53 protein-coding genes (1 of these 53 running past the window's edge) are annotated in these 55,803 nt (G+C 70.3%); 29 read left to right on the forward strand and 24 right to left on the reverse strand.

What is annotated here, in order from left to right:
- The 5 genes from menC to ACFC0D_RS00805 form a co-directional block, all read left to right on the forward strand.
- Window positions 1–92 carry the end of an o-succinylbenzoate synthase gene (gene menC, locus ACFC0D_RS00785; RefSeq protein ID WP_376430175.1) on the forward strand. Its footprint begins 1,021 nt before the window's first position, so only the last 92 of its 1,113 coding nucleotides appear in the window; its start codon lies off the left edge, out of view; the stop codon is at window positions 90–92.
- Between the two features lie 174 nt (window positions 93–266).
- Window positions 267–908, forward strand: coding sequence for a response regulator (locus tag ACFC0D_RS00790; protein ID WP_376430355.1), 642 nt, complete (start codon window positions 267–269; stop codon window positions 906–908).
- 123 nt (window positions 909–1,031) lie between these two features.
- Entirely contained in the window at window positions 1,032–1,763 is a 732-nt protein-coding gene (locus ACFC0D_RS00795; protein WP_376430177.1) for an ABC transporter ATP-binding protein, read from the forward strand.
- Window positions 1,757–3,097, forward strand: a complete 1,341-nt coding sequence (locus tag ACFC0D_RS00800; RefSeq protein ID WP_376430179.1) for an FtsX-like permease family protein — start codon at window positions 1,757–1,759, stop codon at window positions 3,095–3,097. Before ACFC0D_RS00795 ends, ACFC0D_RS00800 begins: the two co-directional genes overlap by 7 nt.
- Window positions 3,094–4,311 carry a sensor histidine kinase gene (locus ACFC0D_RS00805; protein WP_376430181.1) on the forward strand — a complete coding sequence of 406 codons (1,218 nt, stop codon included), beginning with the start codon at window positions 3,094–3,096 and terminating at the stop codon, window positions 4,309–4,311. Before ACFC0D_RS00800 ends, ACFC0D_RS00805 begins: the two co-directional genes overlap by 4 nt.
- Before the next feature lie 163 nt (window positions 4,312–4,474).
- On the opposite strand, the gene ACFC0D_RS00810 is transcribed toward ACFC0D_RS00805, so the two are convergent.
- On the reverse strand, window positions 4,475–5,746 hold the full coding sequence (locus ACFC0D_RS00810; RefSeq protein WP_376430183.1) for a TetR family transcriptional regulator: 1,272 nt from the start codon (window positions 5,744–5,746) through the stop codon (window positions 4,475–4,477).
- A gap of 47 nt (window positions 5,747–5,793) precedes the next feature.
- On the reverse strand, window positions 5,794–6,888 hold the full coding sequence (locus ACFC0D_RS00815) for an XdhC family protein (RefSeq protein ID WP_376430185.1): 1,095 nt from the start codon (window positions 6,886–6,888) through the stop codon (window positions 5,794–5,796).
- 140 nt (window positions 6,889–7,028) lie between these two features.
- Here ACFC0D_RS00815 and ACFC0D_RS00820 point away from each other — a divergent pair, with 140 nt between their 5' ends.
- From ACFC0D_RS00820 to ACFC0D_RS00845, 6 genes are all read left to right on the forward strand, one after another.
- A complete protein-coding gene (locus ACFC0D_RS00820) occupies window positions 7,029–7,898 on the forward strand; it encodes an FAD binding domain-containing protein (protein ID WP_376430187.1) in 870 nt (289 codons plus the stop codon).
- Complete coding sequence (locus ACFC0D_RS00825) at window positions 7,898–8,434, forward strand: (2Fe-2S)-binding protein (protein WP_376430189.1); 537 nt, start codon at window positions 7,898–7,900, stop codon at window positions 8,432–8,434. The genes ACFC0D_RS00820 and ACFC0D_RS00825 overlap by 1 nt, the downstream gene beginning before the upstream one ends.
- A 5-nt stretch (window positions 8,435–8,439) precedes the next feature.
- Complete coding sequence (locus ACFC0D_RS00830) at window positions 8,440–10,827, forward strand: xanthine dehydrogenase family protein molybdopterin-binding subunit (protein WP_376430191.1); 2,388 nt, start codon at window positions 8,440–8,442, stop codon at window positions 10,825–10,827.
- Window positions 10,828–10,889: 62 nt separating this feature from the next.
- On the forward strand, window positions 10,890–11,525 hold the full coding sequence (locus ACFC0D_RS00835; RefSeq protein WP_376430193.1) for an SRPBCC family protein: 636 nt from the start codon (window positions 10,890–10,892) through the stop codon (window positions 11,523–11,525).
- A gap of 96 nt (window positions 11,526–11,621) precedes the next feature.
- Window positions 11,622–12,629 (forward strand): helix-turn-helix domain-containing protein, encoded by a 1,008-nt coding sequence (locus ACFC0D_RS00840; protein WP_376430195.1) that lies wholly within the window; start codon window positions 11,622–11,624, stop codon window positions 12,627–12,629.
- A 213-nt stretch (window positions 12,630–12,842) separates the two neighbouring features.
- A complete protein-coding gene (locus ACFC0D_RS00845) occupies window positions 12,843–16,679 on the forward strand; it encodes a S8 family serine peptidase (protein WP_376430197.1) in 3,837 nt (1,278 codons plus the stop codon).
- 162 nt (window positions 16,680–16,841) lie between these two features.
- On the opposite strand, the gene ACFC0D_RS00850 is transcribed toward ACFC0D_RS00845, so the two are convergent.
- The 6 genes from ACFC0D_RS00850 to ACFC0D_RS00875 all read right to left on the reverse strand — a co-directional run bounded on the left by ACFC0D_RS00850 (window position 16,842) and on the right by ACFC0D_RS00875 (window position 24,769).
- Window positions 16,842–17,837 carry a hypothetical protein gene (locus ACFC0D_RS00850; protein WP_376430199.1) on the reverse strand — a complete coding sequence of 332 codons (996 nt, stop codon included), beginning with the start codon at window positions 17,835–17,837 and terminating at the stop codon, window positions 16,842–16,844.
- 213 nt (window positions 17,838–18,050) lie between these two features.
- Window positions 18,051–18,914 (reverse strand): carbohydrate ABC transporter permease, encoded by an 864-nt coding sequence (locus ACFC0D_RS00855; protein WP_376430201.1) that lies wholly within the window; start codon window positions 18,912–18,914, stop codon window positions 18,051–18,053.
- Entirely contained in the window at window positions 18,911–20,275 is a 1,365-nt protein-coding gene (locus tag ACFC0D_RS00860; RefSeq protein ID WP_376430203.1) for an ABC transporter permease subunit, read from the reverse strand. The genes ACFC0D_RS00855 and ACFC0D_RS00860 overlap by 4 nt, the downstream gene beginning before the upstream one ends.
- A gap of 9 nt (window positions 20,276–20,284) precedes the next feature.
- Window positions 20,285–21,607, reverse strand: coding sequence for an ABC transporter substrate-binding protein (locus tag ACFC0D_RS00865; protein WP_376430205.1), 1,323 nt, complete (start codon window positions 21,605–21,607; stop codon window positions 20,285–20,287).
- On the reverse strand, window positions 21,604–23,259 hold the full coding sequence (locus ACFC0D_RS00870; RefSeq protein ID WP_376430207.1) for a glycoside hydrolase family 13 protein: 1,656 nt from the start codon (window positions 23,257–23,259) through the stop codon (window positions 21,604–21,606). The genes ACFC0D_RS00865 and ACFC0D_RS00870 overlap by 4 nt, the downstream gene beginning before the upstream one ends.
- 235 nt (window positions 23,260–23,494) lie before the next feature.
- Entirely contained in the window at window positions 23,495–24,769 is a 1,275-nt protein-coding gene (locus tag ACFC0D_RS00875; protein ID WP_376430209.1) for an ABC transporter substrate-binding protein, read from the reverse strand.
- Window positions 24,770–24,892: 123 nt separating this feature from the next.
- Between ACFC0D_RS00875 and ACFC0D_RS00880 the strand changes: the two genes are divergently transcribed.
- The 4 genes from ACFC0D_RS00880 (at window position 24,893) to ACFC0D_RS00895 (ending at window position 29,557) form a co-directional block, all read left to right on the forward strand.
- Window positions 24,893–25,408, forward strand: a complete 516-nt coding sequence (locus tag ACFC0D_RS00880; protein WP_362364795.1) for a PadR family transcriptional regulator — start codon at window positions 24,893–24,895, stop codon at window positions 25,406–25,408.
- Window positions 25,405–26,160, forward strand: a complete 756-nt coding sequence (locus ACFC0D_RS00885; protein ID WP_376430212.1) for an ABC transporter ATP-binding protein — start codon at window positions 25,405–25,407, stop codon at window positions 26,158–26,160. Before ACFC0D_RS00880 ends, ACFC0D_RS00885 begins: the two co-directional genes overlap by 4 nt.
- A gap of 3 nt (window positions 26,161–26,163) precedes the next feature.
- Window positions 26,164–28,482: an FtsX-like permease family protein gene (locus ACFC0D_RS00890; RefSeq protein WP_376430213.1), complete on the forward strand. Its 2,319-nt coding sequence runs from the start codon at window positions 26,164–26,166 to the stop codon at window positions 28,480–28,482.
- 241 nt (window positions 28,483–28,723) lie between these two features.
- Entirely contained in the window at window positions 28,724–29,557 is an 834-nt protein-coding gene (locus ACFC0D_RS00895) for a universal stress protein (RefSeq protein WP_376430215.1), read from the forward strand.
- Window positions 29,558–29,641: 84 nt separating this feature from the next.
- Here the strand turns inward: ACFC0D_RS00895 and ACFC0D_RS00900 are convergent, their stop codons facing one another.
- From ACFC0D_RS00900 to ACFC0D_RS00915, 4 genes are read right to left on the reverse strand one after another with little or no spacing between them, the layout of a single operon-like run.
- Window positions 29,642–30,838, reverse strand: coding sequence for an ABC transporter permease (locus tag ACFC0D_RS00900; RefSeq protein WP_376430217.1), 1,197 nt, complete (start codon window positions 30,836–30,838; stop codon window positions 29,642–29,644).
- Window positions 30,835–31,545, reverse strand: coding sequence for an ABC transporter ATP-binding protein (locus tag ACFC0D_RS00905; protein ID WP_376430219.1), 711 nt, complete (start codon window positions 31,543–31,545; stop codon window positions 30,835–30,837). The genes ACFC0D_RS00900 and ACFC0D_RS00905 overlap by 4 nt, the downstream gene beginning before the upstream one ends.
- Window positions 31,542–32,624 (reverse strand): peptidoglycan-binding protein, encoded by a 1,083-nt coding sequence (locus ACFC0D_RS00910; protein WP_376430222.1) that lies wholly within the window; start codon window positions 32,622–32,624, stop codon window positions 31,542–31,544. The genes ACFC0D_RS00905 and ACFC0D_RS00910 overlap by 4 nt, the downstream gene beginning before the upstream one ends.
- Window positions 32,621–33,271, reverse strand: coding sequence for a hypothetical protein (locus tag ACFC0D_RS00915; protein WP_376430224.1), 651 nt, complete (start codon window positions 33,269–33,271; stop codon window positions 32,621–32,623). The genes ACFC0D_RS00910 and ACFC0D_RS00915 overlap by 4 nt, the downstream gene beginning before the upstream one ends.
- A gap of 156 nt (window positions 33,272–33,427) precedes the next feature.
- On the opposite strand from ACFC0D_RS00915, the gene ACFC0D_RS00920 reads away from it, so the two are divergent.
- Genes ACFC0D_RS00920 through ACFC0D_RS00930 form a run of 3 tightly spaced genes read left to right on the forward strand, consistent with a single transcriptional unit; the run spans window position 33,428 to window position 36,092 of the window.
- Complete coding sequence (locus ACFC0D_RS00920) at window positions 33,428–34,117, forward strand: response regulator (protein WP_376430226.1); 690 nt, start codon at window positions 33,428–33,430, stop codon at window positions 34,115–34,117.
- Entirely contained in the window at window positions 34,114–35,583 is a 1,470-nt protein-coding gene (locus ACFC0D_RS00925) for an ATP-binding protein (protein ID WP_376430228.1), read from the forward strand. The genes ACFC0D_RS00920 and ACFC0D_RS00925 overlap by 4 nt, the downstream gene beginning before the upstream one ends.
- 2 nt (window positions 35,584–35,585) lie before the next feature.
- The gene (locus ACFC0D_RS00930) at window positions 35,586–36,092 is read left to right on the forward strand and encodes a hypothetical protein (RefSeq protein WP_376430230.1); all 507 of its coding nucleotides are present in this window, start codon (window positions 35,586–35,588) and stop codon (window positions 36,090–36,092) included.
- A gap of 69 nt (window positions 36,093–36,161) precedes the next feature.
- Here the strand turns inward: ACFC0D_RS00930 and ACFC0D_RS00935 are convergent, their stop codons facing one another.
- A complete protein-coding gene (locus tag ACFC0D_RS00935; RefSeq protein WP_376430232.1) occupies window positions 36,162–36,554 on the reverse strand; it encodes a hypothetical protein in 393 nt (130 codons plus the stop codon).
- 377 nt (window positions 36,555–36,931) lie between these two features.
- On the opposite strand from ACFC0D_RS00935, the gene ACFC0D_RS00940 reads away from it, so the two are divergent.
- Window positions 36,932–37,630: a 2-phosphosulfolactate phosphatase gene (locus ACFC0D_RS00940; RefSeq protein WP_376430234.1), complete on the forward strand. Its 699-nt coding sequence runs from the start codon at window positions 36,932–36,934 to the stop codon at window positions 37,628–37,630.
- Between the two features lie 68 nt (window positions 37,631–37,698).
- On the opposite strand, the gene ACFC0D_RS00945 is transcribed toward ACFC0D_RS00940, so the two are convergent.
- The 3 genes from ACFC0D_RS00945 to ACFC0D_RS00955 form a co-directional block, all read right to left on the reverse strand.
- On the reverse strand, window positions 37,699–38,562 hold the full coding sequence (locus ACFC0D_RS00945) for an alpha/beta fold hydrolase (RefSeq protein WP_376430236.1): 864 nt from the start codon (window positions 38,560–38,562) through the stop codon (window positions 37,699–37,701).
- A gap of 361 nt (window positions 38,563–38,923) precedes the next feature.
- Complete coding sequence (locus tag ACFC0D_RS00950; RefSeq protein WP_376430238.1) at window positions 38,924–40,300, reverse strand: S41 family peptidase; 1,377 nt, start codon at window positions 40,298–40,300, stop codon at window positions 38,924–38,926.
- 307 nt (window positions 40,301–40,607) lie between these two features.
- Complete coding sequence (locus ACFC0D_RS00955) at window positions 40,608–41,087, reverse strand: hypothetical protein (protein WP_376430240.1); 480 nt, start codon at window positions 41,085–41,087, stop codon at window positions 40,608–40,610.
- A gap of 683 nt (window positions 41,088–41,770) precedes the next feature.
- Between ACFC0D_RS00955 and ACFC0D_RS00960 the strand changes: the two genes are divergently transcribed.
- Both ACFC0D_RS00960 and ACFC0D_RS00965 read left to right on the forward strand, forming a co-directional pair.
- Window positions 41,771–43,183 carry a purine-cytosine permease family protein gene (locus tag ACFC0D_RS00960; RefSeq protein WP_376430242.1) on the forward strand — a complete coding sequence of 471 codons (1,413 nt, stop codon included), beginning with the start codon at window positions 41,771–41,773 and terminating at the stop codon, window positions 43,181–43,183.
- Window positions 43,184–43,407: 224 nt separating this feature from the next.
- On the forward strand, window positions 43,408–44,229 hold the full coding sequence (locus tag ACFC0D_RS00965; protein WP_376430244.1) for a universal stress protein: 822 nt from the start codon (window positions 43,408–43,410) through the stop codon (window positions 44,227–44,229).
- A 35-nt stretch (window positions 44,230–44,264) separates the two neighbouring features.
- Here the strand turns inward: ACFC0D_RS00965 and ACFC0D_RS00970 are convergent, their stop codons facing one another.
- On the reverse strand, window positions 44,265–45,395 hold the full coding sequence (locus ACFC0D_RS00970; protein ID WP_376430246.1) for a globin domain-containing protein: 1,131 nt from the start codon (window positions 45,393–45,395) through the stop codon (window positions 44,265–44,267).
- 485 nt (window positions 45,396–45,880) lie between these two features.
- Entirely contained in the window at window positions 45,881–46,339 is a 459-nt protein-coding gene (locus tag ACFC0D_RS00975) for a cyclic nucleotide-binding domain-containing protein (protein ID WP_376430248.1), read from the reverse strand.
- A 687-nt stretch (window positions 46,340–47,026) separates the two neighbouring features.
- Here ACFC0D_RS00975 and ACFC0D_RS00980 point away from each other — a divergent pair.
- The gene (locus ACFC0D_RS00980; protein WP_376430250.1) at window positions 47,027–47,425 is read left to right on the forward strand and encodes an SHOCT domain-containing protein; all 399 of its coding nucleotides are present in this window, start codon (window positions 47,027–47,029) and stop codon (window positions 47,423–47,425) included.
- Window positions 47,426–47,551: 126 nt separating this feature from the next.
- Here ACFC0D_RS00980 and ACFC0D_RS00985 read toward each other — a convergent pair whose 3' ends face one another.
- Window positions 47,552–47,899: a hypothetical protein gene (locus ACFC0D_RS00985; protein WP_376430252.1), complete on the reverse strand. Its 348-nt coding sequence runs from the start codon at window positions 47,897–47,899 to the stop codon at window positions 47,552–47,554.
- Window positions 47,900–48,118: 219 nt separating this feature from the next.
- Between ACFC0D_RS00985 and ACFC0D_RS00990 the strand changes: the two genes are divergently transcribed.
- The 7 genes from ACFC0D_RS00990 (at window position 48,119) to ACFC0D_RS01020 (ending at window position 53,487) form a co-directional block, all read left to right on the forward strand.
- Window positions 48,119–48,946: a methyltransferase family protein gene (locus tag ACFC0D_RS00990; RefSeq protein ID WP_376430254.1), complete on the forward strand. Its 828-nt coding sequence runs from the start codon at window positions 48,119–48,121 to the stop codon at window positions 48,944–48,946.
- An 89-nt stretch (window positions 48,947–49,035) separates the two neighbouring features.
- Window positions 49,036–50,100: a sulfite exporter TauE/SafE family protein gene (locus tag ACFC0D_RS00995; RefSeq protein WP_376430256.1), complete on the forward strand. Its 1,065-nt coding sequence runs from the start codon at window positions 49,036–49,038 to the stop codon at window positions 50,098–50,100.
- Window positions 50,097–50,312, forward strand: a complete 216-nt coding sequence (locus tag ACFC0D_RS01000) for a heavy-metal-associated domain-containing protein (RefSeq protein WP_376430258.1) — start codon at window positions 50,097–50,099, stop codon at window positions 50,310–50,312. Before ACFC0D_RS00995 ends, ACFC0D_RS01000 begins: the two co-directional genes overlap by 4 nt.
- Before the next feature lie 140 nt (window positions 50,313–50,452).
- Window positions 50,453–51,121 (forward strand): DsbA family protein, encoded by a 669-nt coding sequence (locus ACFC0D_RS01005; RefSeq protein WP_376430260.1) that lies wholly within the window; start codon window positions 50,453–50,455, stop codon window positions 51,119–51,121.
- A gap of 81 nt (window positions 51,122–51,202) precedes the next feature.
- A complete protein-coding gene (locus tag ACFC0D_RS01010) occupies window positions 51,203–51,757 on the forward strand; it encodes a DUF6434 domain-containing protein (protein ID WP_376430262.1) in 555 nt (184 codons plus the stop codon).
- 480 nt (window positions 51,758–52,237) lie between these two features.
- A complete protein-coding gene (locus tag ACFC0D_RS01015; protein ID WP_376430264.1) occupies window positions 52,238–53,080 on the forward strand; it encodes a YhjD/YihY/BrkB family envelope integrity protein in 843 nt (280 codons plus the stop codon).
- Between the two features lie 215 nt (window positions 53,081–53,295).
- Window positions 53,296–53,487 (forward strand): hypothetical protein, encoded by a 192-nt coding sequence (locus ACFC0D_RS01020; RefSeq protein WP_376430266.1) that lies wholly within the window; start codon window positions 53,296–53,298, stop codon window positions 53,485–53,487.
- An 81-nt stretch (window positions 53,488–53,568) separates the two neighbouring features.
- Here ACFC0D_RS01020 and rpmF read toward each other — a convergent pair whose 3' ends face one another.
- From rpmF to rpmG, 5 genes are all read right to left on the reverse strand, one after another.
- On the reverse strand, window positions 53,569–53,739 hold the full coding sequence (gene rpmF / locus ACFC0D_RS01025) for a 50S ribosomal protein L32 (protein ID WP_376430267.1): 171 nt from the start codon (window positions 53,737–53,739) through the stop codon (window positions 53,569–53,571).
- A 138-nt stretch (window positions 53,740–53,877) separates the two neighbouring features.
- Window positions 53,878–54,114 (reverse strand): 30S ribosomal protein S18, encoded by a 237-nt coding sequence (gene rpsR / locus ACFC0D_RS01030; RefSeq protein ID WP_376430269.1) that lies wholly within the window; start codon window positions 54,112–54,114, stop codon window positions 53,878–53,880.
- A 61-nt stretch (window positions 54,115–54,175) separates the two neighbouring features.
- The gene (locus tag ACFC0D_RS01035) at window positions 54,176–55,318 is read right to left on the reverse strand and encodes a CobW family GTP-binding protein (RefSeq protein WP_376430271.1); all 1,143 of its coding nucleotides are present in this window, start codon (window positions 55,316–55,318) and stop codon (window positions 54,176–54,178) included.
- Window positions 55,315–55,563 (reverse strand): type B 50S ribosomal protein L31, encoded by a 249-nt coding sequence (locus ACFC0D_RS01040; protein WP_376430272.1) that lies wholly within the window; start codon window positions 55,561–55,563, stop codon window positions 55,315–55,317. Before ACFC0D_RS01040 ends, ACFC0D_RS01035 begins: the two co-directional genes overlap by 4 nt.
- 33 nt (window positions 55,564–55,596) lie before the next feature.
- Window positions 55,597–55,761 (reverse strand): 50S ribosomal protein L33, encoded by a 165-nt coding sequence (rpmG, locus tag ACFC0D_RS01045; protein WP_030118432.1) that lies wholly within the window; start codon window positions 55,759–55,761, stop codon window positions 55,597–55,599.
- Window positions 55,762–55,803 lie beyond the last annotated feature (42 nt).

The raw sequence follows: 55,803 nt of genomic DNA on the forward strand, positions 1-55,803 counted from the left end.
TCGTCGTCCCCACCGGCCCGGGCCTCGGCGTCGACCCCCTGCCCGACATCCTCGACGAGGTCACCACCGCCACCGAGTGGATCGCGTTCTAGGACCTGCCCGGGCCCCGGCGCCCGGCCCGGAGCAGGCGACATCTCGCCCGTGCGTGCAGCCCTGCCGCGGCGGGGCTCCGCGCGCCGCCGCGCGGGCCCGGCGCCCGGACGACGGCCCCATGCTGGTTGAATGAAGTCCCGATCTACGGCGACCAGGGGGAGCGTGCGGTGCGGTTGGTCATCGCCGAGGACTCGGTGATTCTTCGTGAAGGCATGGTGGAGCTGCTGACCGCCCGCGGCTGTGAGGTCCTTGCCACCGCGGGCGACGCGGACGAACTGATCGCCGCGGTGGCCGAGTACACCCCCGACGTCGCCGTGGTCGACATCCGCATGCCACCGACCCATACCGATGAGGGCATCCGTGCCGCCGTCCAACTCCGCGCCGACCACCCGGACGTGGGCATCCTCGTCTTCTCCCAGCACGCCGAGCCGTCCTGGGCGGCCCGCCTGCTGGCCGGCGAGGTGTCCGGCATCGGTTACCTGCTCAAGGAGCGCGTCGCCGCCACCGCCGACTTCCTCGAAGCCCTGCACCGGGTCGCGGCCGGTGGCGTCGCCCTCGATCCGGAGATCGTCGGCCGCATGCTGAACAGCGGCACGCGCCGCCTCGACCGGCTGACCGCAAGGGAACGAGAGGTACTGGATCTGATGGCCCAGGGGCACTCGAACCGTTCCATCGCCGGACTGCTCGTCATCTCCGAACGGGCGGTGGAGAAGCACGCGGCGTCCGTGTTCGGAAAGTTCGACCTGCCCTCGACCGAAGCCGACAACCGCCGCGTCAAAGCCGTCGTCGCCTACCTGCGGGAGGTCAGGGCCTAGAGAGCCGACCCAGGGGCGGATATCCGAACCCTGAAGACGGGAGGTAGCACGGTGTCGCGCACAGGCCGTGCTGCCGAGAATCGAGACATGTCACTGAGCACTCAAGCTACTGTCCGGCCCACCATGGAATCGGGGTTGGGAATCCGCGCCGAGAACCTGCACCGCACGTACGGCCGTGGTCGCGACGCGGTCCATGCGCTGCGTGGCGTGGACGTCACTTTCGCGGCCGGTACGTTCACCGCGGTGATGGGCCCCTCCGGGTCGGGGAAGTCGACCCTGTTGCACTGTGTCGCCGGAATGGACAGGCAGACGTCGGGCACCGTCCGCTGGGGTCCGACGGACATCACCGCTCTGCCCGAGCGGCGGCTGGCGCAGCTGAGGCGTGCCGAGGCGGGGTTCATCTTCCAGGCTTACAACCTGATGCCGGCCATGACGGTCGAACAGAACGTCGCCCTTCCGGCCCGGCTGGCGGGCAAGCGCGTGGACTGGGCCGGGGTGACCGAGTCCCTCGCACAGGTGGGCCTGGCGGACCGGAGAAAGGAACGGCCCGGCCGCCTCTCCGGCGGTCAGCAGCAAAGGGTGGCCGTGGCCCGTGCGTTGTTCGGCCGGCCGCGGATCCTGTTCGCCGACGAGCCGACCGGCGCGCTCGACCGCTCCACCAGCAGGGAAGTGCTGTGGCTGCTGCGCGAGCGGGTGGATACCGAGGGCCGTACCTGCGTGATGGTGACGCACGATCCGGTCGCGGCGAGCTTCGCGGACCGGGTCGTCGTTCTCGCCGACGGTGTTCTGGTCGATGACCTCGTACGCCCGTCCGCGGCGCAGATCGCCGAGAAGCTGAGTGGGCTGGCATGCTGAGGCTCGCGCTGGCGGCCCTGCGGGCCCGGCCCGGCTCGTTCGCCGGGCTGGCCACGGCGCTCTTGCTGGCCGTCGCCGTGATCACGCTGTTCGGCTCTCTCATCGCCACGGCGATCGCCGGCGGCGGCGACTCGCGGCTCGCGATGATCGGTGGAGCGTTCGGCGAGATCGCGATGGTGATGGCTCTGTTCGTGGTCGCGAACACGCTCGGGTTCTCCGTGCGCCGACAGGCCCGCGACATGGCTCTGCTACGGACGAGCGGGGCGACGCCCGTTCAGGTCAAGCGGCTCATCAGGTGCCAGGTAGTGCTGGTGACCCTGCTCGTCTCTCCGCCGGCGTGGGTGCTCGGCTCCTGGGGCGCGCGGGTGTTCCTGACCGAGCTCGTCGCGCGCGGCCTGGCCCCGGCCGGTGCCGGCGTACCGTGGACGCCGTTTCCCATGCTGATCGGGACGGCGGCGACCGTGCTGGTCGGGGTCGGCGCGGCGAAGCTCGCCGCGCGTCGTACCGTCCGCGGCAGGCCGTCCGCGGCGATGGCGCAGACGGCGGCCGAGCAGGGACGACTGGGCTGGGTGCGGGGCATCGCGGGTGTGCTCGTCCTCGCGGGCGCCGGTGCCCTGTGCGCGGTCGCGGCACGGCAGCCGGTGGACAAGGCCGCTCAGGCGGCCCTGCTCGGGGCGCTGGTCCTCATGGTCGCGGTCGGGCTGCTCGGACCCTTGCTGGCACGGATCGCGATAGTGCTGCTCGGCCTGCCGATCCGGCTGGTGGGCAGGCGGCACCGGGGTGACGCCGGTGGCCGGCTCGCCGCCGACAACCTGCGGGGACATGCCCATCGGCTGTCCTCCGCGGTGGTGCCGATCGCGCTGCTGGTCGGGCTCTCGACGACGTTCGCCGCGATCACGGGGACGTTCCAGAAGGTCGCCCCGCCCGGCGCCTACGCCGAGAGCGACATCTGGCTGCGCGGGGTGGAACTCGCCATGCTGGCCGGCTTCGGCGCGGTGGCCACCGTGAACACGCTCGTGTCGCTGACGACGGCGAGGCGGCGGGAGTATGCGCTGCTCACTCTGATCGGTGCGACCCGGCGCCAGCTGCTGCGGATGCTGGGCACGGAGGCGGTGCTGACCGCGATGGCAGGAGTACTGATCGGGATCGGGGTTGCGGCGCCCGTGAGCATGGCGTTCGCGGCGGCTGCCACGGACAGTCTGCGTCCCTCGATCCCGCTGGAGACGCACGGACCCTTGATACTGGGCGTGGTGGTGCTGACCGCCGCGACGATCCTCCTCACCGGTGTGAAGGCCACGTCGGAACCGGCAGTCTCGGCTGCGGCCACCGCATGACGGCGACCACGGCCGAGGACGCGGCCCGGAAAAGGGGATGGAGGATACGGCCGGCGGCGGCCGCCTACGCTTTCGCCGGGCTGCCGATATCGCTGGTCGGCTTTGTCTACGTCCTGGCCGTCCTCTACGTCGGCGGTCTGCTGTCGCTGACCCTGATCGGACTGCCGGCGCTCGCTGTCGGCCTGAGGGGTGCCCGTTTCCTCGGCCGGGCCCACGTCCGGATGATCCGGGCACTGCTCGGCGAGCCGGTCGACGCCCCCGCGCCACCGCAGGTCGCTCCCGGCGTGATGCGCTGGATCCAGAGCAGCCTGTCCGACGCGACCGCCTGGCGCAGCATGCTGTACCTGACGCTCCGGTTCCCGGTCGACGTCATCGCCTTCGTGGCGACGGTCGCTCTGCCGGCGCTCGGCGCATGGTCCGTCGTCTGGGCGCTGACCTACCGGCCGGGGCTATGGCCGGGCACCGCCGCAGTGGCGGGCGGCCTGATCGCACTGGTGGTTGCTCCGGTGGCAGTCGGCGCGATGATGAAGCTGCACCGGCTGCTCGCCCGGACGCTGCTCGGACCCACCGTCGCACAGCAGCGGGTGCGGACGCTCGAATGGGCTCGCAGCACGGCCCTCACGGAGAGCGCCCGAAGCCTGCGCCAGATCGAGCGGGACCTGCACGACGGTACGCAGGCACAACTCGTCGCGATCGCCATCACACTGTCGTTGACCGCTGACGCCCTGGACGACTCCCCGCCCGCCGACCGGACGCGCAAGCTCGTCGCGCGGGCCCGTACCCAGACCGACGCGGCCATCGCGGAACTGCGGCGCCTCATCGACGGAATCAGCCCCGCCGCCCTCGACCTGGGACTCGCCGACGCGCTGCCGCAATTGACGGCGCAGGCCGGCGTGCCGGTCGCACTGAAGGTCGATGTGACCGAGCGACCCGACCCGGTGATCGAGAGAGTGGCGTACTTCTGTGTCGCCGAGCTGCTGACGAACATCGCCAAGCACAGCGGAGCGACGCAGGCGTCGGTGGACGCGGTTGTCGTCGGGGACCGGCTGCGGATACGGATTCACGACAACGGCGTGGGCGGGGCCCGGTTCGGCGCGGGCAGTGGCCTGCTGGGCCTTCGTGAACGGCTGGCATCGGTCGACGGCGCCCTGAGCCTGGACAGTCCGGGATCAGGCTCGACCACCGCCGTGGTCGAACTGCCCGTCCGGATCTGACGGAACGCGGCCCGGCGGGCTGATTCCCCTCCGCCCCCGGAGTTGCTCGCGACGCCGAATGTGCCGTGCTCCTCCACGCCGGGGCGGCCCTTGACATCGCCTCACCGGATGACGGGAGGCACCCCATGCGCGCTGCGCCGACAACCGCCATCGCCGGACGCCGTCACTGCTCCGGGACACCTGCCCCCAGGGTGCGTTTCAGAGCGCTGAGCAGCCCGGAGAGCCGGCGCCGGCCTGTCGCGCCCAGCCCGGCGAGCAGTTCCTGCTCCTGGGCCGACCGTACGGCGAAGATTCGCTCGGTCAGTTCGAGACCCTCCGGGGTGAGGCACAGCCGGATGATCCGGCGGTCGTCCGCGTCGCGCTCCCGCCGGATCAGACCCGCGGCCTCCAGACGGTCCGCGTGCTGGGTGAGACCGCCCGCGCGGACCCTGCCGGCCGCCGCCACCTCACCTGTCGTCCGGCGATAGGGCTCTCCCGCCTCGCGGAGAGCGGCGAGCACGTCGTAGGCGGGCAGACTGATGCCGTACTCGCGGACGGTTCTGCCGATCAGCCCCTGATGAACAGCGGCGCACTCGTCGAGCTGTGCGAACACGGCTGCGGGGGAGTCGTCCCCCACCAGGGCCGCGGGCTCCGGGCGGAGAGGCTCGGGGTGTACGGGCTCCGAAGGCGGCAGGGTGTTCGCGGCGCCGATGGTGGAGCGGCCGCTGCCGGGGCGCACGGACTCGTCCTCGCCGACGGCCGAGCCACCCGGCGCAGGCGGGGGAACGAGGCCGGGAGCGGCGCCGAAAGCGGTGGTGAGCACGTCCGCCAACGCCGGAGCGAGCTCTTCGGTGGGGACGGAGGCCGCCGGTTCATGGGCGAACAGGTAGCGCTCCATGATCACGCCGAACAGGACGCTCCGAATGACAGCGGCGCGCACCTCCGCGTCGGCCGAGTCGCCGAGGAGGCGCGCGAGAGGTTCTCCGACCTGCTTCTCCAGGATCGTGCGCAACAACTCGGCGCTCGGCTGGTGGCTGACGGCCGAGCGGATCAGCGCGGGCCAGGGGTCGTCGGTCGGCAGACGGTCCCAACGATCGAGGTAGGCGCGGGCCAGCGCGGCCGGTAGCTCGCCGGTGCTGCCGGCCGCGGCCGACAGCACGTCGTCGGTGACGCCCGACCCGCCGCCCACCGCCTCACGGAACAGACCGTCCTTGGTGCCGAAGTACGCCATCACCAGGCCGGGTGTCACTCCCGCCTCGGCCGCGATGGCGCGGACGCCCACACCCTTGTAGCCGTGCGCGCCGAACAGCCGCCGGGCCGCGTCGAGGACCGCTCGGCGATTGCCCTGCGGGTCATGGGAGCCGGGACGGCGCTGTGACGGCTGCCCTGCTTCCCGGGCGGTTTCCGGCGGGGGAGTCGCGGCCGATCGTCGACTGCTCTCGTTCCTTGGATCCACGGGTCCAGTTTAAACGAGCGTTCATAAAAACAGTCGTTCAAAATTGATCACACTTCGTGTATCCGGCCGGTTCGCAGAGTGAGTGGCTGCGCGGTGCCGCCGCGCCGCACCGCGACGATCTCCGCCATGATCGACAGGGCGGTCTCTTCGGAGCCCCGGCCGCCGAGATCCAGCCCGATCGGCGAGCGCAGCCGTGCGAGTTCGGCTTCGGTCGTGCCCGCCGCGCGCAGTCGTTCCAGCCGGTCCTCGTGCGTCCTGCGGCTGCCCATGGCTCCGACGTATCCCGCCCTGCTGCGCAGGGCCAGGGCGAGAACCGGCACGTCGAACCGTGCGTCATGGGTCAGTACGCACACCGCGGTGGCGGCATCGACCAGGTCCTCATGGGCGTGGAACCAGCGATCGGGCCGATCGGCTACGACATCGTCGGCGCTCGGGAAGCGCTCGGCCGCCGCGAACGCGGGCCTGGCGTCGCAGACCGTCACCCGGTGCCCGAGCGCGGCCCCCATGTCCGCCAAAGGCCGGGCGAACTCGGCTGCGCCGAAGATCAGCAGTCGTGGCCGAGAGGCGAAGGACTGCACCAGCAGCTCGCGTTCCGGCGTGCAGGCGCTGTCGTCACCTACGCCGTTTCCGCTGGTCACGAGCCCGCTGGCGCCGCGTCCGAGCATGCCCTCCGCGGCCAGGCTCGCCGCCCGGTCCGCCCGTGGGTCGCCCAGCGAACCGATTGTCGTCCCTCCGCCGACGACCAGGCCGCCGCCGCTGTCGACGGGGGTGACCAGAGCCACCGGTACGCCGGCCGCGACGTCGGCGGCGAGCCGGCCGAGCGGTACATCCGCACCCACCTCGCGGATCAGCACCTCGATCGTTCCGCCACAGGTCAGACCCGCTGCAAAGGCGTCCTCGTCGCCGACTCCCCAGCGCTCGAGCGCCGGCGCGGCTCCCGCGAGTACCTCCTCCGCGATCGCGCAGACGGCGGCTTCGACACAGCCGCCGGAGACGCTGCCGACGATGCGGCCTTCCTCGGACACGAGCATCGACGCACCCGAGGCGTGCGGGGACGAGCCCCAGGTCCGCACGACGGTCGCCATGGCGAAGCGCGTTCCGGAGAGTTGCCAGGCGGCTGCCTGGTCGATGACGTGTCGCATGTCGCCTCCGCGGACCGTGAAATCTCGAGCAGCCTCTTGCCAAGAAGAAACTTTAATGTAAATCATTTCAGGTACTAGATGATCGGTCCGTGTCGAATGCCACGGCGCGACGACGACACGAGAGGTCCGGTGGCAGCAGGTTGAAACCCACACCCTTCGACTACACCGCCCCCAGCACCGTCGGCGAGGCGGTCGCCCTCCTCGCCGACGAGGAGCGGGAGGCCAAGGTCGTGGCGGGCGGCCAGTCCCTGATCCCCATGCTGAACATGCGTCTCGCCAGGCCCGAGCTGCTCGTGGACATCACCCGGATCCCCGAGCTCGGCCGCCTCCACGTGGACGCGTCGGGCAACCTCCGCATCGGAGCCGCCGTACGGCAGGCCCACGCCGCCGCGGACAACGCGGTACGGTACGGATGGCCGCTGCTCGCCGCCGCGATCGGTCACATCGGACACCCTCAGATCCGCAATCGCGGCACCGTCTGCGGGAGCCTCGCCCATCACGACCCGGCCGCGGAGCTGCCCACCGCGGCGCTGGCCCTGGACTCCCGCTTCGTGATCACCGGTCCGCGGGGCACCCGTACGGTCACCGCCGAGGACTTCTTCGTCGCCACCTTCTCCACGGCCGTCGAAGCGGACGAGCTCCTCACCGAGGTCGTGTTCCCGCCGCTCCCGGCAGGCCACGGCTGGGCCTTCGAAGAACTCACCCGCAGACATGGCGACTTCGCCACCGTGGGCGTGGCCGCCGTCCTGGAGCGGGACACCTCCACCGGGACCTGCCGCTCCGCCCGCGTGGTCTTCTGCGGCGCGGGCCCCGTCCCCGTACGGCTGCCCGCGGCGGAGGACGCACTCGTGGGGAGCGACGTCGGCGAGCAGGCTCTCGCCGCGGCGGCCGACGCCGCACTCTCCGGCCTCACCCCTTCCGACGACGTCCACGCCACCGCCGAGTACCGGCGCGAGGGCGCCGCTCACCTCCTCGTCCGCGCCTGCACCACCGCCTGGGAGCGCTGCTGATGACCCCCTCGGTCCCCACCCCGCTCGACGCGAGCACACCGCCGCTCGCCGAGCCCTCCGCCTGGCACGAGATCAGCCTCACCGTCAACGGACGACCGGTCACCGCCCAGGTCGAGTCGAGGCTGCTGCTCAGCGACTTCCTGCGCGACCGGCTCGGCCTCACCGGCACCCATGTCGGCTGCGAACACGGAGTCTGCGGGGCCTGCACCGTTCTCGTCGACGACGAGCCGGTGCGCACCTGCCTGACCCTGGCTGTGCAATGCGCCGGTGCCGCGATTCGCACCGTCGAGGGACTCGCCCCCGGCGACGCCCCGCTCACCCCCGTGCAGCGAGCCTTCCACGAGTGCCACGGCATGCAGTGCGGTTTCTGCACACCCGGATTCGTCATGACCGCGACCGCCCTGGCCGAGCAGCTCGAGCGCCCCGACGAGGAACAAGTCGCCGACGCGCTCAGCGGGCACCTGTGCCGGTGCACCGGCTACCGCAACATCCGCCGTGCCGTGTGCCAGGCACTCGACGAGCGATTCGGGGAGTGACCCGCATGTCCCACGATTCCGACCGGGCCCGGTCCGGCGACACCAGCTGGATCGGCCGGTCCGTCCCCCGCGTCGAGGACGACCGGCTGCTGCGCGGCAACGGCCGCTACGTCGACGACATCGCCCTCCCCGGCGGCGTCGAGGCCGCCTTCCTGCGCAGCCCGCACGCCCACGCCCGTATCGAGTCGGTCGATGTGACCGCGGCCGTGGCCGCACCCGGAGTCGTCGCCGTGTGGACCGGCGACGACGTGGCGGACCTGCCCGCGATGCTGAACAAGGAAGAACTGCGCACCCCGCCGGGCCTCGCCGAACTGCTGGACCCGCTGGTCCGGATGACCCCCATGCCCTTGCTCGCCCGCGACAAGGTCCTCTACGTCGGCCAGCCCGTCGCCGTCGTCCTCGCCGAGAACCGCTACCTCGCCGAGGACGCCCTGGAACTCGTCGAGGTGCGGTACGCCCCGCTGGCAGTCCTCGTCGACCCCGAACACGCCCTGGACGAGGACGCGACCCGGCTTCACGAGGACCTGCCGGACAACACCGCGGTCGCCGTCGCCACCCGTGTCGGTGACCCGGAAGCCGCGTTCGCCGGCGCGCACGCAGTGGTGAGCGAGCGGTTCGAGGCCCACCGGTACGTCGCCTCGCCGATCGAGACCCGCGCGATCTCGGCCCAGGTCGATCCGTACAGCGGTCGGCTGACCGTCTGGTCGGGCACCCAGACCCCGCACCGGCTGCGGGACGCCATCGCCCACACCCTCGGCCTTGAAGCCGCCACGGTCCACGTCATCGCGGCCGACGTCGGAGGAGGCTTCGGCCAGAAGGGCATCCTCTACGTCGAGGAACTTCTCATCCCGCACGCCGCACGCCGCCTCGGCCGTCCCGTGTTGTGGCGCGAGGACCGCAACGAGAACCTCACCGCCTCCTCGCACGCCCGCGAACAGATCCACCACATCGAACTCGCCGCGGACGCCGAAGGTCGCCTCCTGGCCGTACGCGACCGGATCACCGTCAACTTCGGCGCGTACAACATGACCGGCCTGGTCGTGCCGTACAACTCGCTGTGCCACCTCCTGGGCCCCTACCGCGTCCCGAACGTGCACATCGACGTCGTCGGCGTGCTCACCAACACCACCTTCGCCACGCCGTACCGGGGAGCCGGACGCCCGGAGACGGTCTTCGCCATGGAGCGGGCCATGGACCGGCTGGCCGTGGAACTGGGCATCGAGCCGGAGGAACTGAGGGCGCGCAATCTCGTGCGGCCAGAAGAGATGCCGTACGAGACCGGCCTGGTGGACCGCTCGGGCAGACCGCAGTCCTACGACTCCGGGGACTTCCCCGAACTCCTGCGCCGTGCCGTCGCGAAGGCCGACGTCGAGCAGGTACGTGCCCGGCAACGCGCAGGCGCCCGTGACGGCAAGCACGTCGGCATCGGATTCGCCATGTACATAGAGGCCACCGGCCTCGGACCGTTCGAGACCGCGCGCATCGACGTCGCCCCCAGCGGCCGGGTGCGGCTCGCCATCGGCGCCCCCTCCCAGGGGCAGGGACACCGCACCTCCATGGCGCAGATCGCCGCCGACGCCATCGGAGTGCCGCTCGACGTCATCGACGTGGTCGGCGGCGACACCGAAGCCACTCCGTTCGGGGTGGGCACCATCGCCAGCCGTGCCCTGGTCAACGCAGGGAACGCCACCCACCGGGCAGGCCGACTCGTCCGCGAGAAGATCGTCGAAGCGGCAGCCCGCCGCCTCGGCGTCGCTGCGGACTCCCTCGACCTGAGCGACGGCATCGTCCGGGCCAAGGAACCGGGCGGCCCGTCCATCAGCCTGGCGGAACTGGCCGGGAAGGCACCGCTGCCCGGCACCCCCGAACCCACCGACGGCCGCCACGGCACCGAGATCAGCGAGACCGTGCACTTCCGCCCACCGGGTTTCGCGGTCGCGAGCGGAGCGCATGCGGCTGTCGTCGAGGTCGACGAACACACGGGCGAGATCGAGATCCTGCACTACGTCGTCGTCCACGACGCGGGCAACATCGTCAACCCGATGATCGCGGAAGGACAGGTCACCGGCGGCATCGCGCAGGGGATCGGCGGAGCGCTGTACGAGGAGATGGTCTACGGCCCCGACGGTCAGCCCCGCACCGGCAGCTACATGGACTATCTGGTGCCCACGTCTTCGGAGATCCCCGACCTCGACATGGACGAGATCTTCACCCCGAGCCCCATGAACGACCTCGGCGTCAAGGGACTCGGCGAAGGGGGTGCGATCGCCCCGCAGGCGGTCCTCGCCGGCGCCGTCGAGGACGCGCTGCGCCCGTTCGACGTCGTCGTACGCCGCGGCCCCCTCTCGCCGAGCCGGGTGCGCGCGCTGATCCGTACGACAGCCGACACCTGAGTCCGCCCCGCACCTGAACCGGCTCCTCATCCAACGGCCGGCCGCCCCCTGATTGGACAACTATGAAGCTCGACCACTCCTTCACCGTCCCTGCCGACCTCGACGAGGCCTGGAAGCTCTTCCAGGACCTCGGCCGGGTCGCGCCCTGTATGCCCGGCGCCGTGCTGGACACCCTCGACGGCGACTCCTTCACCGGCCGCGTCAAGGTAAAGGTCGGCGCGGTGCAGATGAGTTACCGCGGGGAGGGCACCGTCACCCGCGATGCCGCCGCCCGCTCGATGCTCCTGGACCTCAGCGGGAGCGAGACCCGCGGCGCGGGCACAGCGTCGGCCACGGTCACCGCGACGCTGGCCCTCGACCCGGCCGGCACCCTGGTGCGCGTACGCACGGACCTCGACATCACCGGCCGGCCGGCACAGTTCGGCCGGGGCATCATGACCGAGGTGGGCGATCGCATCGTTCAGCAGTTCGCCGCCCGGCTCGAAGAGTTGCTGCGGGACGCCGGACCCGCCGCGTCCGCGGTCTCCACGACGGGCACGGCGGATACCCTCCAGGGCCGGCTCGCGCCCGAGCCGGCGGCCGTCGACCTGGGTGCGGCGGCGCTGCCCGTGCTGCTCAGGAAGGCTGCGGCACCCGCGGCGGCCGTGCTGTTCGCGGTCGTGGTGATTCGGGCGATGAGGCGGCGTTCCCGCGGGTGAAACCCTACGGCGCTGTCACCCCGGGAACGGACCACGGTTCCCGGGGCAGCCGTCCGCAGAGGAGGCGCGCAAGGAATCGGCGAAGAAAGGACATGCATGCTGGAGGCGCTGGGCCTGAGCACGGCCGAGTCTCAGGTGTACCAACTGCTGGTGGGGTGTGGCCGAAGCGGGGTCGACCGTGTGGGGCGGCGGCTCGGGCTGCGCGGCGAACATCTCGACGACGCTCTGAGAGGGCTCGCGGACAAGGGCCTCGTCACCATCACCGACGACCGGCCAGCGCAACTGATACCCGCCCCGCCGGACATCGCCGGGGAAACGCTGCTGCTGTTGCGGATGAACGAACTCCAGTCCGTCAGGGGGGTGCTGAGACAGCTCACCAAGGAGTACCGCACCGCGCCCGGAACAGCCTCTCTGGAGGAGATCGCCGAGATCGTGCCGGACGAGACGCTGGCGCAGCGGTACGAACAGATCCAGCGCCACGCGCGCCAGGAGGTGCTGCGCTTCGACACGGCGCCGTATCTGGTGGACGAGGACATCAACGCGGCCGAGCTCGAACAGCTGACCGCGGGCATTCACTACCGCACGGTGTACGACCGCGCCGCGATCGAGGAGGACGGAGCACAGGGGGAGATGCGCCTGTATGCGGATGCCGGTGAACAGGCACGTGTGCTCGGCAAGGTGCCCGTCAAACTCGTCATCGTCGACAGATCCGCCGCTCTCGTGGCACTGCGGACGGACGGCGGGAGATCGCCGGGTGTCGTCGTGCAGATTCACCAAGGGCCCCTGCTCGATGCCCTGATCGCACTCTTCGAACTCGCGTGGGCGTCGGCACTCCCGCTGGAACCGCGGCTCTCCCGCACACGCGGCAGAAGCGATCTATCGGGTGCGGAGATCCAGCTCCTGATCCTGCTGCTGTCCGGTCTGACCGACGACGCGATCGCCCGGCAACTGGACATCGGCAAGCGGACGGTCAACCGCCGCATCCGCGGCCTCATGGACCTGGCCGGCGCCTCGAGCCGCATGCAACTGGGCTGGCAGGCGTCCGAGCGGGGCTGGATCACGCTGTCCGACGTGAACGGGATGCACATGGACAGCTCCGCGTAAGGGACCTCTTCGTCGCTTCGGCGGGTGACCGTAGTGCCACCGCCTGGCCACGATGCGCCAGTTGGCATGTATGCGCCACCCAGGCTCTGGATGGCGCCCTGACCGGACAGCTAGGTTCCGGTTGGCGCGTCATCGGCCGGACGTTCGGTCGGGAACCATCAGGCATCAATTGCCCTGACGCGCCCACATGTTGAGCCCGCGAAAGGACACCTGATGCAGACAGCCCGCCTCGGACGACGGCGCAGAGCCCTCGTCAGCGGGATCGCGGTGACAGTCGCACTGTCACTGACGAGCCAGCTCCCGACGGCGACCGCAGCGACACCCCAGGACCTGACCGGTCGGCCGGAGCTGCGGAAGGGGGCGACCACGTCGGCCGTCACCCTGATCACCGGCGACACCGTCTCGCTGACCACCGAGCCCGGCGGCCGTCAGGCGGTGCAGGTCCTGTCGGCGGAGGGGACGTCCAGGATCTTCGAGTTCACCAGCGGTCGGAACGGCGATGTCTACGTCTACCCGGACGACACGGCAACGGCGCTCTCCTCGGGCACGGTGGACCGCGAGTTGTTCAATGTCAGCCGGCTGATACGGGACGGATACGCCGACACCGAGTCCGCCGAACTCCCGGCCATCGTCGACTTCCAGGGCAAGCCCGACGCAGCGGCGCTGAGAACGAAGTCCGAGGACCTGCCGGGCAGTGAGAGCAAGCGCGTCATGCCCCGCCTCGGGCTGTCCTCGGTGCACGTCCACAAGCAGTACGCGAAGGACTTCTGGCAGTCCGTCAATCCGAAGGCCGGCAAGACCCGTGGCGCGGCGGCGCCCGGCACGGCCGGGGTGACCAAGCTCTGGTACGACGGCAAGGCCGAGGTCGCGCTGGACCGGAGCGTGCCCCAGATCGGTGCCCCGGAGGCCTGGGCCAAGGGGTACGACGGCAAGGGCGTGAAGGTCGCTGTCCTGGACACCGGTGCCGACCTGAACAACGCCGACATCAAGTCGGAGATCGTCGGCAGCCAGAGCTTCATCAGCGGCCAGGGGGTCCAGGACGGCCATGGCCACGGCACCCATGTCGCGGCCACCGTCGCGGGCAGTGGCGCCAACTCCGGCGGCAAGCACAAGGGCGTCGCCCCGGGCGCCGACCTGCTGATCGGCAAGGTGCTCAGCAACACCGGCCAGGGCCCGACCTCCAGCATCCTGGCCGGCATGGAGTGGGCCGTCGCCGAGGGTGCCGACATCGTCAGCATGAGCCTCGGCGGCGACGACGCTCCCGGTGAGGACCCGCTGACCGTGGCGGTCGACTCGCTCAGCGCCTCCTCGGACACCCTGTTCGTCATCGCCGCGGGCAACAGCGGCCCCGGCGACAGCACCCTCGGCACCCCCGGCGCCGCAGACTCGGCCCTCACCGTCGGCGCCGTCGACAAGTCCGACGCGCTCGCCCCGTTCTCCAGCCGCGGCCCGCGGCTCGGCGACATGGCGATGAAGCCCGAGATCACCGCGCCAGGTGTGGCCATCGTCGCCGCCCGCGCGGCCGGCACCGCCATGGGCACCCCCGTGGACGCCAACTACACCTCGGCCAACGGCACCTCGATGGCCACCCCCCACGTGTCCGGGGCCGCCGCGATCCTCAAGCACCGCCATCCCGAGTGGACGGGAGAGCGGATCAAGGAGGCCCTGACCACGCACGCCAAGTCCGCCGCCGGGCAGACCGTCTACCAGCAGGGTTACGGCCGGGTCGACATCCCTGCCGCCCTCGACCCGTCGCTGGAGCTGTCCGGCACCGCCGACTTCCGCGTCATACCGTGGCAGAAGGGCACCTACCCCACGCGCAGTCGCACCCTGACGCTGCACAACAACGCCGCGACCGACACCGTGGTGACCGTGACGGCCGACGCCAAGGACGCGAGCGGCACCGCGGTCCCGGCCGGCACACTGTCGCTGTCGGGAGCGGGGCTTTCCGGCGGCCGGGTCACCGTCCCGGCCGGCGGCACCGCCGAGGTCGCCGTCACGCTCGACAACAACGGCCTGAAGACCGGTCAGTACGGCGGCTCGGTCACCGCCACCTCCGACAGCGGCGAGTCGGTGCACGCCGCACTCGGCTTCGTCACCTCCGTCGAGCAGCACGAGGTCACGCTGAAGGCCACGGACCGCTTCGGAAAGACCCCCAAGGCGCTCAAGTTCACCCTGCACGGGGTGGACAACAAGGTCTGGCAGAGCCAGACCTTGTACGACAACGGCACCGTCACCCTGTCGGTACCGCTCGGCAAGTACTCCATCGAGGGCTCGCTCTACTCGGCGGACCCCGCCGGAGGTGCGGTCTCCTACGCGGCCGACCTGTTCAGCGTGCCGAACATCGAGGTGAGTGACCGGGACCAGACCCTCACCGTCGACGGCACCACCGCCACCGACCTCAGCGTGAACATCAAGGGTGAGAACCGGCCCCTGGAGAACGGCCAGGTGACCACGTTCATCGTCCGTGACCCCGGCACCGCAGGCGGTTACTCGAACTTCGCCGGCATCGGCAACCTGCTCAACCTCGCCGACACGAGGCAAGGTGCCATCCCCAGTGACGGCGCCACCACCGGCGCGCTGCGCCTGGAGACCGCCCTGGCCCGTCGCGAACCGCTGGTCCAGCTAGAGGTGACGGGCCCCGGGCACGTGACCATTCCGCTGAAGTCCTCGGTGAACGCGAAGCGCTTCGAGGGCACCAAGCACACCGAGCTGGTCGACCTGGGCGCCGGCACCGAGCAGGACTTCGCCGGTACCGACGTCAAGGGCAAGACCGTTCTGGTCTCCGTGCCCGACATCACCAAGGCCGACGACCAGGCCGTCAGGGCCGCGGCTGCCGGAGCCGTCGCGATGATCGTGGCCCCTGCAAACCCCGGGCCGAGCGGAAGCGGCGTCCCCGCCGGCCAGACCATCCCGGTCGCCCACGTCACGTACGCCAACGCCGCAACTCTCAAGGTGCTGGCCAAGGACAAGGTCCGGATCGCCCTGAAGGGCGTCCTGGAATCGGGCTACACCTACAACCCGCACTTCACCGACGACCGGATCCCCGCCGACCTGGCCAAGACCGTCGACGTCAGGCACTTCGCCAAGGTCACCAATACGTTCCACTCCGACGGAGCCCGGCGCCTGGGCGCCGAGAACATCAACATCTGGGGTCCCCTGCAGGTGAGCACCGGCTCCGTCGGCCAGCCCCTCTACCAGGGCACCACCCGCGACGACTACTTCCTCGCGGGCACCGGGGTGACGTACCAGCCGAGCGTGTCGGCCAACTTCAACTCCTCGACCTGGCGGATGAACGGCCAGCGCACCACCTATCTCACCCCGGGCAAGTCCTACACCCGGAGCTGGTTCGACGCGCCGATGCGCCTGTCCCAGTACGAGTTCGGGCCGTGTGTGTTCTGCCGCTCCGACGTCTGGCAGAACCTTCCGGGCAGCAACGGTGCCGACAGCGATCCCACCCACACCCTGTCGGGCCTGACAGGCACCTGGAGTTTCTATCTCAACGGGCAGCCGATCACCGGCTTCGGCCAGCTGGCGCAGGAGAAGGCCGACTACCGGTACGTCCTCGACCAGAAGCTGACCAAGGACGTCCCGGGCGTCACCCTGGGCCGCCAGATAAGCACGGAGTGGAACTTCAGCCAGGCGGCACCGACCACCATGGCCATCAAGGACTGCGACACGGCGTTCATTCCCACGCCCAAGCTCTGTGAGTCCATGCCCGTGCTCCTGCTCGACTACGACCTGCCGCTGAACGTGCTCAACCAGGCACAGGCCGGACTGCCGTACACCTTCACCGTCGACGCGGCACGCCCCAAGGGCTGGGCCGGCTCCACGGCGGTCGCCGGCGCCAAGGTCTCCGTCTCGTACGACGACGGCGCCACCTGGAAGTCCGCCGCGATGCTGCGCAAGGACGACAACTCCTTCCAGGCGCTGCTGTGGCACCCCAAGCTGGCCGACACCAACGGTTTCGTGACCCTCAAGACCGAGGTCTGGGACTCCGCGGGCAGCCGCACCGTTCAGACGATCACGCGGGCCTACGCCCTCAAGTGAGGCGCTGAGCACCTCGTACGACAGAGCGGCCCCCGCCGGGTGGTGACATCCGGCGGGGGAGGCGGGCGGACCGTGTACGCGGCGAGCTCGCCGACCTCGTTCCAGGGTTCCGTCGGCCGACCGCGGACGGCGACGTTCGTAGGACGTCCTCGCTCCGCGAGATCACCCCGCTCCATGTCCTGTGCAACGACCGGTGCACGAGGCGGTCGTTGCACCGGACGGACACGTCCCAGGAGGCATGCCTCGGGTGTCGCCGTCGAACCTGTCGTCGGGATCGTCCCTGCTGTCGGACTCCTCGTCGTGGTCGGACGCGCGGTAACGGTACGCGTCCGCCCACCAGTCGTCGTCCGTCCAGTCGTCGTCCTCGTCGCTGTCCTCGTGGAGTTCCACGTCGATGCCCCGCCACGTGCTGTGGTCGCGGATGCTCCTGAGGACGTGGAACCGCTGCTGCTCGTCCAGAGCCGCGAGGGAGGGATGCGACTCCGCGCGGTACCGGTCTCCCAGAGGATCCTGGCATGCGGTGCGGGCACGGACCGCCTTGTTTGCCTCGTCTGCGTACCAGAGCGCCGCCAGGCCCGCCGCGGCCGCCGCCGCAGCGGCCCACGCCTGGAGGCCGTGCGGGCGCACCATCACCAGCAGCACGGCCGCCACGAGCCAGAACCAGACCAGCAGGACGACGCCCGTGCAGGCGCAGCAGGCCAGTAGCTGCCGCCCCTCGCCGTCCGGCATGCGCGGGATCTCGGGCATCAGGGCGTCCTGCTCGCTGCGGTACGCGCTGCGCCGCGTCCGGTACTCCACGTCGGACCAGTCGATCCAGCCGATCGACACCGGCTCGGGATCGTGCCGGCGCACCGCCTCCAGCAGGGCGGCGGGCAGCGTTTGGGCGGGCGTACGGCCGGGGTCGCGGCCCGCCTCGGTCAGGAACGCCGCCCCATCCTCATCGATGTCGAGGTATCCACAGAGCAGCAGCTCGGCGGCGGCCGCCTCTGTCTCCCGGTTCTCCATCACCGCGACGTGGTACGGCTCGAGGTCCAGGGTGGCGACCACCCGGAGGATTTCGCGCCGGATCCGGGCCCGACGCCACCACCCGACGCCGATGGCACCGTAGACGACAGTGGCCACGGTGAACACGGAGGCGGCGAGGACGAGTTGGAGCACGCCCCGAGGCTACGTCCGCGGCCGCCGGAGCCGACATGGAATTTTCGACTGGCCGCCGAGGACCCGACTCGCCGGGCGCCGTCTGCCAGGCGCTCCCGACTCGTGCGTTCACCCCGGCGGCTGACACGGCCGACATGGCGGGCCCTTGGAGGGCGCCCCGGCCGCCCCCCCCAAGGGCAAGGCCCCGCCGTTCGCGGGGCCCCGCCCGTGCGGTCACTTCACCGAACCCGCCATCACCCCCTGCACGAAGTGGCGCTGGAAGGCGAAGAAGACCACCACCGGCACGATCAGGGAGAGGAAGGCGCCCGGCGCCAGGACGTCGATGTTGCTGCCGAACTGCCGCACCTGCGACTGCAGTTCCACCGTCAGCGGCTGCGAGGAGCTGTCGGCGAAGAGCAGCGCCACCAGCATGTCGTTCCAGACCCAGAGGAACTGGAAGATCGCCAGGCTGGCGATCGCCGGGCGGCCCACCGGCAGCACCAGCTGCGTGAAGATCCGCCACTCGCCGCCCCCGTCCATCCGCGCCGCCTCCAGCATCTCGCGCGGGATGTCGGCGAAGTAGTTGCGCAGCAGGAACACGGCGAACGGCAGCCCGTAGGCGACGTGGAAGAGCACCACGCCCGGGATCGTGCCGAACAGTCCCAGCTGCCCGAACAGCTTCGCCACCGGCAGCAGACCCACCTGCACCGGCACCACGAGCAGCGCCACCACGCCCAGGAAGATCCAGTCGCGGCCGGGGAACTCCAGCCAGGCGAAGGCGTATCCGGCGAGCGCCGCGACCACGACGACGAGGACGGTCGTCGGCACCGAGATCAGCACCGTGTTCCAGAAGGCGCGGGTGATGCCCGCATTGCCCAGCAGGGCGGTGTAGTTGTCCAGAGACAGCTGACCTGGGCCGGCCAGCGCCGTCCACCAGCCGCTCGACGCGTTGTCGTTCGCCGAGCGCAGCGAGGACAGCAGCAGTCCTGCGACCGGGGTCACCCAGATCAGGCCGACCACGGCCAGGAACGCCTGGACCAGGCCGTTGCCCAGCCAGCGGCGCAGCCGGCCGTCCGGCATCGTCGCGGTGGCACTCATGACTGACTCCTGCGGAAGCGGCGGACGTTGAACACCATGGCGGGGATCACCAGCAGCAGGAGCAGCACACCGAGCGCGCTGCCGAGCCCCTGGTCGTTGCCGCCGCCGAAGGACACCAGCCACATCTGGGTGGCCAGCACGGTCGCGTCCTCCTGAACCGGCCCCGGCGCGATGATGTAGATCAGGTCGAAGACCTTCATCACATTGATCACCAGTGTCACGAAGACGACGGTCAGCACGGGTGCGAGCAGCGGCACGGTGATCCGGCGGAAGACCTGCCACTCGTTCGCCCCGTCCATCCGCGCCGCCTCCAGCGCGTCGCGCGGCAGGGCGGACAGTCCGGCGCCGATGAGCACCATCGCGAAGCCCGTCCAGATCCAGAGGTACGCACCGATGATGGCCGGTGTGACCAGGGCGGGGCCGAGCCAGGACACACCCTCGTACGGCGGCGCGAAGTTCTCCGCGGGCAGTCGGACCGTATAGGTGCCCGCCGCGAGGGCGGTGAAGCGGAACGACCCGTCGGCCGCCGTGGTCGCGGTGGCGACCGTCTTCCCGTCGCGCACCGCCTCCACCGTCATGCCGGGCAGTCCCCGTTCCGTGGCGTCGATCGCGCCGGGCCGCCCACCGCCACCTGGCGTGAAGTCCAGATACACGGCGCCGGTCACATCCTTCGGACCGGCCTTGCCGGATGCGGCGGGCCTCGCGTCGGCGGGCAGTTCCTTGGGTGCCACGCCGACGAGGCCGAGGGCGACGCTCTGTCCCGGGGAGACCGTGTCGGCCGTCCCGTACGAGCCGTCCGGCCGCTTGTCGAGTCCCTGGCCCTCGCGGGCCCGGGCCGTCGGGTACGACGAGGCGTCCTGGAAGACATCGTGCACGCCGACCGCGGCCGCGTTCAGAACGCCCTTGTCCGGGTCCTCCTCGTACGCGAGGCGGAAGATGATGCCCGCGGCCAGGAAGGACACGGCCATGGGCATGAACAGCAGCAACTTGAACGCGGTCGCCCAGCGGACCTTCTCGACCAGCACCGCGAGGATCAGTCCCAGCCCGGTCAGCAGCGTCGGCGCGACGACGACCCAGATGGCGCTGTTGCGGATGGCGGTCAGGGTGGCGGGGTCGCGGAAGATCTCCGCGTAGTTGTCCCCGCCGACGAACCGTGTGCCGCCCGCGTCGAAGAAGCTGCGGCCCACGGAGAACAGCACCGGGTAGACGACCAGCGCGCCGAGCACCAGCAGTGTCGGCAGCACGAACGCCACGGCGATGATCCGCCGGCGCCGCCGGGCCCGGTCCCGCGGGCCGTTGTCCCGCCGGCCGCCCTTCGCGGTGCCGACCCGGGGTGGTGGGGGAGCGGTGACTCTGGTCATGACGCCGCCTCAGCTCTTGTACGCCTTGGCCGCCGCGCCTTCCAGCGCCGCGGCGGTGGCGGCCGGGTTCGACGGGTCGCGCAGGAAGTCCTGGAGGATCTTCCACTCGCCCGCGCCCTTGGTGCCGCCGAACGCCGCCGGAGCCTGGTCCGACATGTCGAAGCGCACCGAATCCCCGGCGTCTATCAGCGACTTGGCCGTCTCGCGCAGCGTGTCGTCGCCGTAGGCGGCGAGGTCGAGCTTCATGTTCGGCGACAGGAAGCCGCCCGCCTCGGCCCACACGGCCGCGGCCTCGGGCGTCGCGAGGTACTCCAGGAACGCCGTCGCGGCCGCCTGGTTCTTGCCGTCCTTCAGGACGACGGCCGCGTCACCGCCGCTGACCACCGGTGCCTTGCCGCCCGCGACCGCCGGGAAGGGGAAGAAGGCGGCATCCTCGCCGATCTTCTTGCCGAACTGGTCCTTGGCGACACCGGCGACGAAGTCGCCCTCGTACACCATCGCGGCTTCGGGCTTCGGGCCGAAGACCTTCTCGACGGAGCCCGGGAAGTCGGTGCCGAGTGCGCCCTTCTGGCCGCCCGCGATCAGTTTGCTGTCGGAGAAGAGCGCGCCGAGGGTGGTCAGCGCCTTCACCACGGTCGGGTCCGTCCACGCCAGTTCGTGCTTGGCGAGCCGGTCGTACTTCTCGGGGCCGGCCTGGGAGAGGTAGATGTTCTCGAACCAGTCGGTGAGCGTCCAGCCGTCCTCACCGGCGACCGCGAAGGCCGGGAGGCCGGAGTCGGACACCGTCTGCCCGCTCTTGAGCATGTCCTCGTACGACGTCGGCGGCTTCACCCCGGCCTGGTCGAAGGCCTCCGGGCTGTACCAGACGGTCGACTTGTGGGCGGCCTTGAAGTACAGGCCGTACAGGGTGCCGTCGACGGAGCCGTAGTTCTTCCACACAGGCGCGTAGTTGGCGTCGACGGACTTCTTCGTGGTCTCGGACAGCGGCTTGAGCCAGTTCTGCCGGGCGAACTGCTGGAGCACGCCGACCTGCGGAACCATCACGACGTCGGGGGCGTTGCCGCCCTCGATCTTGCTGCCGACGACGGTGGAGACATTGTCACCGGTGGACACGAACTGGGTCTTGGCACCCGTCTTCTCGGTGAAGGCGTCCAGCACCTTCTGGAAGTTCTTCTGCTCGGCGCCCGACCAGACACCGGCCACATTGAGGGTCTGGCCGGACAGTTCCTTGCTCCCGCCGCCGGCGCTCACCGGGCCACCGCCGCACGCGGTGGCGCCGAGCGCCAGGGTGAGTGCGGAGCAGCAGGCCATCGTCATCCGTCGCATGGTCATCGCAGTCCCTCCAGGGTGGTGTCGTCACTGATCCACCAGGCGGCGGTGGATCCGGGCAGGGCGCCGGTCGGGCACGGTCCGCTGGCCAGCAGCGGGGCGCCGGAGACCGGGGCGGGCACCGGAGCGGTGCCGAAATTGACGGCGCAGACGAGTCCGTCGCCGCGCAGGAAGGCCAGCACGCCGGGTGGCGCGTCCAGCCAGCGCAAGGTCCCCTCGCCCAGCTGCGGCAGACCGTGCCGCAACTGCAGGCCCTCGCGGTACAGGTGCCAGGACGAGCGGGTGTCGGCCAGCGCACGGTCGGTGGCGTGCTCGGCGAACCAACCGGGCTGCGGGAGCCACGGCTTGGCGCTCTCCGCCCCGGTGCTGAAGCCGAACGGGGAGGCGTGGCCCGACCACGGCAGCGGCACGCGGCAGCCGTCGCGGATCCGGGCCCGGTTGCCGGTGCGCCGGAATATCGGGTCGGTGAGCACCTCGTCCGGCAGGTCCACGACCTCCGGCAGGCCCAGTTCCTCGCCCTGGTAGATGTACGCGGCGCCGGGCAGGGCCAGCATCAGCAGGGCGGCGGCGCGCGCCCGGGCGGCGCCGAGCCCGCTGCCTTCGGTGCCGGACTCGCCGTACCGGGTCACCGTGCGCACCTGGTCGTGGTTGTTGAGCACCCAGGTGACGGTGGAGCCGGTGCCCGCGATGTCGCGCATCGCCTCGTCGATCACCTTGCGGAAGGTGTCGGAGTCCCAGGGCGCGCCCAGCAGGTCGAAGAAGAAGGCCTGGTGCAGTTCGTCGGGGCGGACGTACAGGGCGTGCTCGCGGGCGGTCGGCACCGACACCTCGCCGACCAGCAGCCGCTCGAGCCCGTCCCGGGCCGTGTACTCCTCGCACACCGACCGCCAGCGGCGCCACACGTCGTGCACCTCGGGCTGGTTCCAGGCGAGCGGGTTGACCGAGTCGCGGGTACGGGCGTCGGCCTCCGGGTCGGGCGAGTCCGGCAGGTCGGGGTGCTTGAACAGTCCGGCCGCGACGTCGATGCGGAAGCCGTCGACGCCCCGGTCCAGCCAGAAGCGCAGGGCGTGGTCGAAGTGCGCGCCGACTTCTGGATTGCGCCAGTTCAGGTCCGGCTGCTCGGGGGTGAACATGTGCAGGTACCACTGGCCGGGGGTGCCGTCCGGCTCGGTGATGCGGCTCCACGCGGGGCCGCCGAACATCGCGTGCCAGTTGTTGGGCGGCTCGTCGCCGTCGGTGCCGAGGCCCTCGGCGAAGTGGAAGCGGGCGCGGGCCTCGCTGCCGGGGCCGGCCGCCAGTGCCTCGCGGAACCAGGCGTGCTCGCTGGAGCAGTGGTTGGGGACGATGTCCAGCAGCACCTTGATGCCCAGTCGGTGGGCGTCGGCGACCAGCAGGCCGAATTCGGCGAGGTCACCGAAGACGGGGTCCACGTCGCAGTAGTCGGCGACGTCGTACCCGTGGTCGTGCTGCGGCGACGGGTAGAAGGGGCTCAGCCAGATGCCGTCGACCCCGAGCTTCTTGAGGTACGGCAGGCCGGCCCGGACACCGGCGAGGTCGCCGATCCCGTCGCCGGTGCTGTCCAGGAAGCTGCGGACGTACACCTGGTAGATCACCGCGTCGCGCCACCAATGACGGTGGCTTGGGGCTGTGTGCATCACCCGTTGACCTGTGTTTCTGCGTGAAGGGGTGCGCGCCACCCAGAGCGGGTAGCGGTTATGCATACATGTTAAGTAGGTGTGACGAGGGGGTGTCAACGAAGCTGCCGAAGAACAACGCTTGTTGGGAGAAAATGCCCTAGTTTGTCACGATATTCAGGGCGTGGCAGTCCACATGCTGATACCTAACAGGTAAGTAGGCGCCTTGGAGGCGGCGAGAGTGGTGAGGGAGGAGTCAGCGACGACGGGCGATGGCCGCGAGCTCGTCCGCGAGACGGCGCACCGCCGCCTCGGGCGTCTGGTGCTGCGCCATGGCGTCATGGGCCACGGCCTGCACGGCCAGGCTCACCTGCTCGTAGTGCGGGCTCTTGGGGCGCGGCGCTGCCGCGAGCACACTCGCCCGCAGTGCGGGCAGATACGGGAAGCGCGTCACCAGCGCCGGATCTTCGTACAGCGCGGCACGCACCGGCGGCAGGGCGCCCTCGCTCAGGACGCGGCGCTGCACCCGCTCGCTCGTGAGGTACGCGATCAGGTCGCGCGCCGACTCGGGGTGCTGGGCATGGCTGCTCACGGCCAGATTGGAGCCGCCCAGCACACTCGCGCCCGGCCCCCGGGGGCCCGGCAGCGGCACAGCGCCGAACTTTCCCGCGACTCTCGACTGCGCGCCGGAGGCGCCGGCGTACGCGTACGGCCAGTTGCGCAGGAAGAGCAGCCGGCCGTCCTGGAACGCCTGGCGGGACTCCTCCTCCTTGTACGTCAGGGCTTCCTTCGGTATCCAGCCGTCCCGCACACCCCTGGCGAGGAACCCCAGCCCTTCGCGAGCGGCCGCCGAGTCGACCGTGACCCGCTCGCCCTCGTCTCCGAGGACCGTCCCGCCCGCCGAGTACACCGCCTCGGCGGCGTTGACCGTCAGCCCCTCGTAGGGCAGGAACTGGCCCGCGTACCCGCCCAGGCCGTGTTTCGGCGCGATGGTGCGGGCCTGCCGCTCCAGCTCCGCCCACGTTCGCGGCGGGCGCTGCCCCTCGCGATCGAGCACGTCCTTGCGGTAGAAGAGCATCCCGGCGTTCGTCACATACGGGACCGCATACAGCCGTCCGTCGTACGTCGCGGTGTCCACCACGGGCGGCAGAAAGCTCTTCAGCGGGAACCGGCCCCGCTCCAGCGGCGCGATCCACCCCGCCGCGGCGAACTCCGACGTCCACGCCACATCGATGTTGAGCAGATCGAACCTGCCCTCGCCCGACCTCAGATCCGTGATCATCTGGGCCCGGGTCTCGTCGGCCGAATCCGGCAGCTCGACCAGGGTGACCTTCTCGGCCGGATGCGCGCGGTTCCAGCCCTCCAGGACGGAGGCGAGATAGCCGGTGAGATCACCGGCCGTGGCCAGAGTCATGGGGCCGCGTCCGCCCTCGCGCTCCGCGCTGCCCGACGGGGCGCCGGAGGCCATGTAACCCGTCAGTACGACAGCGAGAACCAGGAATCCCCTACCCGCGGCCCGTATCCACCGCATAGGTTCCTCCCAGAGCGCCGCGCCGTACACCTTCGTCCAGCAACAGGGCATGTATACCCGTTAGGCATGGGCGATACTAGAGCCCACATCACAACGGGAGCACGCCAAGGGAGGACAGTACGGGTGCGTCATCCCCTCCTCGCCCTCCTGGCCAGGGGCCCCGCCCACGGCTACGAGCTCAAGCAGGACCTTGAGCAACTGCTGGGCGCCGCGTACCCTCCCACCAACGTCGGCCAGATCTACGTCACGCTCGGCCGGCTGGAGAAATCCGGGCTGATCGAGGGCGAGGAGATCGCCCAGGAGAGCCGCCCCAACAAGAAGATCTACCGCCTCACCGACGCCGGGCAGGAAGCACTGCGCGCCTGGTTCGACGAGACGGCGGACGAACCGAGGGTCCGGGACGAGTTCTTCATGAAACTCGCCCTCGCCCCGCGCACCGGTCTCGCCGACCAGATCGCCCTCATCAACAAGCAGCGACGCGAGTACCTCACCACCATGCGCAACCTGTCCAAGCTGGCCGCCGCCGAAGACCGGGACAACCGCATAGCCCACCTGCTGATCGAAGGCGCCATGCTGCACCTCCAGGCCGACCTCGACTGGCTGGAGCGCTGCCAGGAGGAACTGGAGGAGCTGCAATGACGGACTCCGCCGTACCGGTGCCGCTGCTGCACGCGGAGCGCATCGTCAAGACCCACCACAGTGAGGGCGCGCCCGCCCACGCCGTGCGCGGCGTCGACCTGACCGTGCGCCGCGGCGAATTCGTCGCCGTCACCGGCCCCTCCGGCGCCGGCAAGTCCACCCTGCTGCACCTGCTCGGTGGCCTCCAGCGTCCCGACAGCGGCTCGCTCCTGCTCGACGGCGAGAGCACCGACGGCTGGTCCGAGGCCCGCTGGGCGGTGGAGCGACGCCGTCGCATCGGCATCGTCTTCCAGTTCTTCAACCTCGTCTCCAACCTCACCGTCGCCGACAACGTCGAACTGCCCGCCCTGCTGGCGGGCACCTCCGCCAAACAGGCCCGCGCCGAACGCGAGAAGCTCCTCGCCGAGCTGGGCCTCGAGAGCAAGGCCCGCAGCATGCCCGGCGAGCTGTCCGGCGGCGAACAGCAGCGCGTCGCCCTCGCCCGCGCCCTGGTCAACCAGCCGCGACTGCTCCTCGCCGACGAACCGGCCGGCAGCCTCGACAGCAAGGGCACCCGCGAGGTGATGCGGCAGCTCGCCGACTTCCACCAACGCGGCCAGACCATCGTGCTCGTCACCCACGACGCACGGCTCGCCAGCGCCGCGGACCGGGTGATCAGCTTCTTCGACGGCCGGATAGCCGACGACGTCGAACTGGGCGGTACGCCGCCGCGCGGCACCGGCCTCGCCGGCGTACTGGAACTGAAGGACTGACCCGTGCGGGCCATGCTGCGCTGGGCGCACGCCGATCTGCGCACCCACCGGGGCGAGGCGCTGTTCATGGTCGCCGCCACCGCCGGGATCGTCGCCTCCCTGCTGCTGGCCACCGCGCTCTTCGGCTACGCCACCAACCCCTGGCAGCGGGTCTTCACCCAGTCGCGTGGCGCTCACGTGTGGATCCACACCGGTCCCGCCGCCGACACCGGCTCCCTCACCTCCCTGGACGGCGTCGAGCAGCTCGCCGGCCCCTCCCGTACCGCGTCGGACAGTGTCACCTCCCGGGGCGCCCGCGCCGGCGTGGAACTGCGCGCCACCGGCACGGAGCCCCCGGCCACCGGGCGACCCGTGCTGACGTCGGGACGCTGGCTCGACGACGCCGTCCCCGACGGAGTCGTCCTGGAATCCGGTCTCGCCCGTGCCCTGTGGGCCGAACCCGGCGACCGCCTGACCCTGCCGAACGGCCGTACCCTGACCGTCCTCGGCGTCGCCGACAGCGCGGAGCCCCGTTACCGCCCCGGTGAGCGGCCCGGCACTGTCTGGGCCCTGCCGCGCGCGGTGCCGGACGGACGCGGCGGCGGCCAGGTCGTCGGACTGCGCCTCACCGACCCGGGCGACACCGACTACGCCGTCCAGCGCGCCGTCACCACGCTCGGCGCCGGCGCCGTCACCGACGTCTCCACCTGGCAGCAGGCCCGCGCCGAGGCGCAAGGCGACACCAAGCTGCTCGGCCAGGTCCTCGGGCTCTTCGGACTCGGCGCGCTGATCGCCGCCGCCCTCGCGGTGTTCGGCGCCATCAGTACCCGGGTGCGCGGCCATCTGCGGGACATCTCCGTCCTCAAGGCCATCGGCTTCACACCCGGCCAGGTCGTACGCGTCTTCCTCGTCCAGCACCTCGCCTTCGCCGTGCTCGGGGCGACCCTCGCCACGGCGGCCGTCCGGACGCTCGGCAACCGCCTGCCCGGCCGGCTCGGCGACGCCGTCGGTGTCTGGCAGGGACTCGAGGGCCACTCGGCGGCGCTGCTCGCGGTGCCCGTCACGGCGGTGCTGTTCATCGGAGCGGCCACCTGCCTCGCGGCGTGGCGGGCCGGACGCGTGGAGCCCGTACCCGTCGTCCCCGCCGCCGCGGCATCGGGCCGCCGGGGGGCTGCCCGCACGATGTCCGGGGGAGGACTGTCCCGCGCCGCCCGAGGCGCGCTCGGACTGCGCATGTCGCCCACCCTGGTCCTCGGCTGGCACAGGGCCTTCGGCCGGGGCCGGCGTGCCCCGGCCACCATCGTCCGCCTCGCCCTGCCGCTGCTGCTGATCACCGTCGCGCTCAGCGCCTGGACCACCATCGAACGCTTCGACAGCCGCCCCGAACAGCTCGGCCACGCCGCCGCGCTCACCGCCCGCCCCGCTGCGACGCTCACCGACCGCGAGGCCGCCGCGCTGCTGCAGGCCAACGACAAGATCACCGCCGCCCACCCCGGCCTGGAGGTCGCCGCACTGGTCCCCGGCCAGACCGGCACCATCGCGCTGCGCGGTCTCGGCACCCGCGACGAGCCCTACCCGTACACGATCGCCGAGGGCCGCCCCACTCAAGGCCCCGACGAGGCCGTCGCCGGCCAGGGCCTGCTCGACCTGCTGAACGTACGCGTCGGCGACTGGGTCCGTGTCACGGTCGGCGGCCACCCGCAGGTACTGCACCTCGTCGGCCGCAGCATCGAACCGGAGAACGGCGGCCGGGTCATCTCCACCTCGCTCGACACCCTGCGCGAGAACGACCCCGCCCTGAGCCCCACCCTCTACCAGCTCCGTCTCGAGCCCGGCGCCGACCCGCGCACCGTCCGCGCCGAACTCGCAGAGGCCTCCGGGGGCCACCTCGACATCCACGAGGTCACCACCCCCGCCGACCGGCTCTCCGCCCTGCGCGGCGTCGTCGTCGGCCTGATCACCGTCCTCGCCCTGATCGGCCTGACGGAACTGTCCACGGCGATCGGCGGGAGCATCCGCGACGGTGAACGCGACCTGCTGGCTCTGAAGGCCATCGGCCTCTCCCCGCGCCAGATCACCGCCGTCACCGTGACGGCCATCGGCTGCACAGCGCTCGCCGCCAACCTCGCCGCGACGGCCCTCGGTGTTCCCCTCGCTCACTGGCTGATCGACCACGAGGCACACACCACGGGCATCGGCTCCGGCATCGCCCAGGCCCCGCCCGCCGCATACCTCGTGGCCATGAGCGCCACCGCCGTCCTCGGCGCGATCGCCCTGACGGCCCTCCCCGCGTCCCGCGCGGCCCGCCGCCGCCTCGCGGACACCCTGAGCGCGGTCAGCTGACGTCCTGCAGGGTGCTGTCGCCGGGCCGCTTCGGACGGCGGTGGCGCGAGCGAGCTCGCGCATCCGATGTCTTGGCCTGTCGTCCGCCAGATGGGGCACTTCGGTGGCGTCGTGGAACGCGGTGCGCCGCGATGTCCGCAGCAACTCGGTAGCTTCCCGATCAGGCGCCCTCGCGCGTGGATGCCGAAGGGCTGCCCTTGTGACGGCCCGTTGATGACAGCCCCGAGGCGAGGAGAGCGGCGTGTCCCGACCGATCACTGTGGGAGTGGACGGCTCCGAAGGAAGTGTCGCGGCACTGGACTGGGCCGCCGACGAGGCGGCACTGAGCGGCAACGGCCTACGACTGGTCTACGCCACGCTGTGGGGGCAGCACCAGCTGCAGGCGGTCAAGGTGTCGCACGAGGACCGCGCCGGTGATGCGGAAGGTGTGCTCGCCGCGACCGAGCAGCGTGTCCGGGGCAGGCGACCGGACCTCGCCATGACCGCCGATGAGGTCGAGGACGCCCCCACCAACGTGCTGTTGGCCGCCGCTTCGGAGGCTGAACTGCTGGTCGTGGGGTCGCACGGGCTCGGCAGCGTCCGCGGCTTCATCGTCGGTTCGGTGGGTCAGGAGGTCGTCGCCGAGGCGACGCGTCCGGTGGTGCTGGTGCGCCCGGGGTACGGGGAGGACGAGTCCGGTGCCCGCGACCGGAAGGTGGTGCTCGGCCTGGATGTGAGCGAGGTGAAGAGTGAGCTGCTCGAGTTCGCGTTCGGCTTCGCGGGGCGGCATGGCGCCCCGCTGCGGATCGTGAACACGTGGCACCACCCGTTTCACCACAAAGTCGCAACCGACGCCGACATGGCGTCGGCGCTGTCGAGCGCGGTACGCCCCTTCCGGGACAAGTACCCGGCGGTGGAGGTCTCCGAGGTGTCCGCTCCCGGGCGGGCCGCCGAGCACCTCGTCGAGGCCGGGTCGGAGGCGAGCCTCGTCGTCGTCGGCCGGCGCAGGGCGGCCAAGGGCTCCCATATCGGATCGGTCACCCATGCCGTGATCCACCACGCCTCCTGTCCTGTCGCCGTGGTGCCGCACACCTGAGGGAGCACGGCGCGGTCACGCCCTTGCCTGCACCGACGGCGTCGATCAGCGGCGGACCCGGGCGACCCGTACGATCCACGCCGCTCACGTCGCGTTCAGCGCCCTGGTCGGATCGAGCCGGGAGGCACGAACGGCGGGGTAGAGGCCGGCCAGGGCGCCGACGAGGAGGGTGATGACGAGGCTGCCGACCAGGGACCAGGGCGGGACGACGGCCGTCCAGCGCTGGGCGAGGGCGAAGGCGTAGGTCGCGGCGGAGCCCAGGGCCGACCCGGCAAGACCGCCGAGGGCGGACAGGAGGAGCGATTCGGTGAGGAACTGGAGACGGATCGCGTTGCGGGTGGCGCCGAGGGCACGGCGCAGCCCGATCTCCTGACGGCGTTCGAGCACGGAGATGACCATGGTGTTGGCGACACCGACACCACCGACCAGCAGGGCCACCGCGCCCAGGCCGAGCATGAGGGTGGTGAGGCCCTGGTCGGTGGCCGCCTTCGCGGCGAGTGCGTCGGAGGGACGGCTGACCTTGACTCCGGACGGGTTGCCGGGGTTGACGGTGCGGGCGAGCACGCTGCGGACGTCGTCCACCGAGCTGTCGGTGGAGCGTTCGAACAACGTGGTCGGGTGGCCGTCGAAGGCGAAGTGGTGCTCGGCGGCGGGGAAGCCGACGAGCGCGACCCGGTCCAGGGCGGGAACCAGCTCGATCGGCTCGAGGATGCCGACGACCACGACGTACTCGCTGTTCATCATGATCTTCTCGCCGGGTTCGCTGATGCCCAGGCGCTCGGCGGCGATCGCGCCGAGGACGGTCACCGGCAGGTGTTCGTTAGCCGTGTTCAGCCACACCCCCTTGCCGACGGTCCCGCCCAGCGCGGCGAGCAGGTCGGGGCGGGCGGCCTGGGCGGTGACGCCCGCCGACCGCTCCTCGGGCACGGCGTCGCTGCGGCGGATCCGGGCGTCGACGTTGCCGGTGGCCGTCGCATGCTCCACGGGTCCGATGCGTTCGACCATCGCGACCGCGTTCTTGGGCAGCTTGACTTCCTGTCCGAGCGGATCCTTCCCGGCTTCCGCGGTGAGCAGGTTGGTGCCCAGGCGGTCGAGGCGGCTCAGCAGGTCGGCCCGGCTCGAGGTGGAGAGGCCGACGACGGCGACCATGGTCGCGATGCCGATGGCGATGCCGAGCGCGGAGAGGACGACCCGGGCTCGGCGGGCCCGCAGGCCGACCCCTCCCGTGCGCAGGATGTCGGCGGGTGAGAGACGAGCCGGTCGGAGTCGGGCCGAGGTCATGAGAACTCCCTGGGTGGGGCGGGGGCATGGGAGTCGGAGACCACACCGCCGTCGCGGAAGCGCACCCGACGAGGCAGGGCGTCGGCGATCTCGTTGTCGTGGGTGATGACGCAGATGGTGGTGCCCGCGGTGTTCAGTTCGTACAGCAGCTCCATGACGATCGCACCGGAGGCGGTGTCCAACGCGCCGGTCGGTTCGTCGGCGAGCAGCAGGTCCGGCTCACCCACGAGCGCGCGGGCGATGGCGACCCGCTGTCTCTCGCCACCGGAGAGTTCGGGGGGCCGGTGGCTCAGGCGATGGCCGAGCCGCACCCGCTCCAGTGCGGTACGGGCCCGGGCCCGGCGTTCCTTCAGGGGAACGCCGGCGTACAGCAGCCCGTCGGAGACGTTGTCGACCGCGTCCCGGCCGGGGGCCAGGTGGAAGTGCTGGAAGACGAAGCCGATGTGTTGGGCGCGCAACGCGGACAGCTGGGCGTCGGTCAGGGTGCCCACCTCGTGTCCGGCCACCCGGACGGTGCCGGAGGTCGGCCGGTCCAGGGTGCCGATGATGTTGAGCATGGTGGATTTGCCGGAGCCCGACGGTCCGACGATGGCGAGGAGTTCGCCCGCCCCGACGGTCAGATCGATGTCGCGCAGCGCGTGCACCGGGCCGGGGTACGTCTTGGACGCACCTCGCAGCTCGATCACGGGAGTGGGTTCCTCGTTCACGGCGCCGCGGCCCCCACCGTCAGTCCCTCGCGCAGGTCCGGGCCGCTGACCTCTATCCTGCCGTCGGCGGTCATACCGGTGTCGACGCGCACCAGGCGGGTGCTGGTGCCCTGGACGAGCTGGAGACCGTATCCGCCGTTCTCGCCCCGCAGCGCCACGATCGCCTCGACGGGCACGACGAGCACGCCCTTGCGGGCTTCGCTGACGAACTTCACGCTCGCGGTCGCCCTGGCGTCCTCGGCGCCGACCGCCGATGCGGCACCGTCGAGGGTCACCTCGACGGTGATCCCGTTCTGGCCTGCCGCGCCGGAGCCCTCCGTGGGCCCCGCTGCCTCGGGCCGGGCCGTTCCGGTCACCTTCCCGGGGACGGCCCTCCCGCTCGGGAGCGTCACCTCGACCCGGGTGCCCGGCGCGGTCAGCGCTACGTCGGTCTGCTCCAGGGCCGCCCGTACGACCGGCTTGGTCGAGGCGATCGTGAGGACCGGCCGGTCCGGGCCGACCTGGTCGGCGAGCGCGGCGTCCACCGAGACGATCTTGACCTGATCGGGCTGGAACACCACGTCGCCCTTGCCGACCCGTCCGGTCGGCTCCCGGTTCAGGGACTTCTGCCATTGCCTGACGGCGCTCTCCGTGGCTGCGTCGTACCGGGGGTCGACGTACAGGCCGCGGCCGAACCCGAGGTCGCGCAGATTGCGCTCCAGCTGGAGGACATCGGTGCCCCGGTCGCCGGGCTTCATCTCGCGGAACATCGGCACCTGCCCGTACAGCAGAGTGACCGGCTTGTCGTTCAGCTCGTACAGCGCCCGGCCCCGCGTCACGGTCCGGCTCTCCTCGGCCGCGACCGTGATCGTGCCCTCGACGGCGGATTTGACCGCGCGCCGGCCGGCGAAGTCGAGACGCCCGTCGACCGTCTTGCTCTGCACAAGGTCGGTGCGGACGATGGTGGCGGTGGCCGGTGGCAGATCCGCGGCCTTGCGGTTCGCGTCCGCGTCGCCCTGACCGATCACCAGCAGTCCGGCGCCCGCGGCGGCGGTCGCGGCCAGTGTCCCGCCCGTGACGAGAAGCGTGCGGCGCCTCATCCCTGCATCCCGTCCAGGCCGTCGAGCAGCTTGTCCTCGCAGGCCGTGCTCGCGCGCTTGTACGCCGGCGAGTCCCGGTCGAACGAAGGACTCGCGGGGTTGGGGTCGCCGCCGGGGATCACATTGCCGCCGGACATCGTCGGGTTCTGGAACGCGGAGACTCCGTTGTCGCGCATGCACTGGGCGTGGGCGAGCATCGACTCGTACTCCTTCTGCGCGTCCCGCTCGGGCTCCAACGCCATCGCGTCGGTCAGCTCGGTGGCGCACACGCCCTTCTTGCCGCCCTTGGCTGCCTCCGGGTGGTCCGCGCCGAGTTCGTCGATCTTCGTCCAGTCCAGGTAACCGCTCAGCTTGGGGTCGGGGAAGTCCTTGACGCCGCCCTTGCCGCGCATGCACCGCACATACGTCATCTGCGCGTCGTAGAAGGCGCCCTTGCCCCCGGCCGCGGGCTGCTCGCCACCAGGGGCCGAGGTCTCCTCGGCTTGGCTCGACGGCGTGCCGGGGAGCGAAGCGACGCCTTCGTCCTTCGCTCCGCCACCGGATCCGCAGGCGACGGTGAGGGCGAGCAGGGGAGCGGCGATCAGGGTGGTGATCCGCAGCCGCGCGGTGAAAGGGGAAAGGGCGGCGGACATGGTCGGAGAGGTCATGGGGAGGACTGTCCGGGACGGACATGATGGTCTCTGCGCAGCCGTTCGATGAGCAGGTAACGGCACATGATGAACCCGTAACAAAGCACGTCGACCTTGGCTTCAGCGCCATCGGCGGTGGCCTGCGGGCAGGATTCCTCGCCCATAATCGACCGCATGCCCCATGTGCTTCTCATCGAGGACGACGCCGCCGTACGCGACGGCATGGAACTCGTACTGCGTCGGCACGGTTACGCGGTCGATGTGGCGGCCACCGGTGAAGAGGCCCTCTCCCTCCTCGACGGGCCCGCCGGGGAGGCCGTCGAGCTCGCCGTCCTCGACCTCATGCTGCCCGGCATGGACGGCTTCGAGGTCTGCCGCCGGATCCGCGCCCGCTCGACGATTCCGGTCATCATGCTCACCGCCCGAGGCGACGACTCCGACATCGTCCGGGGCCTGGAGGCGGGCGCCGACGACTACGTGGTCAAGCCCGTCACGGCCCCCGTCCTGGAGGCCCGTATCAAGGCGGCGCTGCGCCGCGCCGAGTCGCTCCCCGCGGGGGCGGAGCGGGAGGAACACGCCGGCCTGGTCCTGGACCGGGCGGGGCTGACCGTGACCAAGCGGGGCATGCCGGTCGCTCTGCCGCCCACCGAACTGCGGCTGCTGCTCGAACTCGCCGCCTCACCCGGCCGCGTCCTCACCCGGGACCAGCTCCTTGAGCGGGTCTGGGACCACGACTTCCTGGGAGACTCCCGCTTGGTCGACGCCGCGGTGGGACGGCTGCGTTCCAAGATCGAGGACACACCGGCACGCCCCCGATACATCCAGACGGTCCGCGGCTTCGGCTACCGCTTCGGGCCGATATGAGCCGCACCTCCGCCGCTCCGAGCCGCACGTCGTCGTGGCGTCGGTGGCCGGGCAGCCTGCGGACCCGGCTGGTCGTCACCTTCGTCCTCGTCGCCTTGACCGGGTCCGCGACCGCGACCGCGCTTGCCTACCGGGAGGCCCGCACCGCCGTCCTGAAACGGGCGCAGGACTCCTTCCAGCAGAAGTTCCGCGACCGCGTCGGCGCCGTCACCCCCGACTTCGATCTGCCGCCGACGAAGGAGACGCTCACCGGTCTCGCGACCCGCGTCTCCGAGGGACTCGACGGCGCACCTGTCGTGGTCACCCGCTACCGCGAGCTCACGGGCACGTCGGACGAGTTGGCCGACACCTCCCGGATCACCCCCCGGCTGAGTGACGCGGTCCGCACCCGGAGCGCCATGAGTTTCCAGCGGGTCAGCCATCAGGGCACCCCCTACCTGGTCGTCGGCACCCCCGTCACCTTTGCCGACGACGATCGCGCCTCGGGCCTCGAGGTCTTCGCCGTCACATCGCTCCGCCCCGAGCAGGACGACACGGCCGCCCTGCTGTCCGCGGTGCGCGACGGGGTGGTCCCGGTGGTGCTGCTCGCGGCCGTCCTCGCACTGCTCTCCGCGCGCACCGTGCTGCGCCCCGTACGCGACCTGGGCCGCGCCACGCGCAGGCTCGCCGAAGGGGACCTGTCGATCAGGGTCACGGTCAAGGGGCGGGACGAACTCGCCAATCTGGCACAGGACTTCAACGAGACCGCCGACGAACTGCAGTCCTCCGTGGCGGAGCTGCGCGAGCAGGAGGAACGGGCGAAGCGTTTCGTCGCCGACGTCTCCCACGAGCTGCGCACCCCGCTCGCCGCGATGACGATGATGGCGACCGTCCTCGACGAGGACGCCGAGCATCTCCCGCCCGACACGGCCAGAGCCGCCCGGACGATCAGCGCGGAGACCACGAAGCTGTCCCGGCTCGTCGAGGACCTGATGGAGATGTCCCGCTTCGACTCCGGCGCCGCCCGCCTGAACCTTGTGGACACCGACTTTGCCGAGACGATCCGTGACACGTTGAGGATGCGCGGCTGGGCGGACGCGGTCGATGTCCACCTGCCCGGGCCCGTACGCGTACGGGTGGACCGTCGTCGCGTCGACGTCGTGCTGGCCAACCTCGTCGGCAACGCCCTGCGGCACGGAGCACCACCGGTCACTGTGGTGCTCGCCACGAGTTCGGACGAGGTCACCGTCCAGGTCGAGGACAGCGGCCCCGGACTGCGCGCGGAAGCGCTCACGCACGTCTTCGATCGTTTCTACAAGGCCGACTCCGCCCGCACCCGCTCGGACGGCAGCGGCCTCGGCACCGCCATCGCGCTGGAGAACGCCCGCCTCCACGGTGGCACCATCGAGGCCGCGAACCGGGCGGCAGGCGGTGCAGTCTTCACCCTGCGGCTGCCGCTGCGCCGCGCCGAGAGGGACTCCCTGTGATCATGAAGCCCTCCCCGCGTGCCGCCCTGCCCGGCATCGCGCTGCTTCTCGCCCTGGCCGGCTGCGGAGTGCAGCCCAGCGGTGTGATCCAGGCAGGCCAGCCCGCGACCGGTCTCACGAAGGGGCTGCGGCTGTACTTCGTCTCGGGGTCGGGCCGCCTCGAAGGGGTCTCTCGGCCCCACGCGGAGATCACCGAGCTGAAGGCCGCGGTGAAGCTCCTGGCCGAGGGCCCCACCGAAGCCGAACAGCAACGCGGACTCACCAGCCTGGCCACCGGCTTCTCCTACGACGTCACGGCGAAGGGAGCCCGAGTGACGGTACGTTCTCCGGACGCGACCTTTGCCGGCAGCCGTCGCGACGATCTTGTCAACGGCCAGCTCGTCTGCACCCTCGCCCGAGCCCAGTCCCTCATCGACCCGAGCGTCCGTCCGGACGACGTGCAGGTCACACTCGCCGGAAACGCGAAGCCCCTGGGGCCCTACCGGTGCTCGCAGTTCCTCACTCCGTAGCGCCGCCTCGGCTCAGCCTCGCGTCGCCGCTCGTGACCCGCGAGGCCCGCCGCGTCCGGGGTGGGCCCTTCAGACCCGTGCTCGTCGTCGCGCGCCCTGGCCGCTCGCGAGGAGCGCCTCCGTGATGAGGCGGACACCGCGTGCCAGGCGGCTCAGTTGCTCCAGTTCGACGGCGTACAGCCTGATCGTGCTCTCGATCGTGGGGTCGGACACGCCCAGCGTGGGCAGCTCCGCTCGGCAGGTCTGCATCGCCACCCGCACCGCACGGATCTCGTGCTCGATCTGCAGCTGGGCGTGACGGGCCAGGAGAACGGGCTGGCGCGTGAGGGTGGTGTAACCGCCGTACCGGGCCGGCAGGAGGTCTCGCAGCCAGCGTACGGCCGTACTTTCCCAATCGCGGTGGCCGGGGGTCGTGACCGAGTACGGCCAGTCGGCGCTGACCGGAGGGCGGTGATGGGACACGTTGTCGCCTTAGGGAGGGGCCTGTGCGGAGGGGTGCGGACGACTCCGCCCCAGGGTTGAAAGCGCGGAGTGTCCCGTTGGAACAACCCAGGGGGTCGATCGAGGACGAGGGAGTGACCCGCGGGCGTCCTGTTCGAGCCCGCGGGAGCACCTGTAGTAAAGGCATATACCGTCGAGTACGCAAGCGAATGAAAAAATTCATGCGATTCAAGGGGTGTGACGCGCCCGGCCCCGGCGCCGCGACATTGCCCGAGACCTGAGCCCCACCCCCGGCCGGCGCAGCTCCTCGGGGCGGGGTCGGCATCCGCGCCGGAACCGGTCCGACGGCAGTCGGCAATCGTGCCCTTCCGGCGATCCAAGGGCGTCAGAATGGTGCGATGGACCATCACTTCGTCGGCATCCAAGAGTTGACCGGCGTTCCCCGCGTCGCTGTCGTCATCGACGTCATGCGCGCCTTCACCGTGGCTGCCTGGGCCTTCGAGCGTGGCGTCGAGAGGATCGTCCTGGCCTCGACGGTGAGTGAGGCACTCGCCTTGAAGGAGAGCCACTCGGGCTGGCTGGCTTTGAAGGACGGAGCTCCGGCAGCGGGCTTCGACGCGGTCAACTCACCCGGCTTGCTCAGGTCGTGCGACTTCGCCGGCCGCACGCTGGTGCAGAAGACGACGGCAGGGACCGTGGGCGCGCTGGCGGTCGCGGACGCACCGCTGGTCTTGTGCGCGAGCTTCGTGGTGGCCGGCCCGACCGCGCGGTTCCTTCAGAACCATGATTCCGGCCCCGTGACGTTCGTTGTCACCGGTGACGCAGGCCAGGCCGACGAGGACCTGGCCTGCGCCGAATACATCGGTCGATCCATGGCCGGTGGCGATGTCGAGGCGGCCCCGTATCTCCACCGCGCACGGACTTCCCGGGCCGCGGCCGATCTCGCCGGTGGGCGGCGGAGTGGGTACCACACGGACGATGTCGATCTCTGCCTGGAAATCGACAGATTCCCGTTCGCCATGATGGCTCGCCAGGAGGAGTCCCTCACGGTACTCCGCCCCGCTGCGGTGCCTGACATGCAGTCCAGCCTCCGCTGACCTGCTGGAGCCTTGGACGTACAGGCGGCGGAGCCGTCACCGCCGCCGCCCTCCTCATCGGGCTCCGATTACGACCCGGCGGGCAGGAGCGCGGCGATTTCATCCAGTACTCGGGCCGCCGGTGCCGGGTCGACCAGCCACTTCAGGTGGCTGCTGGTGAGCGTACGGACGTCGTAGGGGTTCTCCGGTGTCAGCGCGTCGCCCTCGCGGATCATCCGGTCCTGCATGGCGAGCGGCACGCTGGTGTCCTCAGACAGCCGGACGTACGTCCTGGGGATCCGGCCCCAGCTGTCGTGCTGCGCCCGGTCGTCGGGTGTGCCGACGTCGAGGTTCTCGTCGGGCTGGAAGGTGTTGAGGAAGACCATGAACTCGTCGTCCGTCCCGTCGGCGAGAAAAGCCGCCTTGAAGGCCGAGAGGACGCCAGGGTCGGCGGTACGGAAGTTGGAGCGCAGCAGTCCGAGCTCGGCAGGGTTCCCGACCATCGCCGATGCCAGCCCTGTGGCGTCGATCGTGGCCATCTCGGGCTCTGCGTAGTAGGCGCTGACGTCGAGGTCGACGGGGCACCAGGCGGAGACATAGACGATGCGGTCGATCAGGTCGGGCCGCCGGTTGGCTGCGACGGTGGCCGTCATGCCGCCGCGGCTGTGTGAGACGAGGATGACGGGCCCGTTCCGCTTGGCCCGCTCCAGTATCCCGATGAGGTGCGCCGCGTTGTCGGCGAGCGTGACGCCCTTGATGGCCCCGGGCGCGGTGGCGAGCCCTCCGAGATCCTGCGGCGCCTGATAGGCCCGTGGGTACGTCGCGGCGAACCCGTGCCCCGGAAGATCGACGCCGACCGAACGGTGTCCGAGGAGGCCGAGTTCGGCCTGGAGCGGTGCGAAGGAGAAGGAGTTCGCGAAGGCTCCGTGAACCAGTACGAACGTTGGTTGCATCTGTCTACACTCACTTTCTTTTCCTCTGCGGCGTCGGCGGCACGCGGCGCTCGTCCCTCGGCCGCGAACCACCTCGTGGCCGAGGGACGAGACATCGCCCTGCGGCGCATCATTCAGCCGCAGAGACGTCTTCTTGCACGGCGGGCGTCAGCGGTCGAGCGCGGAGTCACGAAGGCAGCGTGCGAACGGCTGCCCACTGTCCGGTGATCCACACTACTCAGTGAAAGATCATCCGCACTACCCGGACGAGCCCGTGCATGTGGGCCGCCGGATCGAGGGCGGTGCGGGCGTCCTTGTAACTCTGGCGGTAGTGACTTGCCGTCAACTCCGGCGGACTGTCCACCAGCCCGCTGCTCCCGCGTCAGTTCGTGGAACGGCCTTGGTTCCGAAGGACGTTCACAGCCGTGTCGAAGGCCGAGTCCCTCTTCTTGCCGAACTCCTCCTCGGTGAAGACCGGCTCAGTGAGGTGGGGCGGAATGCCCGTGCCGTCGAAGGTCCTGCCCGACCGGGTCAGGAACTCCTCGTTCGGCAGCCAGGCCGACATACCGTTGGGGAGCTTGCGCACCAGGAAGTCCGAGAAGACGCCCTGTGTGGGCTGCCCGATCCGGACCGTCCTGCCGGGCCGGTCCATGAGCGCCTGGGCGAAGGTCTCACCCGCGCTGACGGTCGAGCCGCCCGTCAGCACGGCGACCGGCCCGGTGTAGCGGGGGCCCTGGGCGGGCGTGACGTGCACGGGCTCGGGGCGAGTGTGCCGGGTGGCGTCGGCAGGATCGTTGCGGGCCCGCTTGGAGTAGGCGACGTATGGGGTGTCGGTCAGACGCTCGGCGATGTGGATCCCCAGGGCGTCGGAGCCGCCGCCATTGATCCGCAGGTCGATGATCAGGCCCTTCAGACTCTGGGCGCGTTCCTGGCTGACGACCGTATCCAGGGCCCTGTCGAGCTCGGCCGACTGCGCGGCGTAGGAAGCCCCCTTGCCCGCGTACCCGGCGAAGCCGGAGATCCGCAGATAGCCCTGCCCGCCGGGAAGGTCGGCGTAGGTGATCCGCCCGTGGGCGAAGTCCTGGATGTTCCGGGCCTTCTTGAGGTCGCGTTCCACGATGAACTGCTTGACCGTGGCGTCCAGGTCTCCGTTGGGCATGACGGTACCGGGGCGGACCTGGTGGAAGGTGCGATCTCCGTCCTTGACGACGACGTGAGCGTCGTAGAGCGGCTTGACCATCTCGCTGAAGACGGCGAAGAGCTCGTCCCTCGGCGTTTCGGCATGCACCTTGGCGCGGTGCTGGTCGCGGACCTCGTTCCAGTCGACTCCCTTGGACGCGAAGAACGGGTAGTTCTCCCCGAAGGTCTGCCAGAACACGTCGAAGGTCGTCAGGGAGTCCTTTGCCGTCGGGCTCGTGCAGGCGTCTGGCAGCGCCGGGATGCGCCTGAGGCTCCGGCTGCCGACGTCGCCGGCCTCGCGCATGGACGCGTGGTCGCGGTCCTCCTGGGCGCGCACGGTCAGGACGGTGCCGTCGGCCATGGTGTAGGTGCCGGGGCCGGTCCGTTTCGCGGAGTCGCCCGCGAGGCAGCTGACGGCAGTGGTCTCGTACTCCTGGAGGGTTCCGTTCCGGATGGACAGCACTGTGCCGTAACCGTCCATTCGCCAGACTCCGTCGGTGGGCGGCTGTTGGGCGGTGACGGCCGGAGCGGCTCCGCCGGCGAGGGCCAGTACGACAGCGGTGGCCGTGACTATGCGCACGATCTCGTCTTCTCTGTAGTCGACTTGCTCGGGACACCCCACAGTCGCGGACGGGGCGATCTCCCGGCCATCCGGCTGTCCGGTTGATCAAGGGTGGGGCCAGCCCCCACCCACCCACTGCCGGTAGTACCCGGGACGTTCTCCGCAATGGCCGGCAACGGTTGCCGGTCGCCCGTGCGCGAGGGTGGACGGGGACGTCGGGCAGGATGCTTGGCGGCGGCAGCCGCAGGCCCCGGAGCGCGCCTCTTCGGGTTGCGAAGAGGGGGCTCCGGGGCCTGCGGCCACGGCGAGCGTGTCAGGGGGTCTTTCAGTCGATCCGCACGCACACCGGTACAGGGAGTCTGGGCGACCAGGTCTGCGTCGTGCGGTCGAAGGCTCGGGCGTACCCGTTGTTCCCCGAGCCCCCGCACGGAGAGGCGACCGACGTCTCCACATAGATGGCCCCGCCGGGGGTGATGGAGTGCGGCTGTGCCGTCACCCACCTACTGAACATCACCCTGCCGTTGTTGAGTTTGACGACAAGGTAGACCCGACCGCCGACGGTGAAATTGCCACCGCCTATCTTCAGGTGATTGTTGAACGTGTAGTGGAAGAGAAATGGCGCCGGCGCCTTCTTGAGCAGTTCGGGCGTGAGCGAAGCCCCGGAGGGGGTCCCCTCACGTGCTGAGTGTGCGGCGGGCGCAGACGTGGCGACAGGGGCGCTGAGGGCCACAACGGCGACCGCGGACGCGGCGACCGCGGTCATGCGCCGCATCCGGTGCGGATTCGAGCGTGCGAGGATGCGCATGGTTGCTCCTCGTGGCGTGTGATGGGGGAGTCGGCGATACGCCGACGGTTCTCCCGGCAGTCACGTGAGGGGTTCCGAGCGGGCGCGCTCCGCGCCTGTCGGTGACGTCCTCGCGGACTCGGGGCTGTGGGAATGTCGAGGGGCGCAATCACAGTCCGGTCCTTGGCCCGCCCAACCGGCTGAGTCCCCTGTTTTTCGACCGTCCATGAGTCTAAGGCAGCCCTCAATATGGCCGCAAACTAGGGCAGATAGCCCAAGGTCTGATTGGTCGAACTCTGGATTTCGGAGCTGACGGACGAGCGGATGTGGCGAGGCGTCCACAAGCCGGTCCAGGCGCTGGAGGAGCCCCTTCGCCGCTGGGTCAACTCGCGCATCAGGAGCCCGAGTTCATCTGAAAGAGGGCCCCATTCCGCTCATCGCGGCAGTCCTTGACTGTCCGTGCGTGACGACCCCGGGTGGCGAGGCTCCGCCCGTACGGCAGCCCGGCCGGTGTGGCGGCGCAGGGGCTGGACGGCTGAAGTTGAAATTGTTCATTCAGGATCTTGATGTCTGTTCGGCTCTATGCCAGATTCGGCGCAGCACCACCTGGCTCAACGGCGGCGGGTCAACCCGCTGCGCCGGAATCGCTGCGGGGAGAGGTCACCAACATGCCGGTCCAACACGCCCCTGGGGAACGACTCGCGATGGAACGACGCACCATCGAGGTCATCCCGGACGCCGAGCGGCACGGCACGCCGCGCAGCCAGTTCACCCTGTGGTTCGGCGCCAACATGCAGATCACCGCGATCGTCGACGGCGCGCTGGCGGTCGTCTTCGGCGCCGACGCACTGTGGGCGATACCCGCGCTGCTGATCGGCAACGTGCTCGGTGGCATCGTGATGGCGCTGCACTCCGCGCAGGGGCCGCGGCTCGGCGTTCCGCAGATGATCTCCAGCCGCGCGCAGTTCGGCGTGTACGGCGCGATACTGCCGCTGCTGCTGGTGATCCTCATGTACCTCGGATTCGCCGCGACCGGCAGCGTGCTGGCCGGACAGGCGGTGTCCGAGATGCTGCACATCGACAACACGGACGCAGGCATCCTCATCTTCGGCGCGCTGACGGCCGTGGTCGCCGTCACCGGCTACCGACTCATCCACATCGCCGGCCGCATCGCGACCGTCGTCGGTGTGCTCGGTCTCGGCTACCTGATGGTGCGGGTGTTCACGCAGTACGACGTCGGCGCGCACGTCGGCATCAAGGGCTTCGAGGCGGCCACCTTCCTGCTCGCCGTGGGACTCGGCGCCGGATGGCAGCTGACCTTCGGCCCGTACGTCGCCGACTACTCGCGCTACCTGCCTCGCGACACCAGCACGCGCGCGACGTTCTGGTCGACGTTCGCCGGCTCCGTCATCGGCTCCCAGTGGGCCATGACGCTCGGCGCGCTCACCGCGGCCGTGGCGGGCAAGGCCTTCCTGCCCGACCAGGTCGGTTTCCTCGGCGACCTGGCCGGCCCGGTCTTTCTCGCGTTCCTCATCTACCTCGTGATCGTGGTCGGCAAGCTGACCGTCAACTGCCTGAACGCGTACGGCGGTTTCATGTCGATCCTGACCACTGTCACCGCGTTCGACGGCCGCTCTCGTATCTCGGCCGCCGCACGCGCCGCCTACATCGTCGGCTTCGTCGCGGTGTCGATGGTCATCGCGCTCGCCGCCAGCGACGACTTCCTGACCAACTTCAAGAACTTCGTGCTCCTGCTCCTGATGGTCTTCACCCCGTGGAGCGCGATCAACCTGGTCGACTACTACCTGGTCTCCCGCGAACGCGTCGACATCCCCGCCCTGTACGACCCGGACGGCCGCTACGGTCGCTGGAACGCCGCCGCGCTGACCTGCTACGTCGTCGGCGTCGTCGTACAGATCCCGTTCCTGGCCACCAAGCTGTACACCGGCGCGATCACCAAGAAGCTCGACGGCGCCGACATCTCGTGGATCGTCGGGCTGATCGTCACCTCGGTCCTGTACTGGCTGTGGGCGAGGCGCACCGCCAACCCGCCCGCCGAGACCATCCACCCGGCCGCGGCCGAGGGCGGCGACCGGGCGACGGCGCCGGTCCACTGACCGGGGCACACTACCGCCACCACATCCGCCCACAGGGTGGCCGCGTCGGGTGGGAGCGCTGCGACCGCTCCCGCCCGGCGCGCTGTCGTCTCCCACCACACGGCCGGCCGGCAGGAGACGTCCTCCAGCGCGAGTGCGCAGAGCAAGTGGGGGCGGCATGAATTGCAGGGACAGGCCGATGGGGTGAAGCTGAGACTCCACCGCTTGAAGTGGAGCAGTCAGCCATGGCCAAACTGGTCGTCGTCGGGGTGGACGGCTCGTCAACGAGTCTCGCCGCCGTGGGAGCAGCCGCCACGGCAGCATCTCGGCGCGGTGCGGCACTGCGTGTGGTCCATGCCGAGGTTCCGATCAAACCCAGACACGTGGTGCCGGATCCGGCCGGCAGGGCGTTGGTCCACGAAGCGGCGGACCACGCCTTTGAGGTGGCTCCTGAGGTGGTGGTCACCAAGGTCGTGGTGACTGGTGATGTGGTGCACGTGCTGGAAGCCGAGTCACAGGCCGCGGACCTGATCGTCGTCGGCTCCAGAGGCATGGGGGGCCTCGCAGGCCTGCTGCTGGGATCCACACCGGTGTCCTTGGCAGCCCGCAGCCATTGCCCGGTGATGACGGTCCGCGAAGAGCACCGTACATCCGCTGACACCGGACCTGTCGTACTGGGAGTCGACGGCTCCCCGGACAGTGACGAGGCCGTCGACGTCGCCTTCGCCGAAGCCGCGCAGCGCCAGGCTGAACTCGTGGCTGTGCACGCATGGCAGCCGGACAAGGCTTCGCCCGGCACAGCCTCCGAGTCTGCAGGGCAAGTGCTGGCACAGGCGATCGCCCGCCGCACGGACGCCTATCCGGACATTGCCGTGGGACGCGACCTGGTGGTCGGCACAGCGCGTGAGGTCCTGCTCGAGGCGAGCAAGGCAGCGCAGCTGGTGGTTGTCGGCGCCCGCGGGCGCAGCGGCCTTGCCGGACTGCTCCTGGGCTCGGTCAGTCAGGCCGTGATGACCCACGCACACTGCCCCGTCGTCGCCGTTCGCGGGACGACGCGAGCAGCCTGAGAAGGTACGAGGGTTCGGGGCCGGCCGACGATGTCTCAGGGAGTGGCCAGGGCGGGGGTGTCGAACGGGTCGTAATGGATGCGGTCCGCCGCCGTTCCGCCGCTCATGAGCGTCTCTCTGGCGGACGTGACCATCGGGGCCGGACCGCTGAGGAAGACGTCGTGGTGGTACCACGGTCCGTACTCGGCCAGAACCTGCGGCAGAGATCCCTGGATCCCGGGGATGTCCTCGTCGGAAATCGCGCCCCTGACCGAGAGCCAGTGATGCCGTTGCGCCATGCGCAGCATGTCGTCCATCCCGTACAGCTCGGCACCGGTGCGGGCGCCGAGGAAGAGATTCACCTGGTGCCTGCCGCCGCGGCGGGCGACCTCTTCGACGAGCGCGCGGATGGGGGCGAGGCCGGTCCCGCCGGCCACGCAGAGCAAGTCGCTGTGGACGGCGGCGTCCAGGACCATGTCGCCCATCGGTGCGCCCAGGTGGACCACGTCGCCCGCAGCCGCCCGGTGCACCAGCGCATTGCTGACCGAGCCACCGGGCACGGCCCGTACATGGAAGGTGAGGGTGCCGTCCTCGCGGGGCGCGTTGGCGGGGGAGTAGTAGCGCCACTGCTTGGGATACCAGGGGGTCTCGATGCTGACGAACTGACCCGCGGCATGCTCGTAGGGCATGTGGGGATGGAGGGTGACCTCTGCGATGCCATGCCCGCAGGGGACGATACGCACGATCGTGGCGGGCCAGACGGCGGGCCGTGCCTCCGCGTCCTGTTCGGCAGCGCTGATCATGACGTCGGCGACTGCTCCGTACGCCTTGGTCCAGGCGGCTGCGATGTCTGGGGTCCAGGCGGGACCGGCGTAGCGGGCCAGCGAGGCGAGGAGGCATTCGCCCACGGCGGGGAAGTGCGCCCGTAGCGCCCCGAACTTGCGATGGTCACGCCCGAGGTGTCCGCAGAATCGCACCAGGTTCTCCGGATCGTCGACCAGATCGACGATGCGCAGCAGGGCGCGCAACAGGCGGCCGCGCTGGGTGTCCATCCCCGGCGGGAACATCGGCCGCACCTCGGGGTAGCGGGCGAAGAGGATCGCGTAGAAGTAGACCGTCATGTCCGCGGCGAGCGGCTCGACCACCGAGACGGAGGCGCGTATGAGATCTATCTCGTGGGCCGACAAAGGCGCCTCGGTGACCTCTGGCTCATGGGTGTGCTCGGCCGGGGTGGGTGCCGGATCCTCCGGATGCGGGACCCCGGGCGTGCTGCCTTGGCGTCTGATCCGGAACCTCAAGGGACCAGAGCTCCGTCGCCCGGTATTCGAGTCGGCCGGACCCGGGCGGACCGCAGGGTGGCCGCATGGATGGTGCGGCGCCCCCGATGGGCCCTATGGGCGAAGACTTCACTGGCAGGCATGGGTCCTCAAGATGGGGCGGGAGCATCGAAGCGGACTGAGCAGCTCCGGACGCTACCTGATCACGGAGGTACTCAGAAGTAGCCAAGGGACGCATGAAGCGGTCGATCCGTCACCTTTCGACTCATCCATCTGCGCCACGATCTCGTTGTACGGCGCGTCTTGGCCGATCGCGACGAGGGCGTGGGTCATGACGTCGCCGACGGTCGCCGTGGCGCGAAGCGGCACCGCGGACTGCAGGGAACGGTGGGGATCTACAGACCGCTGCGATGGTGGGCGTACAGGTCCAGCAGGCGCACACGGGCGGAGAAGAGACGGTGGGCGAGCATCTGCCCGACGACGTGACCCAGCGCGGAGCCGAAGCTCGGGTCGGCGTCCATCATCATCCGTACCGTCATGGCGTCGAACTCGTCCGCTCGCACCCGCGTCATGGCCTCCGCCCCGAAGTGCCAGCGGTACGGCTCGAACAGCCACGACCAGCCGAGCAGTTCGCCGGCGCTGACGCTGTCGATCACTGCCGGCCGCTTGCCGGGCACGCGGACGTCCAAGGTGACCGTCCCTGTCCGCATGATCCAGAACCGATCGGCGTACCCGCCTTCCTCGAACAGTCGCGTCCCTTCGGGGAAGTCCACCGGACGAGCCTGCTGCAACAGGCCGTCGCGATGGTCGGCGGACAGAGCTGCGGTGAACCGTGGGGGCATTCGAGTGCTCATCGGGGGCCTCCTCATCTGCGTCCGTTTCCAGTCTCCCGCTCATGCCGAGTACGCGGGGAAGGCCGGATGGTCCTTTCTCCGCACCCCTTGGTTGCAGGCGCGGGCAGCCGGATGGCGCCAGATACTGCTGGAACGGGCATCCAGCCACCGTGCGGGGCCCGGGCAGGGCTCGAAACTCCAGTCCAGTGCTGAGAAGGCATTCGGTGGTCCGCGTGTGGGATACCTGTTGACCTGCGGGGTCATGCTGGATGGCCGGCCGCTTCCATTCTTCAGGCGTCCCTCGGATGGCGCTACATGCGATCAACGACCGAACGGGCGATCATGGACGTGTCGGCCACACACATCCGGGCTCCCTGGAGGCGGCGGTCCGGGCATGTGCTCTCCAGCCCCCTTGGCGGTGTCGCCTGTGCGTCCAAACAAGTGCCCCAGCGGGCGACGGGAAGCCCGTCCGGGCGGACCTCCCGCCGGTCGACACCGCACAGCCGGAAGTGGGTCCGTCCTGGGGCCCGCTGCTCATCGCGAAGCTCTCGATCCCGGTGACCGCTGCCCGGCGCGTGTGCAGGCCCGGCAAGACGACGCCGGTCGCGACGTGGGCGCGTACGAGGAAGGAGCCCGGGCCCACGAAGACCGCATCCGCATCGCCATGGGCCGTCAGTGACCCACGGCGGCACGCCGAGGAGAACGATCATGGACTATCCGCTGCTGAACGTGTTCTGGACCGTCACGTGGGTGTTCCTGTGGGTGATGTGGTTCATGCTGCTCTTCCGCATCATCGGCGACATCTTCCGGGACGACTCGATGAGCGGCTGGGGCAAGGCGGGTTGGACGGTCTTCGTCGTCATCGTGCCGTTCCTCGGATGCTTCGTGTACCTCATCGCCCGGGGCAAGGGCATGGGCCAACGCGAGCTGAACCGGGCACGCCAGAACGAGCAGGAGTTCCAGGAGTACATCCGGGCGGCCGCCGTCGCGAGCGGCGGGACGACCGATCACGCCGCGGCGCTCGGCAAGCTCGCCGAACTCAAGAACCACGGCGACATCACGGCAGCGGAGTACGAGCAGGCCAAGCAGAAGGTGCTCGCCGGCTGACGGTGCGGGAGACCGGCGCCCGCTCGGGCCGAGGAAGCCGGCACCGCCCTGCCGCCCGTTCACGGCATACCGCCACCGCCCACGTCGCCGGCATCTTCACCCGGCTCGCGGGGTGATCCGAACGGCTCACCCCGCCATGTGGCCGACCAACATGGTCAGAGCGACACCAAGCGTTGCGCCCAACAGCAGTGCGGCGACACCGGCCGACCGGCCGACGCCCTGATCGAACGGAACGCTCGGCACAACCTTGTGAAGACCAGGCGCCACCACGACGATGAGACCGAAACCGACACCGAGGCGCCAGTACGTCCCGCCCGAGCACGCAGCCTGGAAACGCCCCCCGCAGCCGCTCGGGTCCAAGGCGAAGCCTGTCACCACGAGAAACAACGCGCTGGCATACACCGCGCCGAACAACATCGATGTGCCGAAGTCGATGCGCCGCAACCTGCCGGAGCTACCGCCGTCATCTGCCACGTCGCCCCCCTGAAAACGACTCGTGGAACCAAGCGCGTGGAGTCTAACGCCCGGCTTCCGCAGGTCATCAGGGATGGCGGACCTCCTGATCCGAAGGAACTCCCCAGCCCCGGCAGCCGGGCCAGGCGCGGCGCAAACCTCGCCCCGCGAATCCTGCATGATCCAGCGAGGCCGCGGCCCTGAAACGGGTTCAGGATTTCCTGAATTCAGGAACCGCTGGTGGCCACCATCGTTGGGATCACCGCCACGCCGGCGGCGCAGAGCGCCATGGGAGCTTCGTGGCGCGTCGGTGTCGACGCCGCCGAGCGGACCACCCTGGTCACCACGGGGATGTTCGCGGGCGTGCGCAACCCGGTGTTCACCGCGATGACCGTGACCGCGATCGGCCTGGCGCTGATGGTGCCCAGCGTGGTCGCCGGACTCGCCCTGGCCGCTCTCGTCACCGCCGTCCAACTGCAGGTGCGGATCGTTGAAGAGCCCTACCTCCGCTCGCGTGCACGGAGCGGCGTACGACGCGTACACGGCCCGGGCCGGACGTTTCTGGCCCGGTATCGGCCGCCGCGCCGTATGACCGGCGAGGGCCGGTGGCGGGCGCTCGAGGGGTGCCTGGGTAGCATCGCGGTCATGCTCGTCCGCCCTGCCTGGCGCCCTCTGCCCGCGCTCGCCGCCTTGGTGGCCGTTGCGCTGCTGGCCTGCGCCCACCTGATGTGGGGACCCGGACACAGCACGATGGCCATGGCGGCGCCCATGACCGGGATGACGACCACGAGCCTGGCCGTGCCGACCGCGCAGGCGGCCACCGCGGACGCCGAGCAACCCCCGCACCAGGCCGATCCGGCGCACGGCGAGTGCCCGCCGGCGGGCATGGACTGCCCGCTGGCGACCGCGCAGGCGCCCGTGCCCGTCGCCCTCGCGGCCGACCCCGGCCCAGACACCCTCGCAGCGCCGCCGGCCCTGGCCCAACCGGCGGCACGGGGCGCCGATGACGGGTGCGCCTGGCCACGGGCGCCCGATCCCGTCACTCTGCTCTGCGTCAGCCGTACCTGACACCACCCGCACCCCGCCGGGCCCTCATGGCCGCCGGGTGCCTCGCCGTGTCCTGATCCGGCTCACTCACCAGGGAGAGTCCTCCTTTCATGGCCTCCACCACCACCTTGTTCGTCACCGGCTTGACCACCGGCCTCTTCGCCGGCGGCGCCTCCTGCGCCGCCGTCCAAGGCGGCCTGCTTGCCGGCGCGGTCGGGCGCCGCGCCACAGCCCGGAACCCCGAAGCGGGGGAGCGCAACGGCCTGTTCATGCCCGTCGGCGCGTTTCTCGGCGCCAAACTCGCCTCCCACACCCTCCTCGGCGCCGTCCTCGGGCTGGTCGGCGCCGCCGCTCAGCCCGGCCCCCGCACCCGCGCCGTTCTCCTGGTCGCCGGCGCGGTATTGATGATCCTGTTCGCACTCGACATGTTCGGCGTACGTGCCGTACGCCGCTTCGTCCCCCGACCGCCCGCCTCGTGGGGGAGGCGGGTGCGCCGGTCGGCGAGATCGACCGGCGTCACCACCCCGGCCGTCCTCGGCTTCCTGACCGTCCTGATCCCCTGCGGCGTCACCCTGAGCGTGGAGTTGATCGCGGTCACCACCGGCTCCCCGTTCGCCGGGGCCGCGGTGATGGCCGGTTTCGTCCTGGGCACCGGACCGCTCTTCGCCGTCCTCGGCGTCTTCCTGCGCTCCGCCGCCCGCCCCTGGCAGGGCCGCCTCACCATCATCACCGCCGTGATCGTCCTTGCCGTCGCCCTGTGGACCGCCGGCTCCGGACTGCGCCTCGGCGGCTGGTGGCCCACTACCGGCCCTGCTGCGGCGGCCCCCGCCGCGACACCGCTCGAGACAGTGACCACCTCGGGCGGAACGCAGACCATCACGATCCAGGCCCGCACCAACCTCTACACCCCCACCGCGATCACCGCGACCGCCGGCCTGCCGACGAAACTCGTCGTCGCCACCGCCGACACCAACGGCTGCGTCCGTGCCTTCGTCGTCCCCGACCGCGGTGTCCAGGAGATCCTCCCCGTCACCGGCCGGACCGCCGTCGACCTCGGCACCCCGAAGCCCGGAACCCTCGCCTTCACCTGCGGCATGGGCATGTACGGCGGCGAGATCACCTTCCAGCAGCCCACCGGAACCCAGAGCCCCACCCCGAAGGAGACCAGCCGATGATCCTCCGCCTGGAATTCGCCGTCACCGGCATGCACTGCAACAGCTGCGGCCTCCTCGTCGACGACGAGATCGAAGATCTCTCCGGCGTCAGCAGCAGCACCACCGACCTGCGCACCGAGCGCACCCTCGTCGAACTGGACACCCCCGTGCCGGCCGACGAGATCATCACCGCCATCGCCACCGCCGGCTACACCGCCAGGCTCGTTTCCTGAACCCCCTGGGTCCCGGACTGCCGAGTCCGGGACCCAGCGGCACCACCGGCCGAGTCCACCTCCCGCACGCACCCGAGCTCCGGGTTCCCGTCATGCCGCGACCAGTGCTGCGGAATCCGACACCCCACGTACGAGGAATCATGACCAGACTGAGGAAGAACCTCATCGCGGCTGCCGTCCTCGTCGCCGCGCTGGCCGTCGCGTTCGGCTCGTTCCTCCTCTTCGCGCCTCAGGACCGAGGAGTGGCGGCCCTCGACGCCGACCCCGCCGTTGACGCCAGGCCTGTCCGTGACACCAGCCATCGGCTCACTTCGCCGCAGCGCAGCGAGCTGACCGTCGTCGAGTTCCTCGACTTCGAGTGCGAGGGCTGCGGCGCCGTGCATCCCACAGTGGAGAAGCTGCGCGCCGAGTACAAGGACCGGGTCACGTTCGTCGCCCGCTACTTCCCCATGCCCGGCCACCGCAACAGCACGACCGCAGCTCTCGCCGTCGAAGCAGCCGCCCAGCAGGGCAAGTTCGAAGCGATGTACACCAAGATGTTCGCCACGCAGAAGGAATGGGGCGAGTCCCAGGAGTCCAAGGCGGACCTCTTCCGCACATACGCTTCCGGCCTCGGCCTCGACATGACCACGTACGACTCCGCGGTGAAGGCGCCGGCCACCCTCCAGCGCGTCCAGGCCGATCAGCAGGACGGCCTCGGCCTCGGTGTCCAGGGCACGCCGACGTTCTTCGTCGACGGTGTGAAGATCCGTACGCCGGGCACCTACGAGGACTTCAAGGCCCTCATCGACGCCCGGCTCACGCGATGACCTCCGACGGCGCCTCACGGTTCATCGGAGTCTCTGCATAGCTTCTCCGCGGCCCACTCGGCAGTCACCTAGGATGGGAACGTGAGTGCGATTGCGGGGGAGTCTCGACCCTCCCTGACCCCCGATCTGACCGGTGCGGAGCTGAGGCGCTGGTATTGGACCCTTGCTGAACTGTCCGCGCTGGCAAGGGCGATGGGGCTACCCCTGGGCGGCGGCAAGGCAGCCGTGACCGCACGGCTGGCCGCCGCGCTGGACGGCCTCCCGGTGCCGGAGCCCGACCCGTCGCCGCGGCGGGCGGGGCGGCAGCTCGCCGCCCCTGTCTGCCGCGACACCGTGATTCCCCAGGGACAGCGCTGCAGCCAGGTCCTCCGGGAGTTCTTCCGCAGGGAGATCGGGCCCGCCTTCCACTTCGACGTCTTCATGCGGGAGTACATCGCCGGAGCTGCCGGGCGAACCCTCGGCGATGCCGTCGCCCACTGGCACGCCACACGCGCCCATGCGACCGAACCCCAGGAGGTCGGCGCCCAGTTCGAGTTCAACCGCTTCCTGCGCGACTGGCACGGCCGCCACCCGGAAGGCTCGCGCACAGAGGCCCTCGCAGCCTGGCAGGCACACCGGGCCCGCCCCCGCGACTGAAGGTGCGCGTTCCGCGGTGGTGCCAGACCTCGCCGACGCGGCCCGCGCCGTGAACGCGCATCTCCTGTCGTAGCCAGGTGTCCCGACTTGTCCGGTTGAAGCCCTGATCCCTGGCGCGATCAAGGGACGCACCCGCACCCGTCTGGCCACCTCCGTGCACGATGCAGGATGGTCGCAGTTCGGCGCCATGTCGAGAGTCGACATGTCCCGGCCAGGGACCACCGGCAGGCGGGCGGGAATCTTCGTCCCGTGGGTCCGAGAGGATGTCAGGCAGTCATGGTGTCGTGCGGCCCGCACGCTGCTTCTCGTGTCGCCCTTCATCGGTCAGGCGACCGACCGTTAGGCTCGCGTCGCCACAAAGGTCCGATCTTCACGGAGGGCAGGGCGACGGGGATCAATCGAGAGCGCCTCGTCAGAACACTGACGTTCTGGCTGCGGCCGGCCTTCGCATTGCGGGTCATCAACCGGTTTCAGAAGATCGTGGGTTTCGACCGCTCGATGGCCCTGGCGTCCAGCGCCCTGACGGCGTTGGTCCCGCTCGCGATCATCCTAGGCGCGGTCTTGAGCAACGTCGTTCACTACGACGCCGCAGAGCAGATCATCAAGCGCTACAACCTCAGCGGAGCAGGGGCCGCGGCAGTCAGCTCGCTGTTCTCTCCCGCCGAAGCGACCAGCGCGAGCGTGGGCATCTTCGGGTTCGTGCTTCTGACGATCTCGGTGCTGAGCTTCGCGCGAGCCGCCCAGCGGCTCTTCGAACAGGTATGGGAACTCAAGCCCCTCAGTGTGCGCAATACACGCAACGGCTTGGGGTGGATCCTCACTCTCGGTGGCTACGCAGGGGTCACCACGTTGCTCTCCGCGCTTCCTGAGGGAGGCGCCCTGGGTCTGGTCGCCGTCGTATGTGGCGTACTGGTGACCGCCGTCTTCCTCGTCTGGAGCGGCTGGATCCTGTCGGCGAAACGGATCAGCTGGCCGGACCTGCTTCCCTTCGCCATCACAGGCGCCGTACTGACGGCGGCCTATTCAGTGGGTGCAGCCATCTACATGCCGCATCTGTTCAACTCCTCCGCAGCGCGCTACGGGGTGGTCGGTGCTGTCTTCGCGATGATCTCCGCTCTCTTCGCAGCCATGCTGGTCCTGGTCGCAGCGGCGGCACTGGGACGAGAAGTGCAAGACGAGCTCACCCGGATCCGTGAGGGCGACCGCCCGTCCGACCACGAGGTCCGCCGAGAGTGGGACAGCATGGTCGAGCAGACGAGGTCGCGATGGCGCACGGTACGTGGACAGGTCTCTCAGCATCGGATCAAGAGCTCGAACCATTGACCGGCAGGGCCGGCCACGGCCGCCGTCATCGGGGTGAAGGCCGTCCGGTCGATCCGGGCTGGTCGACAAGCCTGACTCTCCCCGCCGGCGCGCTGTTGCTTCCCCATCAGTGCGGTCCGGGGGCCGTCCAGCTGTTCACCGCACTGCTGACCAAGCAGGTGCGCAACACGAGTGCGTGACCGTGTCCGGAGGCCGCCACACGCGTTGACCATGGCATGAAGACTCGTGCTCTGCTTGGTGCCGTCACGCTCACGGCCTTGCCTCTGATCCTTGCTGTCCCTGCCCATGCCGATGAACCCAACCACCTGAGTGACACGGCGAACGCCGTGAACGACCTGGCGGGCGAAGTGGCCGGCTCGGAAGCGCTCGGCGTCCGGGACGTCGCGACCACTCTCGCCGGCCAATGAGCCTGCTCCTGGCTTGCTTCGGTCCGGCCTCAGGCCCGCTTTGAGCCCGGTGGCAGTTCGTCGTACGTCGTCACGAGTGGATCAGCGCTCGGGGCGGAGCAGGCCGCGCTCGTAGGCCTTCGCCAGGCGCTGCGGCACCCGGTGCACCGAGCCGTCGACGGTGATCGGGACGAGCTGCGGCTTCGTGGCCTTCCACTGGGCCCTGCGATGGCGGGTGTTGCTGCGGGACATCTTCCGCTTGGGGACAGCCATGAGGTTCTCCTTCGGTGATTCGGGGGCGACTTCGGGATGGGGAGCTCGGCGTGCCCCGTAGTGGCCAGGCCTTCCCGCGCCGTCGTGTCTGCCGGCCCGCAGAGGCGTCGTCGGGGAGTCCCGGCCCGCTGCGGGGCCTTACCGGGTTCCGTACGGGAGCAAGGCCATTTCGCGGGCGTTCTTGATCGCTGCGGCGAGCTGTCGCTGCTGCTGGGCTGTAACGCGGGTGACGCGGCGGCTGCGGATCTTGCCGCGGTCGGAGATGAACTTCCGTAGCAGATCAGTGTCCTTGAAGTCGATGTACGCGATCCCTGCTGCATCCAGTGGGTTGGGACGGGACCTGAGCGGCTTGTGCGGGTTCTGGCGGCGGGCCATGTGCGTTCCTTGTGGTCGTCGGGGTGGTCGGGGTCGTCGTTCGTCAGGGGCGTCAGGGGCGTCAAGAGACGGGGTCGAGGAGGGGGCCGAAGGCTGCCGGCAGGGACTTCCAGGCCTCGGGTCCCGCCGCGTATTCGGCGTCGGTGAGGAGGCAGGACTCGAGGAGTTGCTCCACACCGTGGCGGTCGAGGCCGGGGGACGTGAAGACAAGGTGCTGGCAGCAGTCGCCGTGTTCGGGGTGCCAGTCGAGTGAGGCTGCCGCTCGGCGCATCGGCGGGACCAGTTCCCAGGCGGCGTCCGGCAGGGAGGCCAGCCAGGGGCCGGCGTTCTCCACGCACAGGGCTCCGCCCGCCGCGTCCCAGGCGAGCAAGGTGTCGGGGCGGTCGGCGAGCCAGAACCGGCCGCGGCTGCGCGCGGCGGCGCAGCACAGGTCTTCCAGGGCGTCGTACAGACGCTCGGGGTGGAAGGGGCGACGGCTGTGCCAGACGAAGGTGGTGACTCCCGCTTCCTCCGCCTCCTGGGGAAGCAGGGCGCAGGCCGGGTGCTGGGCGGCAGCCGCCGCTTCCGCGTCGAAGCCGGCGAAGGCCGCTTGTGCGAGCTCGCCGGATGCGGCGGGCACCCGGCGGGCGGTGGGGTGGAGCTGAGCCAGCAGGGCGCGGTCCTCGTCGTCGGCTTCCTCGCTGTCGACGAGGGCGAGTACAGGTGCGTACTCGAGTTGTCGCGCCCAGGTGTCTCCGATGGTGCGCTGGTCGGTGCCGGCCGCGGCGAGGCCTGCGTCAGCCAGGTCGTCGCCGTTGACGAGGTAGGGCAGGACGAGCGCCGGGTCCACCGCTGTGATCACGCCGGTGAGTTCGAGTGCGCCGGCGCCGTGTGCGGCGATCACCTCGGCCATCGCCTTGGGTTCGACGGAGTCCCACAGCTCGACGACGGCCAGCCGGGTCAGGCCGCTGCCGGCCAGTCGTTCCAGCTCAGGCACCAGGTCTTCGCGCAGTGCGCAGCAGGCGCAGTCGTTGACCAGGGGCCCCTCGTCCCGGGACAGCTCACCCGAGGTGTCGCGAACCAAGCGCTGCACGGTGCCCTGCGCTGCCGTGGACAGGTCGTGATGGAGGGCGACGCTGCCGGGGACGGCCTGCAGCAGCCGGTCCACGACTTCCTTGCGGGCGTCGGAGTGGAGCCCGGCGACGATGACGACGGGCAGGGTCACGCCTTGCTCCCGTAGCGGCGCTGGAAACGCTCGACGCGGCCGGCGGTGTCCAGGACGCGGGCGGTGCCGGTGTAGAAGGGGTGGCTCTGCGAGGAGATCTCGACGTCGATGACGGGATAGGTGTTGCCGTCCTCCCACTCGACCGTCTTGTGACTGGTGGCGGTCGAGCGGGTGAGGAAGGCGAAGTCGGCGGCCTTGTCGCGGAAGACGACGGGGCCGTAGGCGGGGTGGATTCCGGGCTTCATGGGGGTCTCCTTCTAGCGGGGGTGGGGCGGGGGTCAGCGCTCTTCGCGGAAGTCGACGTGTCGACGCGCCACCGGGTCGAACTTGCGCAGCACCATGCGGTCCGGGTCGTTCCGCCGGTTCTTGCGGGTGACGTAGGTGTAGCCGGTGCCCGCGGTGGAGCGGAGCTTGATGATCGGGCGTACTTCGTTGCGTGCCATGCCGCTACTATACGGGAATGGAAATCGTTTTCAATAACGGTT

It is taken from the genome of Streptomyces sp. NPDC056222, from assembly GCF_042264065.1.
In the GTDB taxonomy this organism is placed as follows: Bacteria; Actinomycetota; Actinomycetes; order Streptomycetales; family Streptomycetaceae; genus Streptomyces.

Excerpts from the sequence above, each read along its gene's own strand:
- ACFC0D_RS00845 (WP_376430197.1), top strand. The coding sequence starts at position 12,843 with ATGCAGACAGCCCGCCTCGGACGACGGCGCAGAGCCCTCGTCAGCGGG.
- ACFC0D_RS00945 (WP_376430236.1), bottom strand. The coding sequence starts at position 38,562 with ATGCAACCAACGTTCGTACTGGTTCACGGAGCCTTCGCGAACTCCTTC.
- ACFC0D_RS00965 (WP_376430244.1), top strand. The coding sequence starts at position 43,408 with ATGGCCAAACTGGTCGTCGTCGGGGTGGACGGCTCGTCAACGAGTCTC.
- ACFC0D_RS00925 (WP_376430228.1), top strand. The coding sequence starts at position 34,114 with ATGAGCCGCACCTCCGCCGCTCCGAGCCGCACGTCGTCGTGGCGTCGG.
- ACFC0D_RS00815 (WP_376430185.1), bottom strand. The coding sequence starts at position 6,888 with ATGCGACACGTCATCGACCAGGCAGCCGCCTGGCAACTCTCCGGAACG.
- ACFC0D_RS00795 (WP_376430177.1), top strand. The coding sequence starts at position 1,032 with ATGGAATCGGGGTTGGGAATCCGCGCCGAGAACCTGCACCGCACGTAC.
- ACFC0D_RS00855 (WP_376430201.1), bottom strand. The coding sequence starts at position 18,914 with ATGAGTGCCACCGCGACGATGCCGGACGGCCGGCTGCGCCGCTGGCTG.
- ACFC0D_RS01040 (WP_376430272.1), bottom strand. The coding sequence starts at position 55,563 with ATGAAGCCCGGAATCCACCCCGCCTACGGCCCCGTCGTCTTCCGCGAC.
- ACFC0D_RS00995 (WP_376430256.1), top strand. The coding sequence starts at position 49,036 with ATGGCCTCCACCACCACCTTGTTCGTCACCGGCTTGACCACCGGCCTC.
- ACFC0D_RS00865 (WP_376430205.1), bottom strand. The coding sequence starts at position 21,607 with ATGACCATGCGACGGATGACGATGGCCTGCTGCTCCGCACTCACCCTG.
- ACFC0D_RS00955 (WP_376430240.1), bottom strand. The coding sequence starts at position 41,087 with ATGCGCATCCTCGCACGCTCGAATCCGCACCGGATGCGGCGCATGACC.
- ACFC0D_RS00800 (WP_376430179.1), top strand. The coding sequence starts at position 1,757 with ATGCTGAGGCTCGCGCTGGCGGCCCTGCGGGCCCGGCCCGGCTCGTTC.
- ACFC0D_RS00910 (WP_376430222.1), bottom strand. The coding sequence starts at position 32,624 with ATGAGGCGCCGCACGCTTCTCGTCACGGGCGGGACACTGGCCGCGACC.
- ACFC0D_RS00900 (WP_376430217.1), bottom strand. The coding sequence starts at position 30,838 with ATGACCTCGGCCCGACTCCGACCGGCTCGTCTCTCACCCGCCGACATC.
- rpsR (WP_376430269.1), bottom strand. The coding sequence starts at position 54,114 with ATGGCCCGCCGCCAGAACCCGCACAAGCCGCTCAGGTCCCGTCCCAAC.
- rpmG (WP_030118432.1), bottom strand. The coding sequence starts at position 55,761 with ATGGCACGCAACGAAGTACGCCCGATCATCAAGCTCCGCTCCACCGCG.
- ACFC0D_RS00930 (WP_376430230.1), top strand. The coding sequence starts at position 35,586 with ATGAAGCCCTCCCCGCGTGCCGCCCTGCCCGGCATCGCGCTGCTTCTC.
- ACFC0D_RS00915 (WP_376430224.1), bottom strand. The coding sequence starts at position 33,271 with ATGACCTCTCCGACCATGTCCGCCGCCCTTTCCCCTTTCACCGCGCGG.
- rpmF (WP_376430267.1), bottom strand. The coding sequence starts at position 53,739 with ATGGCTGTCCCCAAGCGGAAGATGTCCCGCAGCAACACCCGCCATCGC.
- ACFC0D_RS00940 (WP_376430234.1), top strand. The coding sequence starts at position 36,932 with ATGGACCATCACTTCGTCGGCATCCAAGAGTTGACCGGCGTTCCCCGC.
- ACFC0D_RS00960 (WP_376430242.1), top strand. The coding sequence starts at position 41,771 with ATGGAACGACGCACCATCGAGGTCATCCCGGACGCCGAGCGGCACGGC.
- ACFC0D_RS01020 (WP_376430266.1), top strand. The coding sequence starts at position 53,296 with ATGAAGACTCGTGCTCTGCTTGGTGCCGTCACGCTCACGGCCTTGCCT.
- ACFC0D_RS00875 (WP_376430209.1), bottom strand. The coding sequence starts at position 24,769 with ATGCGGTGGATACGGGCCGCGGGTAGGGGATTCCTGGTTCTCGCTGTC.
- ACFC0D_RS00805 (WP_376430181.1), top strand. The coding sequence starts at position 3,094 with ATGACGGCGACCACGGCCGAGGACGCGGCCCGGAAAAGGGGATGGAGG.
- ACFC0D_RS00830 (WP_376430191.1), top strand. The coding sequence starts at position 8,440 with ATGTCCCACGATTCCGACCGGGCCCGGTCCGGCGACACCAGCTGGATC.
- ACFC0D_RS00870 (WP_376430207.1), bottom strand. The coding sequence starts at position 23,259 with ATGCACACAGCCCCAAGCCACCGTCATTGGTGGCGCGACGCGGTGATC.
- ACFC0D_RS00975 (WP_376430248.1), bottom strand. The coding sequence starts at position 46,339 with ATGAGCACTCGAATGCCCCCACGGTTCACCGCAGCTCTGTCCGCCGAC.
- ACFC0D_RS00840 (WP_376430195.1), top strand. The coding sequence starts at position 11,622 with ATGCTGGAGGCGCTGGGCCTGAGCACGGCCGAGTCTCAGGTGTACCAA.
- ACFC0D_RS00825 (WP_376430189.1), top strand. The coding sequence starts at position 7,898 with ATGACCCCCTCGGTCCCCACCCCGCTCGACGCGAGCACACCGCCGCTC.
- ACFC0D_RS00885 (WP_376430212.1), top strand. The coding sequence starts at position 25,405 with ATGACGGACTCCGCCGTACCGGTGCCGCTGCTGCACGCGGAGCGCATC.
- ACFC0D_RS01000 (WP_376430258.1), top strand. The coding sequence starts at position 50,097 with ATGATCCTCCGCCTGGAATTCGCCGTCACCGGCATGCACTGCAACAGC.
- ACFC0D_RS00835 (WP_376430193.1), top strand. The coding sequence starts at position 10,890 with ATGAAGCTCGACCACTCCTTCACCGTCCCTGCCGACCTCGACGAGGCC.
- ACFC0D_RS00980 (WP_376430250.1), top strand. The coding sequence starts at position 47,027 with ATGGACTATCCGCTGCTGAACGTGTTCTGGACCGTCACGTGGGTGTTC.
- ACFC0D_RS01005 (WP_376430260.1), top strand. The coding sequence starts at position 50,453 with ATGACCAGACTGAGGAAGAACCTCATCGCGGCTGCCGTCCTCGTCGCC.
- ACFC0D_RS00860 (WP_376430203.1), bottom strand. The coding sequence starts at position 20,275 with ATGACCAGAGTCACCGCTCCCCCACCACCCCGGGTCGGCACCGCGAAG.
- ACFC0D_RS00920 (WP_376430226.1), top strand. The coding sequence starts at position 33,428 with ATGCCCCATGTGCTTCTCATCGAGGACGACGCCGCCGTACGCGACGGC.